Source organism: Streptomyces sp. NPDC005931 (assembly GCF_042871235.1).
Lineage (GTDB): Bacteria > Actinomycetota > Actinomycetes > Streptomycetales > Streptomycetaceae > Streptomyces.
In genome coordinates this window covers 148,380-203,406 of the sequence record NZ_JBIAIG010000010.1, presented here as the reverse complement: position 1 = coordinate 203,406, position 55,027 = coordinate 148,380, and the positions used below count along the sequence as shown (strand labels likewise).

The following is a 55,027-nucleotide window of genomic DNA, read 5'->3' as shown; positions in this document are numbered from 1 at the left end:
CGCGGGCTGAGCAGGTGGTTGAGGTAACGGTCCGCGTCGCCGACGGGGCCGTGGTAGCGCATCCGCAGGGTCTGCGGCGAGCACCGGTCGTGCATCGCCCGCGCGGCCGGCAGATCACCGGTGTCCACCCGGCGCACGGTGATGTCGCTGCCCTCGGGCAGCGTCAGCACGTCCCGGCCCCGCGGGATCCGGGGCCCGAGCCGGGCGTCCAGCTCCACCAAGGCCCGCGCCCGCGCGAACTCCGTGGGCGTGAAGGGCAGGTAGGGCCGCTCCACGGTGATCACCCCGCCCTCCGGGGCCCGCAGCCGCATCACCGTGTCCTCCAGGGCACCCTCCACCGGCACACCCTCCGGTACCCGGTGGCTGCCGCCCGGCGTCGCGGGCAGCGAGCGGATGGTGCACCGGCCCAGCAACTGTCGCAGTGCGAGGGGGAGTTCGGCCGCGTCCTGCGCGGTGCGGGCGGCCAGTCCCAGCACGCGCGTCGGGGCGTCGACCAGGTCATGGGCGTCGGCCCGTTCGATCCAGGTGTCCGTGCCCCCCGCGAGCGCCACGGCGCCGGTGAGGTCGGAGCCCTCCAGTTCGGCCGGGGCGCGCAGCAGGAACTCGTCCACCGTGCCCTCGCCCAGCGGGTGCGTCTGGAGGCTCAGGATGTCCACCCGCCGCCCGGCGAGCGCCGTGCACAGCGCCGCCAGCGATCCCGGTTCGTCCTTCACCGTCGTCCGCATCCGCCACAGGGCGCTCCGGCCGGTGGCGGCGCCGGGCGCCGGCGTGGCGGGCCCGGTCTCCGTCCCGGAGGACGGGGGCCGGGCGCCGCCGGTATCGTGCGCCGGCGGTGCGTGGCCGTGGCGTCGTGCCCACCACGTGTGGAACGCCGCCGTGGCGGCCAGCACCACCGCGGACACCACCAGCAGTTCCGGGCCGTCAGGGCCGTGGCCGATCAGGTTGGCCACGGCGTCCGCGACCGCCACCGCCGTGAACAGCGCGGCGAGTTCGACGAGGTCGCGCCGCCAGTGGTGCGCGGGGCGGCCGTGGCGGGCGCGCGTCACATCAGACATGTCTCGACTCATGCAGCCACTGTGAAGGAACCGTGTTTCGTGATCACGAACGTGCTGTGACTGACGGGTAAAGACTGGTTCTGTCCCATTTGCCGGGCCTTTGGGGTGCGAGGATCGCGACGAGTGTCGCGGCGGGTCACTGCCCGACCAGTCCCGGCTGCAGCGTCCTGGTGAACAGCACACCGCCGTCCTGCTCCCGCAGCCGTACGGTCAGTTCACCATTGTCGCCGTCGATGTCCACCTCGCCGAAGAACTGGTACCCGCCGGCCGGTGAGACGTTCGACGTGGTCGGCGCCTTCACGAACACCCGCTCGGGACCGAAGGTGCCGTCGAGCGCGCTGGCCGGGAAGGCCCCGGCGTTCAGCGGACCGGAGACGAACTCCCAGAACGGCTCGAAGTCGCCGAAGGCCGCCCGCGAGGGCTGGTAGTGCTGGGCCGAGGTGTGGTGCACATCGGCCGTCAGCCACACCGTCCCGGTGATCCGCCGGTGCTTGACGAACCGCAGCAGCTCCGCGATCTGGAGCTCCCGGCCGAGTGGTGCACCCGGGTCGCCCTGGGCCACCGCCTCGACGTTCCTGCGGCCCTCACCGGTGTCCGGCACGACCAGGCCGATGGGCATGTCGGCGGCGATCACCTTCCACACCGCCCGCGACCGTGCCAGCTCCCGCTTGAGCCACTCGAGCTGCTCGCGGCCGAGGATGCCCTGCGGGTCCACGGTCTGGTCGCCCGAGGAGTTGGCGTTGCGGTAGGTCCGCATGTCCAGCACGAACACGTCCAGCAACGGACCCTGCCGCAGTACCCGGTACACCCGGCCCTCCCGGGCACCCGGCCGCAGCGTGGACATGGGGAAGTACTCGCCGAACGCGCGCCGCGCACGGGCCGCCAGCACGTCGGCGCTCTTCTCGGTGTAGCGGGTGTCCGTGTCGGAGATGCGCTGGCCGGGGTACCAGTTGTTGCGCACCTCGTGGTCGTCCCACTGCACGACGGACGGCACCCGGGCGTTGAACCGGCGCAGGTTCTCGTCGAGCAGGTTGTAGCGGAAGGTGCCGCGAAACTCGGCGAGCGTCTCGGCGACCTTGGACTTCTCCTCGGTGGTGACGTTCCGCCACATCCGGCCGTCGGGCAGCGCGGCCGTCGCCGCGAGGGGGCCGTCGGCGTACACGGTGTCGCCGCTGAACAGGAAGAAGTCGGGTTCCAGGCGGGCCATCGCGTCGAAGATCCGGTAGCCGCCGAACTCGGGGTTGATGCCCCAGCCCTGCCCGGCCAGGTCGCCCGACCACACGAAGCGCACCCCGTCGCGGCGCCGGACCGGTACCGTGCGGAACGTGCCGGTGACCGGTTCGCCGGTGCGGCGCGGGTCGTCTGGATCTGCGAGCAGCACGCGGTAGTGGATCTGCTCGCCCGGCGGCAGCCCGCGCAGCCGTGTCGTGCCCGTGAGGTCCGTGTCCGGGCCCAGCAGCGGGCCGTACCACCTGCGCGGACTGCGGAACGACTCGGTCGCCGACGTCTCCACGATCATCCGGGCCGGTCGGTCGGAACGCACCCACACCAGGCCGCCGTCGCGGGTGACGTCGCCCGTCTGCACGCCCCAGTCGGCCCGCGGGCGCCCGGACCGGGCGAACGCGGGAGCAGCCCCGAGGGCGGTGGGCAGGGTCAGGGCCGCCGAGGCCGCGAGGGAGCCGCGCAGCAGGGCGCGGCGGGCGGGGAGCGGACGGTGCGACATGGATACGCCTCCAGGGACGGGATCCGGCCAGTGTGCGCTGCCACACCTACTCGGGCCGCACGGCTCGTACACGAACCCCGGGTGAACAACTGATCGCCCCACCGGGGGAGTCGGGAACCGGTCCGGGACGCGGTCGGAGCTCGGCCGTTCACCCGCCGACGGCCTGCGCCATCAGCCGTACGCCCTCGTTGATGCGGGCGGGCGGCACGTGCGCGTACCCCAGCACGAGCCGCACCTCCTTTCCCGTGCCCCCGTCGGTCCCGAAACCCTCCGGGTGCGCGTAGGCGGTGAGCGGGCGCACCGCGACCCCGGCCCGCGCCACGGACGCGAGGAGACGCTCCTGCGGCCCGTAGCGCCCCGGCAGCGAGGCGATCACGTGCAGTCCCGCCGCGATGCCGGACACCTGGGCACCGGGGAAGTGCTCCGCGAGGGCGGCCACCAGGGCGTCGCGCCGTTCGCGGTAGGCGCGCTGGCAGCGGCGCAGCTGGCGGTCGTAGTCGCCGCGTTCCACGAAGCGGGCGAAGAGTGCCTGGTCCAGGGCCGGATGCCCGAGGTCCATGGTCCGCTTGCGCTCCACCACCTCCTCGGCCCACGACTCGGGCACCAGCAGCCACCCGAGCCGCAGCCCCGGCGCCAGGGACTTGCTGACCGAACCGGTGTAGGCCACGTGCTCCGGGTCGAGCCCCTGGAGTGCGCCGACGGGTGCCCGGTCGTAGCGGAAGTCCCCGTCGTAGTCGTCCTCGAGGACGATCCCGTCCACGGCCCGCGCCCAGTCCAGCAGCTCGGCGCGCCGCCGCGCGGAGTACGCGATCCCGGTGGGGAACTGGTGGGACGGTGTGGCCACCACGGCCCGCACCCCCGACGCCCGCAACGCCCCGACCGCGAGCCCCTCCCCGTCCAGGGGCACGGGTACGGCGGTGACCCCGGCCGAGGCGTACAGGGCGCCGTGCTGCGGACTGCCGGGGTCCTCCACCCCGACCGTGCGCAGGCCACGCGCGCGGAGCACGAGGCCGAGCAGCGCCATCGCCTGGGCGACCCCGGAGACCACGACGAGCCGCTCGGGATCGGCCACCACACCGCGGCGCCGCTGGAGCAGTTCGGCCAGGGCGGTCCGCAGCGCGGGCAGCCCGCGCGGGTCCGGGTAGCCCAGTTCCCGGTGCGGGAGTTCCCCCAGCACCCCGCGCTGTGCCGCGGCCCACGCGGAGCGCGGGAACAGCGACAGGTCGGGCGTGCCGGGCACGAAGTCCACGCGGGTGCCGGGGGAGCGCGGGGCGAGGTCCCGCGCACGCGGACGGGCGGCGCGCACGGCGGCTCCCACCCAGGTCCCGGCGCCCCGGCCGGACCGCAGATAGCCCTCCGCGGTCAACTGCTCGTACGCCTCCGTGACGAGCCCCCGCGACACGCCGAGGTCGGCGGCCAGGTCCCGGCTCGACGGCAGCCGTGTGCCCGGTGCGAGCCGCCCCGACCGCACCGCCTCACGCAATGCCTCCTGCAGCGAACGCCCCCGCGCGCGTGCGGGTGCGGACGCGGCCGGGAGCAGCAACTCCCAGGCGGAGGAGCCGGCCTGCCCCTCGGGACTGGATTCCGGTGACGTCATGACACGGGAGACTAGACGCCCGTGGGTCGCACGTCGGCTCAGCGGCTGCCGTCCAGGATGACGCGGGCGACGAGCGCCGGGTCGTCGTTCATGGGGACGTGGCCGCAGCCGGGCAGCCGTACCAGCCGGGCCCGGGGCATGGTCCGCTTGGCGCGGACGCCCTGACGGGGGATCAGCAGTCGGTCGCGGGTACCCCAGGCGACGGTGACGGGGATGTCGGACACGTCGTCGGCGAACCGGACGGTGGTGCCTGCGCGGAGGGTCTCGGTGAAGCCGGTGGCTCCCGCCAGTGCGAGCGTCTCGGCGACCACCGCCTCGGGGGAGCGGCGGCCGGGACGGGCGTAGATGGTGCTGGTCAGCGCCGCACGACCGGCAGCCGAGCGGGACAGCCGCTCGACCACCGGCAGCGGCATCCGCTCCGCGATCCGCCGCATCGCGATCAGCACGGCGAAGGCGTAGCGCCGCTCCGCCTGGCTCCAGAAACCAGCAGGGGACAGGGCGGTGACGGACCGTACGAGCTTCTCGCGGCCGAGTTCCAGGGCCAGCAGACCCCCGAGCGAGTTGCCCGCCACGTGCGGCCGGTCGAGCTCCAGCGCCTCGCAGAGCGCGCCGAGCGCGGCGTTCATGGTGGGCAGGTCGTGGGCCAGCCCGTCGGGCAGCGCCGGGGAGGCCCCGAACCCCGGCAGGTCCACGGCGATCACCTCCCGCTCGGTGGCGAGGATGTCCACCACCGGGTCCCATGCCTGCCGGTGATGACCGATGCCGTGCAGCAGGAGCAGCGGTTCGCCGCTGCCCACGCGTGCGTACGACAGGGTCACGGTCTGCGGGCCGTGGGGGGAGGTGACCTTGAAGGAGACGGTCGCGGACATGAGGGTGCTCCTCGTGTGGGACTCGCGGACGGACGCCACTGACGCCGTAGACAGCTTGTCAGCAATTGCTACCGACGGGTAGCCCCTGTTCCGTCGCGTGATCGCGTCGCGGCTCCGCTCGCCCCCGGACGTGCCGATTCCGCCTGGACACCGCCGTAACCGTCGGCTGGGATGGTGCGGTGACCACCGAAACCGTGACCGACGTCTTCGAAGAGCACCGACCCGTCCTCCTGGGCGTCGCCTACCGCATGCTGGGCCGGGTGGCCGACGCCGAGGACGTGGTCCAGGAGGCATGGCTGCGCTGGTCGGGCGGCGACCGGTCGGACGTACGCGAACCGCGCGGCTACCTGGTGCGCGTCACCACCCGTCTTGCCATCGACCGGCTGCGCCAGATCAAGGCGCGGGGCGAGACCTACGTCGGCCCCTGGCTGCCGGAGCCGTACGTCACCGACTTCGGCGACACCGTCCCGGACGGCGCCGAGCGGGCCGTCCTCGCCGACACCGTCTCGCTCGCCGTCCTGGTGGTCATGGAGTCCCTGTCGCCGCTGGAGCGCGCGGTGTTCGTGCTGCGCGAGGCCTTCGGCTACCCGTACGCCGACATCGCCGCCCTGCTCGACCGCGGCGAACCCGCCGTACGCCAGCTCGCCGGGCGCGCCCGCAAGCACGTCGAGGAGCGGCGGCCGCGCTACGAGGTCGACCCGGTCCAGCGCCGCGACCTCACCGAACGCTTCCTGACGGCCGCGGCCGGCGGGGACCTGAACCGGCTCATGGAACTGCTCGCCCCCGACGTGCGTCTCGTCAGCGACAGCGGAGGCAAGGCCCGCGCCCCGCGGCGGGTCGTGGAGAGCGCCGACAAGGTGGGCCGCTTCCTCCTCGGCGTCGCCGCCAAGGGCGCGCCGGACCTCTCCGTCCGCCTCACGGAGGTCAACGGCGGGCCCGCCCTGCTCGTCCTGTCCGGCGGCAGGGCCGACTCCCTCTTCCAGCTGGACGTCGCCGACGGACGCATCCAGGCGGTGTACGTCATTCGCAACCCCGACAAGCTGCGGTCCCTGCCGGCCGTATAGGGCCCCGCACCACCAGGAAGCCGCCGCACCACAAGGAACCCCGCGCCTCCAGGAAGCCCCCGTCGTCCTCGACGGGGGCTTCCTCGTGCGAACGCATCGTGAACGCTTCGTGGCAGCCCGAACACGCCACGTGCAGGGGATCGACGATTGGTATTGACCAAGGGTGGGGGCCGTCCTATCGTCGCCGGAGAAGTGAAACAACCTTTAATAAACAAGGGCGCTAAAACGCCGCCGGACACGGCGATCGCGGAGGACAGGGTGGGGACCACGCAGCTGGAATCGGTGCCGGAACCGAAGTACTGGCACCTCAAGACCGTGCTCAGTGAGGCGCTGGACTCGGAGTTCTCCGTGGGCGAGATCCTGCCCAACGAGCGCGATCTGGCCGCCCGCTTCGGTGTCGCCCGCGCCACGCTCCGGCAGGCCCTGGAGCAGCTCGAACTGGAGGGCAGGCTCCAGCGACGCCGCGGCGTGGGCACCACCGTCGCGCCGCCGCGCATGGGCGTCCGCGTCGGCACCGCCCAGCACGCCTGGCCGGGTGGCCCCGAGGACGCGTGGCAGGCCCTGGACTGCACCCTCGTCGTGCCGCCGGCGCCCATCGCCGAGGCCCTCGTGACCGGCCGTGAGGAGCCCGTGCACACGGTGCGCCGCTCCCGCGTCTCGCACGGCCAGCCCGTCGCCGCCGAACTGCTGTACGTCCCGCCGCTGTCGGTGCCGGACCTGTCCGCCATCGACGCGCCGTCCGGCACGGCACGCGCGCGTGCGGTGCTGCGCGAACTCCAGCGACTGGAGCTGGAGCGGCAGGAGAACGCGGTGGAGCTGGGATCGGCGCGTGCGGACGACGCCCGGGAACTGGACCGCCTGCCGGGAGCGCCCGTCCTGGTCGTCACCACCCGCTATATCGCCCGCGGCCGGACCGCCGCGCTCTCGGTGGCCACCTACCGTGCGGACACCTGCCGCCTGACCTTCGGCGACTCGGGCGGCGTGGAGATCCACCACGGCCCCGAACGCCGCGCGTCCTGAGGACACCATGCCCTCCCCGTGCCCCCGGAGCGCCCACTCCGGGGGCACGGGGCGCGGCCGCGGGTGCCGCGGCCGCGTCGCACCCGGACGCCGGACGGGCCGTCTACCGGCGCGCGGTCACCGTGCCCTCCACCGCGAACAGTTGCTCCTCGACGTGGTCCAGGGCCAGCCGCACCGCCCCCGTCGCGACCGCCGCCTCCCCGAGCAGGGACAGGGTGACCTCGGGCGGGCGCAGACAGTAGCGGGCCAGTTCGCGGCGCAGGGGGTCCAGGACGCCGTCCAGGCCCGCCGCCCAGCCGCCGATCACGACCAGCTCCGGATCCAGGGCGAGCACCAGCGCCGCCACGTCGTGCACCAGCCGCTGGATGAACCGGTCCACCGCCGCCAGCGCCCGCTTGTCGCCCTGGCGGGCCTGGGCGAAGACCTGGGCGACCGCCTGCTCGTCGAGCGGGTGCAGCGGCTCGTCCGTGGTCGACAGCAGCTTCTCCGGCGTCGCCTCCCGACCCAGCAGGTGCAGCGCCCCGATCTCACCGGCCGCCCCGCCGTACCCCCGGTGCAGTCGCCCGCCGATCAGCGAGCCCGCGCCCGGGCTGAGCCCGGCCAGTACGAACACCACGTCGTCGGTGTCCTTGGCGGCGCCCTTCCAGTGCTCGGCGACCACGGCGGCGTTGGCGTCGTTCTCCACCAGCACCGGGCACTTGAAGGACCGGCTCAGCCGCTCGCCCAGCCCGAGCCCCGTCCAACCGGGCAGCGCCGTGCCCAGCCGCACCGTGCCGTCCGCCTCGACGATCCCCGGCGTGCCCACGCCGACCGCGCGCAGGGAGCCGCGGGGGACCCCCGCCCGGCGCAGCAACTCGGCGACGGCGGTGCGCAGCCGCTCCAGCCGTTCGTCGGCGCCGGCCGTCTCGTCGACGTGCTTCGCCTGCGCCCCGACCACCCGGCCGTCCAGGTCGGCCAGCAGCGCCGCCACCCGGTGGGCCCCGATCTCCAGGCCCAGCAGATGGCCGGCCTCCGCGCGGAAGCGGAACCGCCGGGCCGGCCGCCCCTGCCGCCGGGCGGCGCCCTCCTCGGCCGCCTTCTCCACCACCAGGCCCGCCTCGATGAGCCCCTCCACGACGCCCTCGACGGTGGGCCGGGACAAGCCCGTCACCCGCGTGATCTCGGTCAGCGTCGCGCAGTCCGTGGCCCGCAACGCGTGCAGCACCACGGCGGAGTTGATCCTTCGCAGCAGCGAGGGATCCCCGCCGGTCAGCCGACCCACCGTCCGTCCTCCCAGCTCGTGCGCGTGTTGGCCGGATCGTACTCGGCGCGGCGAACGGCGGCGAACCCGGCGTACGCGGGCCCCGCGACCCGCCGGTGCGGCCTTCCGGGGGAACCGGGGTCCCGCACGCCGCGGTCCTCCACCGGGCCGGACCCCACCTGACCGGGAGTCGGCTGACGCCCCGCCAAGTGTCAGTGGCGGCGGGTTTACTGGACCGCATGAACATCGCACAGCACATCGCCCTCATCGACGAGCTGTGCTTCCGCCCCTTCCCGGCGGAGCACGGCCCGTCGGACGTCGGCTTCGGGGGGCCGGGCCACCATGTCGCGGTGTTGGAAGCCGGCGGGGGACCGCGGACGGGGGACCGGGCGCTGCGGGCGGTGACGGTGGATCAGTACGAGAAGGACCGGGACGCCGTCTACGAACTGCTGGCCTCACGCTGGGGGGACGTCGCCCCCTGGAATCTGGAGACGGTCCTGCTGCGCACCGAGCGCGAGGAGATACCCGAGCCGTGGGCATGGCTGAGCGCCCACGCGCGCGTGGCCTGGCTGTGGGAGGTGCGGGGCACCGGCCGCTGGGTGGCCGTGGCGGTCGCCGACCGGGACGAGAGCGACGACGTCCGGTTGCTGGCGGTGGTCACGGAAACCGACCCCCCGTGACAGGCGCCCCGAGGTTCGGGAGTGGCCCGGTCACCCCTGCGCGGCCTCGCGGAGCCGGGCGAACTCCTCGGCCATCGTATCCAGCGTCCAGTGGGCGTTCAGTCCGCTCGGGTTGGGCAGCACCCACACACGCGTGTCACCGATCCGCCGCTCCTGCGGACCCACCCGCGCCGTGCGGTCGCCGAACGCGGCCCGGTAGGCCGTGACCCCCACCACGGCCAGCCGGCGCGGACGCAGACGGGCCACCTTCAGGGCGAGCAGCCGCCCGCCCTCGCGGTACTCCTCGGCACTCAGCTCGTCCGCCCGCGCGGACGCCCGCGCCACGACATTGGTGATGCCGAGCCCGTACGAGAGCAGCTCCCGCTGCTCCGACGGCCTCAGCTGCCTCGGCGTGAAGCCGGAGCGGTGCAGGACGGGCCAGAACCGGTTGCCGGGGCGGGCGAAGTGGTGACCCGTCGCCGCGGTCATCAGGCCGGGGTTGATGCCGCAGAAGAGCACCCGGAGGCCGTCCGCGACCACGTCCGGCACCAGCCGGTCGCGGGCGGCCTCCAGCTCCTCCCGGGTGAAGCGGCGGGTCAGAGGATCGCTCCGGGGGTGTAGCCGGCGGCCTCGGGACGCTGCTTCACGATCTCCTCGACGCGGCCCACGACGGTGGCGACCTGGTCGCCGGCGGCACCCGTGAAGGACAGCTTGTCCGCCATCAGCGCCTCCAGTTCGGCGCGGCCGAGCGGCAGCCGCTCGTCGGCGGCGAGCTTGTCCAGCAGGTCGTTGCGCTCGGCGCCCTGCTCGCGCATCGCGAGGGCCGTGGCGACCGCGTTCTCCTTGATCGCCTCGTGCGCGACCTCACGGCCGACGCCCGCGCGCACGGCGCCCATCAGCACCTTGGTGGTGGCGAGGAACGGCAGGTAGCGGTCCAGCTCGCGGGCCACGACCGCCGGGAACGCGCCGAACTCGTCGAGCACCGTCAGGAACGTCTCCAGCAGACCGTCCAGGGCGAAGAACGCGTCCGGCAGCGCGACGCGGCGCACCACCGAGCAGGACACGTCGCCCTCGTTCCACTGGTCGCCCGCCAGCTCGCCGGTCATCGAGGCGTAGCCGCGAAGGATCACCATCAGGCCGTTGACGCGCTCACAGGAACGGGTGTTCATCTTGTGCGGCATGGCCGAGGAGCCCACCTGTCCGGGCTTGAAGCCCTCGGTGACCAGCTCGTGCCCCGCCATCAGCCGGATCGTCTTCGCCAGCGACGACGGCGCCGCCGCCAGCTGCACCAGCGCGGTCACCACCTCATAGTCCAGCGAACGCGGGTAGACCTGGCCCACCGAGGTGAACGCCTCGGAGAAGCCCAGGTGCCCGGCGATCCGCCGCTCCAGCTCCGCGAGCTTGGTCGCGTCCCCGCCGAGCAGGTCCAGCATGTCCTGCGCCGTGCCGACCGGGCCCTTGATGCCGCGCAGCGGGTACCGGCCCAGCAGCTCCTCCACCCGGCCGTACGCCACCAGCAGCTCGTCGGCGGCGGTCGCGAAGCGCTTGCCCAGGGTGGTGGCCTGCGCCGCCACGTTGTGCGAGCGGCCGGCCATGACCAGCTCGCCGTACTCACCGGCCAGCCTGCCCAGGCGCGCCAGCACGGCCACCGCGCGGTCGCGCACCAGCTCCAGCGAGAGCCGGATCTGGAGCTGCTCCACGTTCTCGGTGAGGTCGCGGGAGGTCATGCCCTTGTGCACGTGCTCGTGCCCGGCGAGATCGTTGAACTCCTCGATGCGGGCCTTCACGTCGTGGCGCGTGACCCTCTCGCGCTCGGCGATCGAGGCGAGGTCGACCTGGTCGAGCACCCGTTCGTAGTCGGCGATCGCCGCGTCCGGCACCTCGATCCCGAGGTCCTTCTGGGCCCGCAGGACGGCGAGCCAGAGCTGCCGCTCGAGCCTCACCTTCTGCTCGGGCGACCAGAGCGTGGCGAGCTCGGTGGAGGCGTAACGTCCGGCGAGGACGTTCGGGATACGGGGCTTGGCGGGCGCAGCAGTCACGTGTACGGATTCTACTGGCGATTCGTGCAGGCCCGTCCCACCGGGTGGCCTGGAGGAAACCACAAGGGCGCGCTACCGGCCCTCCAAGGGGAGCAGCTCCGGGCGCTTGGGGGGCAGGCCGTCACCCGAGGAGCGGCCGGTGAGGCGGCGGGCGATCCACGGCAGCAGGTGCCGGCGCGCGAACCGGGCGTCCGCGATCCGCCGGGCTGCCCAACGCTCCGGGGCCGTCGCCTCCAGGGGCAGGTGCCACTCGGGGTCCTCGGGGACGTAACCGAGCGTCTGCCACACCGCCTCCGCGACCCTGCGGTGCCCCTCGGCGGTCAGGTGCAGCCGGTCCACGTCCCACAGCCGCGGGTCGCCGAGCGACGGGGCACCGTACAGGTCGACGACCAGCGCACCGTGCCGCTCGGCGAGTTCGTCGACGCAGTCGAACAGCGCCTCCATGCGCGGCCGGAAGCGCTCGAGGACCGGCCCCCGGCGGCCCGGGCTGCGCATCAGCACCAGCTGCCTGCAGTTCGGGGCCAGCCGCTCCACGGCCTCGGTGAGCAGGTCGCGCACGCGCACCATGTCGCACTTGGGACGCAGCGTGTCGTTGAGGCCGCCGACGAGGGTGACGACGTCGGCCCGCATGGCCGCCGCCTGCTCCACCTGTTCGTCGACGATCTGCTGGATCAGCTTGCCGCGCACCGCGAGGTTGGCGTACCGGAATCCGGGGGTGACGGCCGCCATCCTCGTGGCGAGCAGGTCGGCCCAGCCCCGGTAGGTGCCGTCGGGCAGCCGGTCCGACATGCCCTCGGTGAAGGAGTCGCCGACCGCGACCAGGCTGCTGTGGGTGGGATTCGTCTGCATGGCGACAGAGATGGTATCCCGTGCACATACCCGTCGGTCGGTCGGCCTCCCTCACCCCGGCCGGTCCGGGCCCCCGCTCAGGTCTGCTCGGTGCGCTGCCCGAACAGCTCCCGCAGGACGTCCTCCATGGTCACCAGCCCCGCCAGTCGCCCGTCCGCACCGAGCACCGCCGCCAGGTGGGTCCGGCTGCCGCGCATGGCCGTCAGGACGTCGTCCAGCGGTGTGCTCTCCCGCACACGGGCGATGGAGCGCATGTCCCGCAGCCGGAACGGCAGATCCCGCGGGGAGGCGTCCAGGGCGTCCTTGACGTGCAGGTAGCCGACGATCCGCCGCCCCTCGTCCACCACCGGGAAGCGGGAGAACCCGGACTCCGCCGACAGCCGCTCCAGTCCCTCCGGGGTGATTCCCACGCGGGCGTACACCACCCGCTCCAGGGGCACCACCACGTCGCGCACCGGTCGGCGGCCCAGCTCCAGCGCGTCGTGCAGCCGCTCCTGCGCGCGGTCGTCGATCAGTCCGGCCTCGCTGGAGTCCTTCACGATCTGCGCCAGCTCCGCGTCCGAGAAGGACGCGACGACCTCGTTGCGCGCCTCGACCCGCAACAGCTTCAGCAGGGCGTTGGCGAAGGCGTTGATCGTGAAGATCACCGGGCGCAGCGCCCGGGACAGCGCCACCAGCGGCGGCCCCAGCACCAGCGCGCTGCGCACCGGCTCCGCGAGCGCGATGTTCTTCGGCACCATCTCGCCCAGCAGCATGTGCAGATACGTCGCCAGGCTCAGCGCGATCACGAACGAGACCGCGTGCCCGGCGCCCTCCGGCACCCCCATCGCGTGGAACGCCGGCTCGAGCAGGTGCGCGATGGCCGGCTCGGCGACCACACCGAGCACCAGGGTGCACAGGGTGATGCCGAGCTGCGCGGCCGCCATCAGCGCGGACACGTGCTCCAGGCCCCACAGCACGCTCCTGGCGCGCCGGTCGCCCCGGTCGACGTGCGGCTCGATCTGGCTGCGGCGCACCGAGATCAGCGCGAACTCCGCGCCCACGAAGAACGCGTTGACGACGAGCGTCGCCAGACCGATCAGCAGCTGTATCGCGGTCATCGCCGGGCCCCCTCGTCGTTCGTGGAGCGCGTGTCCGCTGCGAGCGGCGCGCGCAGCTGGACGCGTGCCGCGCGGCGGCCGGTGGCGTCCAGCACCTCCATCCGCCAGCCGGCGACCTCGACGGTGTCACCGACCGCGGGTATCCGTCCCAGCTCCGTGGCCACGAGCCCGGCCAGGGTCTCGTAGGGCCCCTCCGGCGCGCGCAGGCCGACCCGCTCGAGCTGGTCCACGCGCGCGGAGCCGTCGGCCGAGTACAGGGCGTGGCCCTCCTCGTCCGTCCCGGCCCGGGCCAGGTCGGGGGTCTCATGGGGGTCGTGCTCGTCGCGCACCTCGCCGACGACCTCCTCGACGATGTCCTCCAGCGTGGCCACGCCGGCGGTGCCGCCGTACTCGTCGATCACCACGGCCATGGTGCGCCGGCCGGACAGCCGGTCCAGGAGACGGTCCACGGTGAGCGTCTCCGGGACGAGCAGCGGTTCGCGCATCAACTCGGACACGGGGACGCGCGCCCGGCGCTCCGCCGGCACCGCGAGGACGTCCTTGACGTGCGCCGTCCCGACGACCGAGTCGAGGGTGCCGCGGTAGACGGGGAACCGGGAAAGCCCCGTCGCCCTCGTCGCGTTGGCCACGTCCTCGCAGGTCGCCTGTACCTCAAGGGCGACGACCTGGACGCGCGGGGTCATCACGTTCTCCGCGGTGAGGTCGACGAGGTTGAGGGTGCGCACGAACAGCTCGGCCGTGTCGGGCTCCAGGGCACCCTCCTTGGCGGAGTGCCGGGCGAGCGCCGCGAGTTCCTGGGGACCGCGCGCGGACGCCAGCTCCTCGGCGGGCTCCAGGCCGATGCGGCGCACGAAGCGGTTGGCCGTGTTGTTGAGGTGCGTGATGAAGGGACGGAACGCGGCGCTGAACCAGCGCTGGGCGGTGCCCACCCGCTTGGCCACGGCCAGCGGCGAGGAGATCGCCCAGTTCTTGGGCACCAGCTCGCCGACCACCATCAGGAACACGGTGGACAACGCCGTACCGATCACCAGCGCCGCGGAGTGCGCCACGGAGTCGGAGGCGCCCAGGTCCTCGAGCGGGCCGGAGATCAGCGCGGCGATCGACGGCTCGGCGAGCATGCCGACCACGAGGTTGGTGACGGTGATGCCGAGTTGGGCGCCGGAGAGCTGGAAGGTCAGGTTCCGTACCGCCTTGAGCGCGCCCTGGGCGCCCCGCTCACCGCGCTCGACGGCCCGCTCCAGCTCGGCGCGCTCGACCGTGGTGAGGGAGAACTCGGCCGCGACGAAGGCACCGCAGGCGAGCGAGAGCAGGATCGCCGCGAGAAGGAGGAGCACTTCGGTCATCGGTTCACCTCCGTCCCATCGTCGGACAGGACGGGAACGAACGCGCGATGTCGCGTACTGGGAGGCTCGCCCATGGGCGGACGCACACAACCTTTCATGGAGACCGAGTGGCCCCTCAAGGGTAAAGGATCAGCAAAGCGATGGAGAAGGGGTTGTGGATCACCCTCCGTCGGGCCGCGCGAGCGGCTTCACCCAGCGCCGCCACCGCTCCTCGGGCGCGTACCCCGCGGCGCCCCACGCGTGCTGCGCCGTCTCGTTGCGCTGGAGCACCATCGCGTCGGCACGGCGCCCGCCGAGCCGCACGAATCGCGCCTCGGCGGCGGCCAGCAGCGCCGAGGCGATCCCCCGGCGGCGGCGGTCCGGGCGCACGGCCAGCCGGTACAGGTGGCAGCGCCAGCCGTCGAAGCCCGCGATCACGGTGCCGGCCAGCACGCCGTCCAGCTCGGCGAGGATCAGTGCCTCGGGGTCGCGCGCGACCAGCCGCTCCACCCCGGCCCGGTCGTCGCTGATGCTGGTGCCCTCGGCAGCAGACTTCCAGAAGTCCAGGACGTCGTCGAGATCCTCGGGCCCCGCGGCCCGTATGCGCAGCTCGCTCATGCGGTGATCACAGCACGCCCGCGCACGGCGAACACGTCATTTCGCGATCCGGACGCCGCGGCCGCCAACCGCCGTGCGGGTGCGGCCCGTGACCACGACGGCCACCCGTGGCCGCGCCCGCTCACTCGTGCGCGATCGCCTCCAGCACGTTCATGCGCGACGCCCGCAACGCCGGCAGCAGTGCCGCCGCGATCCCCACCACTGCCGAGCCGACGACGACCGCGACGACCGTGCCCCAGGGGATCGCCAGGGCGGTCATGCCCTGCAGGGCCAGGACCTGCTGGACGCACACGCCCCACACCAGACCCAGCGCCAGTCCGAGCACCGCGCCGAACACGGCGATCACCACCGACTCCAGCCGGATCATCCGCCGCAGCTGCCGCCGGGCCAGCCCGATGGCCCGCAGCAGCCCGATCTCCCGCGTGCGCTCCACGACCGACAGTGCGAGGGTGTTCACCACACCTAGCACCGCGATGATGATCGCCAGGCCCAGCAGGGCGTAGACGAGATAGAGCAGCACGGCGATCTGGTCGTGCACCAGCTCCTTGTAGTCGGCCTGGTCGCGTGCCTGCACCTGCGGATACGGGTCGAGCGCCCGCTCCAGCCGGTCGCGCATGTCGTCCGCGCCGGTGCCCTCCGCCGCGTTGACGTACAGCGCGGAGTCCTGTCCGCCCGGCACGTACCTCTCGACCGTGGCGATGCCGAGGAAGAGGCCGCCCTGCATGCCGAAGCCCTCACCGCCCTCCATGTCGGTGAGGGCGCCCACCGTGAGCTCGGTGCGCTGCCGGCCGGGGAACTCCACCGGGACGCGGCTGCCGACGCGCACGTCGTGCTCGCGGGCGAAATCGGCGTCCATGGCGATGCTGCCCTCCGCCAGGGCTGCCGCCGTGCCGCCGCTCGCGTACGTGATCCGGGCGACGTCGTCGACCCGGTCGTCGTAGCCGGCGGCCGTGGTCTCGATGCGCTCGCCGTCCGGCAGGGTCACCGCCACCGGCGCGAACCGCTGCCGGACCACCAGCCCCACGCCCTCGGTGTCCCGCACCCGGTCGGTGACCTCCTGGGAGAAGGGCAGGAAGTTCGCGTTCTGGACCACGAAGTCCGCGCCCAGCGTCCGGTCGATCTGCCGGTCGAAGGAGCGGGACATGGAGGCGCTGGCCACCGACATGCCGCCGACCAGGGCCAACCCCACCATGAGCGCGGCCGCGGTGGCGCCCGTGCGGCGGGGGTTGCGCAGGGCATTGCGCTGGCTCATCCGCCCGACGGGGCCGAACAGCGCGGGGAAGGCCCCGCCCAGCACCCGGATCACCGGCCGGACCAGCAGCGGGCCGGCGATCACCGTGGCGATCAGCGTGAGGACGACCCCCAGCCCCAGCAGGGACGCGGCCGTCGAGGTCTCGCCCGCGACCGCGCAGCCCACCAGTGCGGCCGCGCCGAGCGCACCGACGACGCCACCCACGACCGCACGGGTGCGCAACGGCCGACCCGTCCCGGCGATCTCGGCGTCCGTGAGCGCGGCCATGGGTGACACGCCGGCCGCGCGGCGCGCCGGGAGATAGGCCGCCACGAAGGTCACCCCGACGCCCACGGCGTACGCCGTGACGGGAGTGACCCAGCCGATGACCATCTCCGCGGTCCTGAGATTCATGCCGAACGCGCCCATGAGCCGGATCAGCCCGGCCGCCAGGCCGATGCCGGCCGCCAGGCCCAGTGTGGAGCCCACCAGGCCGAGCAGGACCGCCTCGGTGAGCACCGAACGCCGCACCTGCCGCCGATCGGCGCCGAGCGCCCGCAGCAGACCCAGTTCACGGGTGCGCTGCGCGATCAGCATCGAGAAGGTGTTGACGATCAGGAAGATGCCGACCAGCACGGCGATGCCCGCGAAACCGAGCATCACGTACTTGATCACGTCCAGGAACCCGCCGAGCTCGTCGGCGGCCGTCTTCGCCTGTTCGTCGGCCGTCCGGATCCCGTAGTCGCCGGTGCCGAGCTCGGCGGTGACACGCCGCGCGAGTTCGGTGTCCCTCACGCCCGGCGCCGCCTGGACCGAGATGCTCGTGGCCCGGTCCGCCGATCCCAGGAGCCGTTCGGCGGCGATCGCGGGGTCGAGGTAGACCAGCGCCGCCCCGGGGTTGGTGGTGGTGAACGTGGCGATGCCGACGACCTCGACCCGCAGCGTGCCCGGTTGCGCCTGCACGGACAGCCGGTCCCCGATCCGGATGTCCTTGCTGTCGGCGGTGTCCGCGTCGACGACGGCCTCACCGGCACCGCGCGGGGCCCGGCCGGAGGTGAGCTCCACGACGCTGCGCTCCGAGACGTACCAGTCCGTCGCGATGGTGGGGGCCCCGGTGGTCGAGCCGACCGACTCGTTGTCGCCGTCGACCACGGTGATGTTGTCCACCTCGACGTCCGCGTGGGCCGACGCGACCCCGTCGATGCCGGTCAGCCGCTCGGTGAGCGAGGCCGGCAGGGTTCGCACGGCACCGGTGGGCACGGACGCGTCGAGGTCGTCGCGGGGCTCGACCGTCACGTCGGCGGAGCTCGAGGCGAACAGCCGGTCGAAGGTGCGCGAGACCGTGTCGGAGAAGATCAGGCTGCCCGCGACGAACGCCACGGACAGCACCACGGCCAGCGCGGACAGCACCAGTCGTCCCTTGTGCGCCAGGAAACTCCTGAGTGTCGCCCTGAGCACGGCTGCCTCAGTCCTCGTCGCCGGTGACCACGCCGCCGCGGCCGGCGTCCGCGCCGCGGGCCGCCCGGTCGTTCGGCGCCCGGGAGGCGTCGTCCGTTCCGGCGTCCCCGCTCTGCACGCGGATCACGTCGAAGCGCTTCATGCGCTCCAGCACGGCTTCCGCCGTCGGCCGCGGCATCTCGTCGACGATCCGGCCGTCCGCCAGGAACAGCACCAGGTCGGAGTGGGCCGCGGCGCCCGGGTCGTGCGTCACCATTACGACCGTCTGGTGGAGCTGGTCCACGGCCTCGCGCAGGATGCCCAGGACCTCGAGCCCGGCACGCGAGTCCAGATTGCCGGTCGGCTCGTCCGCGAAGATCAGTTCGGGCCGCGAGGCCAGTGCCCGCGCACAGGCCACGCGCTGCTGCTGTCCGCCGGACAGCTGCGCGGGCCGGTGCTTGAGCCGGCCCCTGAGCCCCAGCGTGTCGATGACCTCGTCCAGCCACTTCTGGTCGGGCCTGCGGCCCGCGATGTCCATCGGCAGCGTGATGTTCTCCAGCGCGTTCAGGGTCGGGATGAGGTTGAACGACTGGAACATGAAGCCGACGCGGTCGCGCCGCAAACGGGTCAGCTCACGCTCCCTCAGGCCCGTGATCTCCGTGTCGCCGAGCCACACCTGTCCGGCCGAGACGGTGTCGAGCCCCGCAAGGCAGTGCATCAGCGTGGATTTCCCCGACCCCGAGGGGCCCATGACCGCGGTGAACCGCCCGCGCGCGATGTCCACGTCCACCGAGTCCAGGGCGAGCACGGCGGTCTCGCCCGAGCCGTACGCCTTGGTCAGGCCGCGGGCGCGGGCGGCGATCCCATCACCCGGCGCGAGGCCGGGGGCGTGCTGGGCAGCAGGTGAGGACAAGGCCCGCCTCCTCCGTGAGGGCGTCACGTGGTACTCGTCGCGCCCGAGGGTAGTGTGACCCGGCCCAGAGCCGGTATCCCCCCTGGGTTCCGGCGGGTCTCCGTCTCAGGTCGGGTCCCCCTCATCGATGTAAGGGGCACCTTCCTCGCGGGGCGCGAGACGCCCTTGCCGGTGCTAGCGTCCCCGCGCTAGCTTCGAGGCATGGCGAAGACCCAGCTGAACGTGCGCGTCGACGAGGGCACCGCCCGCGCGGCGCGGGAACGGGCCCTGGCCCGTGGGATGAGCGTGAACCGCTACATCGAGGAGCTGGTCCGGCAGGACGCCGGGGAGGTCGGCCACACCTTCGTGGAGGCCGCCGCCGACTTCATGAAGCAGTACGCCTCCGTCTTCGCCGAGGAGTACGACGGGGCCGCCGCCCCTGCGCGAACGGCGCCGGCGGCACAGGACCGCGAGGGTCGTCGCTGAGCCGTTGAACGACCTCAGGATCGACCTCGCCTGGCTGCTCATGCTCGCCGAGCAGCAGACACCCGGAGACCCCCAGGTCACCGACTGGGGAGCCCTCGTCGCCGCCGTCGCGCGGCACCGGGCCGAGATCTTCGGCGTCCCCGTCTACGACACCCCTCACGCCCGCGCCGCCGCACTGCTCCAGCAGCTGATCCACGTCCCCGCGCTGGAACGCTCCAACGCCCTGTTCGCCTCGGCCGTGGCCTATGCCTACCTGGTGGCGAGCGGCCTTAAGATCGTGACCTCGCCCGAGCAGGTCCGCGACCTGGCGCTGCTGGTCAAGAGCGGCGAGGCGTCCGTTCACGACATCGCGGCGGAGCTGCGCCGCTGGAGCGAGTGATCGGCGCCCTCGGCGGTCAGCGCGGTGGGGTCGTGGCGTCCGTGAGCGGCCGCCACGCGGTCCCGATGACGCAGTACGAGGTGGGCAGTGCCGGCCCGCTCTCCGGCATCAGCATCGTGCGGTAGGGGCCGAGTTCGAACCCCGCCTCGCGCAGCGCGCCCACCGGGTCCCGCGACACGTGGCAGCCGCCGGCCAGAGGTGGCCACACCGTCCGGTCCAGGGCGCGCTGGGTGAGGCGCATGACCCGACCGCCGCCCCGCCCGTGTTCGAAGAACCGCAGCTGCCCGCCGGGACGCAGCACCCGCCTGAGCTCGGCGAGCGCCCGCGGAACGTCCCGAACGCTGCACAGCACCAGCGAGACCACCGCCGCGTCGAACGCCTCGCTCTTGACCGGCAGCGCCTCCGCCACGCCCGGCGCCACGTCCACCGGCACCTGGGCGCGCAGGGCCGCCTCCACGGCCAGCCGGCGCAGGTCCCGTTCCGGTTCGATGGCGACGACCTCCGAGACGGCGCCCGGGTAGTGCGCGAAGTTCAGTCCGTTGCCCGCGCCCACCTCGATCACCCGCCCGGACAGCCCGCCGAGCAGCCTCCGGCGCACCCCCGCCATGCCCATCCGCGACTCGGCGGCGACACTGACCCGGGCGTAGTAGCGGGCGAACAGCGGGTGGTGCACGGGATCCGGAGCCTGCTGACCGGAGCCACGGAACCGCAGCGGCATGAGGACCTCCCCCGGGACGGGCCTTACCGCGATTCTCCCCCCGTACGGGCCCGTTGCACCCCTGCCGGCGACGCCGGGGTCAGGGCGCCTCGCGCACCCGGAAGGCCTCGGCGTCCCATGTGCCGTCCAGGCGGGGCGCCAGCCAGTGCGGCGCCGCAGAGCGGAACCCGGCGGGATCCAGCGACGCCGCCCCCTCGGGCACCGCGCCCAGCACCGGTACCCCGGACACGTCCGGAAGGTCCAGCAGATTGCAGCGCGAGGCCAGATCGGGCGCCGCGGGCCAGCTGCCGATCACGATGCCCAGCGGATCGACGCTCCGGGACCTCAGCTCCCGCACCGTCAGCTCCGTGACGTTCAGGGTGCCGAGGCCCGCTGCCGCCACGACCAGCACCGGCGCCGCGAGCAGCGCCGCCGTGTCGGCCAGCGTCCCGCCAGCCGCGTCGAAGCGGACCAGCAGTCCGCCCGCGCCCTCGACCAGCACCAGATCATGCTCGGTGGCCAGCTTGGCGGCCCGCTCCGCGACCTCGTGCGGGTGCACGGGTGCCCTGCCCGCCCTGCGGGCCGCCGTCCCGGGTGCCAAGGGCTCCGGGAACCGGGCGACCTCGGCCGCCGTCACGGCACCGGCCAGCCGCACCACCTCCTCGGCGTCCCCCGGCTCGTCGGGGCCCACACCCGTCTGCGCCGCCTTCAGCACGGCCACCGAACGGCCCGCCGCCAGCGCCGTGGCGGCGACCGCGGCCGTCACCACCGTCTTGCCGACCTCGGTCCCTGTGCCCGTGATCACCAGTACCGGCATGTCATCCCTCCCGCGCCGCCGCGCACACCGCGCGGGCGATCCGCGCCACGTCCGCGTCACCCGTGACGTACGGCGGCATGGTGTAGATCAGATCGCGGAACGGCCGCAGCCACACGCCCTCGCGTACCGCCGCGCGAGTCGCCGCCCCCATGTCCACGGCGTGATCGAGCTGCACCACCCCGATGGCCCCGAGCACCCGCACGTCGCGGACCCCCGGCAGCTCGGCCGCGGGCGCCAGCCCGTCCCGGAGCCCCGCCTCGATCCGCTTGACCTCGGCGAGCCAGTCCTGCCCGAGCAGCAGCTCGATCGAGGCGCAGGCCACGGCCGCCGCCAGCGGATTGCCCATGAACGTCGGACCGTGCGCCAGCACCGGCACCTCCCCGCGCGAGATGCCGTCGGCCACCCTCGATGTGCACAGCGTCGCCGCCATCGTCAGATAACCGCCGGTCAGCGCCTTGCCCACGCACATCACATCCGGTGTCACGGCCGCGTGACCCGCCGCGAACAGGGCGCCCGTACGGCCGAACCCGGTGGCGATCTCGTCGAACACCAGCAGCACGTCGTGCGCGTCGCACGCCTCGCGCAGCACCCGCAGGTAAGCGGGGGAGTGGAAGCGCATCCCGCCCGCGCCCTGCACCACCGGCTCCACGATCACCGCGGCCAGCTCACCGGCGTGCCGCGCGATCAGCTCCCGCAGGTGCTCGGCGTACGACTCCTCGTACCCGGCGGGCGGGGCGTCGGCGAAGACCTGACGCGGCAGCACCCCGCTCCACAGCTCGTGCATCCCGCCCTCGGGGTCGCACACCGACATCGGCTGCCACGTGTCACCGTGGTAGCCGCCCCGCCAGGTCAGCAGCCGCCGCTTCTCCGGCCGGCCCAGGGAACGCCAGTACTGGAGGCACATCTTGACGGCGACCTCGACCGACACCGACCCCGAGTCGGCGAGGAACACGTGCTCCAGGCCGTCCGGCGACATGTCGACAAGGAGTTTCGCGAGCCGTACCGCGGGCTCGTGGGTGAGCCCGCCGAACATCACGTGGCTCATGCGCGCGAGCTGCTCGCGCGCCGCCTCGTTCAGCACCGGGTGGTTGTAGCCGTGGATGGCCGACCACCAGGACGACATGCCGTCGACCAGTTCGCCCGAGCCGTCGGCCGGCTTGAGCCGCACACCGCTCGCCGACTCCACGACGAGCGGTTTCTGACGGCCCGGCATGGGCCCGTACGGGTGCCAGACGTGCCGCCGGTCCAGCTCCAGCAGCTCGGTGACGGACCGCTCACGCATTGGGCGCGAGGTCCGTTCCGGCGCCGCGCCGGCGCACGGCCACCAGGTCGGGGCGCGGGCCGTCGGCCGCCCGCACGCTCTCCCCGGCCGTGTCCGCGCACGAGCCGGCGCCCTCCGGCACCGAACCGCACACGCCGCCGCCCTGGTGCGAGCCGCAGCCCTCGCCGTCCTCGTGGGAGCCGCAACCACCCGTGTGCCCGCCGCAACCGCCCGCGCGGTGCTCGGGCAGGGTCACCTCGCCGGTGCCCTCCACCTCGAAGCCGGCGTCGGCGATCATCTCCAGGTCCGCCCTGCCGGCCTGGCCCTCGCTGGTGAGGTAGTCGCCGAGGAAGATCGAGTTGGCCAGGTGCAGGGCGAGCGGCTGCAGGGTGCGCAGGTGCACCTCGCGCCCGCCCGCGATCCGTACCTCGACGTCCGGGCAGGCGAACCGCACCATCGCGAGGATCCGCAGGCAGCGCTGCGGGGTGAGGTTCCACTCCTTGCCGAGCGGCGTGCCCTCGAACGGGATCAGGAAGTTCACCGGTACCGAGTCCGGGTCCAGCTCGCGCAGCGAGAACACCACGTCGACCAGGTCCTCGTCGCTCTCGCCCATGCCCGCGATCAGACCGGAGCAGGCCGACAGCCCCGCCGCGTGCGCCTTCCGCACGGTGTCCACGCGGTCGGCGTAGGTGTGCGTGGTGGTGATCTCGCCGTAGGTGCCCTCGGAGGTGTTGAGGTTGTGGTTGTAGGCGTCCGCGCCCGCCTCGCGCAGCCGCTCGGCCTGGCCGTCGGAGAGCAGGCCGAGGCAGGCGCACACCTCGACACCCTCGTTCTGCTCCTTGATCGCCTTGATCGTGTCGGAGACCCGGTCCACGTCACGGTCGGTCGGACCGCGCCCGCTGGCCACCAGGCACACCCGCTTGGCACCGCCCGCGAGACCGGCGGCGGCCGCCTTCGACGCCTGGTCCGGCTTGAGCCAGGTGTACTTCAGGATCTCGGCCTTGGAGCCCAGCCGCTGGGAGCAGTAGGAGCAGTCCTCGGGGCACAGGCCGGACTTGAGGTTGACGAGATAGTTGAGTTTCACCCGCCGTCCGAACCAGTGCCGGCGCACCTTCCCGGCCGCGGCCACCACATCGAGCAGGTCGTCGTCGGACGTCGCGAGGACGGCCAGCGCTTCCTCACGGCTCGGCGTCTCGCGCCGAAGCCCCTTGTCCACCAGCGTGTTCAGCAGGTCCATGAGAGCCGATCCTGTCCTACTCGGCCGCCTCCGGCCAAGGAGAGTTCGTACAACAGAGGCGCTTGGAGGTGTGGGTATTGCCACACGGTGGTCCGGCGGTGGTCCCGCTAGTGTCTGTGCACTGCCTACAAAACCGCTGGAGGACCCGTGGCGTTCGGCTGGATCGACGCGCAGGCGGAACGGCGCCGCCGTGCCGGACTCGTACGGACCCTGCGCCCGCGCCCCGCCGAGACTCCGCTCCTCGACCTTGCGAGCAACGACTACCTGGGGCTGGCCCGGCACCCGGAGGTCACCGAGGCCGCGGCCCGGGCCGCGCGCACCTGGGGCGGCGGGGCTACGGGGTCGCGGCTGGTCACGGGCACCACCGAACTGCACACCGAACTGGAGCGGGAGCTGGCCGCCTTCTGCGGGTTCGAGGCGGCCCTGGTCTTCTCGTCCGGTTACGCGGCCAACCTCGCCGCGGTCACGGCGCTGGCCCCGCACGGTTCGCTCGTCGTCTCGGACGCGGGCAACCATGCCTCGCTGATCGACGGCTGTCGGCTGGCCCGGGGGACCACCCAGGTCGTGGCGCACGCCGAACCCGACGCCGTGCGCAAGGCCCTGGGCGCGCACGACGGACCGGCCGTCGCCGTGTCCGACACGGTGTTCTCGGTGGATGGCGACGCCGCCCCGCTGGCCGGGCTCGCCGAGGCGTGCCGGGAGCACGGGGCGGGGCTGGTGCTCGACGACGCCCACGGTCTCGGGGTCCTGGGCGACGGCGGCCGCGGCGCCCCGTACGCGGCGGGACTCGCGGGCGCCGAGGACGTGGTCGTGACGGTCACGCTGTCGAAGTCGCTCGGCAGCCAGGGCGGGGCCGTGCTGGGTTCGGCCCGGGTGGTCGAGCACCTGGTCAACGCCGCGCGGACGTTCATCTTCGACACCGGCCTGGCCCCCGCGGCGGCGGGCGCCGCGCTGGCGGCGCTGCGGCTGCTGGGCCGCGAGCCGCAGCGGGCGGCGCGGGCGGGCGCGGTCGCGCGTGAACTGCACGAGCGGCTGACGGCCGCGGGTCTGGAAGCGGTGCGTCCGGACGCCGCGGTCGTCTCCGTGCGCGCGTCGTCCCCGGAGGAGGCCGTGCGATGGGCGGCCGACTGCCGGGCGGCCGGCCTGTCCGTGGGCTGCTTCCGTCCTCCTTCCGTGCCCGACGGCATCTCACGGCTCAGGCTGACCGCCCGCGCGGACCTCTCCGGGGCCGAGATCGATCGTGCTGTACGGGTGATCGGCGAGACGCGACCATGAGTCGGCGTGGCACGGCCGTGCGTCGCTGATCAGGGATCGGTTACCAGGTCAGCGGACCGCGGCCACGAAGTCCGCCCAGCTCCCGGGGGAGAAGAGCAGCGCCGGGCCGGCCGGGTCCTTGGAGTCGCGCACGGCGAGCAGGCCGGCCCAGGGGCCGCCGGCCGGGCGGGCGGTCTCGACGCAGTTGTTCGCGCCCGTGCTGTAGCTGCTGCGCAGCCACCGCACGCCGTGCAGTTCGGTGCTGGAAGGGATGGTCCGAGGCGGTGCAGGCATCATGCCTCCTTACACGCCGGCAGCAGTCCCGGCGATGAAATCCAACGATTCCTCGGGTGAAAGGGCGTGGACCGAAAGGGCGTTGAAGGCCTCCACGTAGGCCTGGAGGTCTTCTTTCCGCTCGAGATAGAGGCTACTCGTCAAGTGGTCGAGAACAACAACGTCCAGATCAGAAGTGCGCGAAAATGAGAAGATGACGAAAGGGCCGGTCACGCCGATGTGTGCTCCGGCGCTGAACGGCAGGACCTGGAGCCGTACGTGGGGCAGGCGCGCCGCCTCCACCAGCCGCTCCAGCTGCCGGGCCAGCACGCCCGGGCCGCCCACCTCCCGGTGCAGCACCGCCTCGTCGAGGACCGCGCTCAGCTCCAGCGGCGGATCCATGCGCAGCACGTCCTGCCGGGCCAGCCGCACCTCCACCAGGGTGTCCAGCCGCTCCTCGGACACGCCCTCCAGCGCGGCCCGCGTCACCGCACGCGCGTACTCCGGCGTCTGGAGCAGTCCGGGGACCACGGTGGTCTCCAGGGTGCACATCGCGCTCGCCTGGGACTCCAGGCTGATGAAGTCGCGGTAGGTCGGCGGCAGTACCCCGCGGTACGCGTGCCACCAGTGGTGCCGGCCGCCGCTGTCGTCGCAGCCCGCCAGGACCAGCAGGAGTTCCCGCAGTTGACGGTCGGCCACGCCGTACGCGTCGAGCAGTGACCGCACGTCGGCCGGTTTCACCCCGCTCGTACCGGTCTCGATGCGGCTCACCTTGGACTGGTGCCAGCCCACCAGCCGGGCCGCCTCACCGCTGGTGAGCCCCGCCGAGGTGCGCAGGGCGCGCAATTCGGCGCCCAGTTTCCGGCGGCGCACCGCGGGACCGTGCTGCATGGGCCTCTCCTTACTCCTTCCGGGCCGCCCGCATACGGTCTCGCGTCGCAGAGTTCACCGCTTTGAGCGACAGATATATGCATATCTTGGTGGATCGGCGCCCTTCACCCTGCGGTGATGGCAGTCTGGCGACGAAGCACCAGTGCGGGACCGTACTCGAACCAACCGCTCCGTGTCGGACTGCGGTCCCGTGGGAAAGGGACGACGTCGCCATGGCAGACCATCTGGAAGCATCCGTCACTCTGCCGAGCGAGCCGGCCTCGGTCTCCGCGGCCCGTGCCCATGTGGTGGGCACGCTGGCGGAATGGGGCCTGCCGACGGACACGGACGTGTCCGACACGGTGCGGCTGATCGTCTCCGAACTCGCCACGAACGCCGTACAGCACACCTTCGGGCAGTCGCCCACCTTCACGGTGGACATCACCCTGGACCGTGACGAACGGTTGTGCGTCGGGGTCACCGACAGCCACCCCCGGCTGCCCAGGCGACTGCCCGCGGCAGTCCAGCAGGACAACGGCCGCGGACTGGTGATCATCCGCTGGCTGACCGCGGAGTGCGGCGGCAGACTGCGAATCCGCCCCACGCGCGAGGGCGGCAAGACGATCTCCGTCGAGATCCCGTGGACGATCCCGGCGCCCGGCGAGCCGGTCGCGGCCGACCCGGCCACACCGGCCCCCGCCCCGTCCGAACGCGACCTGGCCGAACCGGTCTCCGCGGCGGGCCAGCAGGAGCCGTAGCCGGGTCGGCGTGGCAGCACGGCGCTACGGAAGCACGGAAGGGCGGCGGCACGGGCCGGGCCCGCCGACCGGTTGCGGTCGGGGCCGACTCGGTGAGGGCCCGTTGCGGCGCCGGCAGGGGCCGCCCGTACGGACGGCGCGGACCCGCCCCGGGCGGGCGCCGTCCAGCGGGCCTGCGGGACGAGTGCCCGTGGGGCCGGAATGCCTGGCACGCCGACGAGCGGCCGCCCCCGTGTCGCGGTGAGCAGGAGCCGGGACACGGCGTGGGCGGTCCCGGCCGCGGCACAGCGCGCCCCGGGCGTCGGTCTCCGGGACGCGGACTTCCGGCCGGGCGGCGGACCCCCGGCGTTCCGCCGCCCTCGTGGGCTACTTGACCCGGCCGTACCAGACGCTGCGGGTCCAGATCTTCTGGAGGCGCACCACGTCCCCGGTCTTGGGCGCGTGCCAGATCTTGTCCTTGCCCGCGTAGATACCGACGTGGTACACGTTCCGGCCCGAGTGGAAGAAGACCAGGTCCCCCCTCTTGCGGCTCTTGGAGGAGATGTGGCGGGTCTTGTTGTACTGCTGGGCCGCCGTACGCGGCAGCTTCTTGCCGGCCTTCTTGAACGAGTACAGGGTGAGGCCCGAGCAGTCGAACCTGTACGGTCCGGTGGCCCCCCACTTGTAGGGCGCGCCCTTCTTGGAGGCGGCGACCTGGAGGGCCTTGGCCGCCGGGGTGGCGGCCGCCGCCTCGGAGGCGACACCGGGGACCGCGATCGAACCGCCCACGGCGGCGAGGGTGAGGGCCGAGGCCGTGCCGGCCCGGGCCATGAGAGACGGGACACGATTGAGCGCAGACATGCGCAACCCTTCGTCAGCCGCCTGTGAAGGATGACCTGTCGGATTCGGGCTGGCGAAGTTGCCCGGCCGCACGAGTGCGGCTTCACCCCAAGGGCTGCTCGGAACGGACGTCCCGGCGACCCGTCGTGCTCGGGTCCTCCACTCCTGCCGATCCACTCCTGTCGACCGGTCATCCGGGCGGCGGCAGGACTCGGCGTCCGCCCGGATCGCCCCGCCGCGGCGGCGGGGTCTTGTCGTCAGTCAGGGATCTTGACTCATGGCCGGCCCGAAATCCCAACGGAACCGGGGATTTGTGTTGTTACTCACCACTCACCCGTTCGGGTGGACACCCGCATGTTCGAGTCTCCGTCCAGGCCTCCGAGGACCCTCCAACCAGCGGTGAAATGCCCCATTCCGTCTTCGGTCCCGGCGCATTGCGCAACTCCGGCGCCCCGAAAACAGCAGGTTCGTCTACGCCGCATGGGGGTAAGCCGTTTGGTCCGTTTCAACTCCGGTCCGCACGTGCCGCCGTCGCGGCCCGCCGCCCGGACCGGTACGGGCGTCAACCGGTGCTGCCCGGTGGCAGGGTGACGCGGGCCGTGCGCCGCTCGCCGTCCAGCACTCGCAGCGCCCGCGCCAGGGTCTCGGCGTGCAGTTCGGTCTCCCCGCGCCGGTGCATCACGGTCAGTGCGTCCCGCAGCGCGACGGCCTTGCCGACCAGCGCCTGTGCGGCGCGCAGTCCGCGATAGGTGTCGCCGGGCGAGGCCGGGTTGATCCGGCCCACCAGGTCGACGACCTCCAGGTAACGGTCGATCAACTCCGCCTCGGCGCGGGTGAGCGCCGGCAGCGGGGGCAGCTCGGGCGGCAGCATCGACGGCTCACCGCCCGCCGGCGGCAGGACGCGCGCCGCCGCGGTCGGGCACGATCCGGTCCACCAGGCCGTGCTCCACCGCCGCCCGCGCGTCGAGCACCGTGTCGCGCTCGACGTCCGCGCGGACCTGCTCCGGACTGCGGCCCGTGTGCCGGACGAGGATCTCCTCCATGCGGGCCCGAACACGCGTCAGTTCCCCGGCTGCGGCGGCGAGGTCGCTCGCCCGGCCCTCGATCGGCTCGGGCGCCTCCGGCTGACGCAGCACCAGCCGTGCCCCGGGCAGCACCCATCGCTTCCCCGGGGTGCCCGAAGCCAGCAGCAGGGCGGCGGTTCCGTCCGCCTGCCCCAGGCAGACGGTCTCCACGTCGCAGGTCACGTAGCGCATCGTGTCGTAGATCGCCGACATGGCGTGGAAGGAGCCGCCGGAAGAGTTGACGTAGAGCGAGATGTCCCGCTCGGGGGCCTGGTGCTCCAGGTACATGAACTGCGCCAGCACGTCGTTCGCGGAGGTCTCGTCGATCCGGGTGCCGAGGAGGACGATCCGCTCCTTGAGCAGCTTCGCGTACGGATCCGTGGTGCGGTGCCCGAGCGGCGCGCGTTCGGTGAACTCGGGCAGGACGTGGCGGGCGGACGGCGGGGCGGCGGGCGGTCGGGTCATGGGAACCCCCTCCTCGTGGGCGGAGCTGTCTCCGGCGCGGTACACGGCCTGTCTGTAAAAAATGTACAGGATGTACGTGACGTTATGATGGGCGCATGGCCTACGAGATTCCGGTGACCCAAGCCAGGGCTGAGCTCGCCGACCTGATCAACCGGGTGGTGTACGGCGGTGAGCGCGTGGTGGTCACCCGCCACGGAAAGCCTCTCGTCGCCCTTGTCTCCGCCGACGACCTGCGGCGAATCGAAGAACGCCAGGAGGTGCGGGACGCGCCGGAACCGGTCGGCGAGCAGGTGGTCAGCACGGTCGCCGGCGTCAGCGGAGCCGCCCCGTCCGCTCCCCGCGAACAGCAGCGCTTCGGCATCGCCGCCGAGCACCGTGGGACGGCCCCCTCGTAGGCGGCCTCGGCGACCGGCGACGGGCGACCGGCGGCGGGACGAACGGGCGGTGCGGGCTCACGCCCGGCCGCCGGTGCCGCCGCACGCCCGGTCCCCGGTGCGGCGGTCCCCGTACGCCGCCGCCCCCGACGTGGCGCCCCGTGGCGGCCTGCGGGCCCGGACGGCGACGGACCGGCCCGACCGGGTGGCCGGACCCCGCCGTCCGTCCCCCGCGCGCCGCGACGCCGCGCGGTTAACGTCCCCGAAACGCCGCCCCACTAGCGTGCCCCTCCACGCCGCCGGGGACGACGCCCGGTGGCCGGGCCAACCGGACCCGCACGTCCGGAGCGAGGACGGTGAGGTGCACCGTGCGTCTGACGCCGCACGAGCAGGAGAGGCTGCTCATCCACGTCGCGGCCGACGTGGCCGCCGGGCGCCGCGCCCGCGGGCTGAGGCTCAACCACCCGGAGGCGGTCGCCCTCATCACGTCGCACGTCCTGGAAGGCGCCCGTGACGGCCGGACCGTCGCCGAACTCATGGCGTCCGGGCGCACCCTGCTCACCCGGGACGACGTCATGGAGGGCATCCCCGAGATGATCCACGACGTCCAGGTGGAGGCGACCTTCCCGGACGGCACCAAGCTCGTCACCGTCCATGATCCGATCGTCTGAGGAGAGCCGCCTTCGTGATCCCCGGAGAGGTCCTCTTCGCCGACGACCCGATCGTCTGCAACACCGGCCGCGAGGTCACCCGCCTCACCGTCCTCAACGCCGCCGACCGGCCCGTCCAGGTCGGCTCCCACTACCACTTCGCCGAGGCCAACCCGGGCCTGGAGTTCGACCGGACCGCCGCCCGGGGCAGACGGCTGAACGTCGCCGCGGGGACCGCCGTGCGCTTCGAGCCCGGCATCCCGGTCGAGGTCGAGCTCGTGCCGCTCGCCGGCGCCCGGCTCGTGCCGGGACTCCGCGGCGAGACCGGAGGCGCCCTCGATGCCTGAGCTCTCCCGCGCCGCCTACGCCGACCTGTTCGGCCCGACGACCGGCGACCGCATCCGGCTCGCCGACACCGATCTGCTGATCGAGATCGAGGAGGACCGCTGCGGCGGCCCCGGACGCGCCGGCGACGAGGCGGTGTTCGGCGGCGGCAAGGTCATCCGCGAGTCCATGGGCCAGTCGCGCGCCACACGGGCGGACGGCACCCCGGACACCGTCGTCACCGGCGCCGTGATCGTCGACCACTGGGGGATCGTCAAGGCCGACGTCGGCATCCGGGACGGCCGGATCACCGGCATCGGCAAGGCCGGCAACCCCGACACCATGGACGGCGTCCATCCGGACCTCGTTCTCGGTCCCGAGACCGAGATCATCGCCGGGAACGGGCGGATCCTCACCGCCGGTGCCGTCGACGCCCATGTGCACTTCATCTGCCCGCAGATCGCCGACGAGGCCCTGGCCTCCGGCGTCACCACCCTGGTCGGCGGGGGCACCGGGCCCGCCGAGGGTTCCAAGGCCACCACGGTCACCCCCGGGCCCTGGCACCTGGCGCGGATGCTGGAGGCGATGGAGGCCCACCCGCTGAACATCGGCCTGCTCGGCAAGGGCAACACCGTCTCCCACGAGGCGATGCTCTCGCAGATCCGTGGCGGCGCGGTCGGGCTGAAGCTGCACGAGGACTGGGGCTCGACCCCGGCCGTCATCGACGCGTCCCTGACCGTCGCCGAGCGGACCGGTATCCAGGTCGCCATCCACACCGACACCCTCAACGAGGCCGGTTTCGTGGGCGACTCGCTCGCCGCGATCGCCGGGCGCGGCATCCACGCCTACCACACCGAGGGCGCGGGCGGCGGCCACGCGCCGGACATCATGACCGTGGTCTCGGAGCCGCACGTGCTGCCCAGCTCGACCAACCCCACCCGGCCTTTCACCGTCAACACCGCCGAGGAACACCTCGACATGCTGATGGTGTGCCACCACCTCAACCCGGCGGTGCCCGAGGACCTGGCGTTCGCCGAGTCCCGGATCCGGCCCTCCACCATCGGAGCCGAGGACGTCCTGCACGACCTCGGCGCGATCTCGATCATCTCCTCCGACTCCCAGGCCATGGGCCGGGTCGGCGAGGTGATCATGCGGACCTGGCAGACCGCCCACGTGATGAAGAGGCGCCGCGGGGCCCTCCCCGGCGACGGGCGCGCGGACAACCTCCGGGTGCGTCGCTATGTCGCCAAGTACACCGTCAACCCGGCCCTGGCCCAGGGCCTCGCCCGTGAGATCGGGTCCGTGGAGAGCGGCAAACTGGCCGATCTGGTGCTGTGGGAACCGGCGTTCTTCGGTGTGAGGCCCCACCTCGTGCTCAAGGGCGGCCAGATCGCCTACGCGCAGATGGGCGACGCCAACGCCTCCATCCCGACACCGCAGCCGGTGCTGCCCCGGCCGATGTACGGGGCGATCGGGCGGGCGCCCGCCGCCAACTCGGTCACCTTCGTCGCCCCGCTCGCCCTCGAGGACGGGCTCCCGGAGCGGCTCGGACTCGGCAAACGGTTCGTGGCCATCGAGTCGACGCGCGGCGTGACCAAGGCCGACATGCGGGAGAACGACGCCCGGCCCGACGTGCGCGTCGACCCCGACAGCTTCGCCGTGCGCATCGACGGGGAACTCGTCGAGGCCATGCCGGCCGACGAACTGCCCATGGCCCAGCGCTACTTCCTGTTCTGAAGGCGGTTCCGTGTCACGCGCCGCACTGCTCGTCCTGGCCGACGGCCGCTTCCCGGCCGGCGGACACGCCCATTCCGGCGGCGCCGAGGCCGCGGTCGGTGCCGGGCGGATCACCGGGGCGGCGAGCCTGGAGGACTTCTGCCGGGGCCGGCTGCACACCACGGGCCTGGTGTCGGCCGCGCTCGCGGCAGCCGCGGCACTGGGCGCGGATCCCGTGCTGCTCGACGAGGCGGCGGACGCCCGCACCCCGTCCCCCGCCCTGCGTACCGCCGCACGCAGACTGGGCCGGCAACTGCTGCGTGCGGCCCGCGCCACCTGGCCCTCGCCCGAACTCGACGCACTGGCGCAGCGGTTCCCCAAAGGCGCCCATCAACCCGTGGTCCTCGGACTCACGGCGCGGGCGGCCGGACTCGGTCCCGACGACGCGGCGCACTGCGCGGTGTACGAGAGCATGGGCGGTCCCGCCACGGCCACGGTGCGGCTGCTGAGCCTCGATCCCCTCGACGCGACGGGGATCCTGGCGCGGCTGGCCCCCGAGGCGGACCGGATCGCCGACCGGGCGGTCGAGGCGGCCCGGCGGGTGGCCGACGAGGGCATCGGCGCGCTGCCCGCCGCGTCGGCGCCGCTGCCGGAGATCGCGGCGGAGGCCCACGCGGCCCGGCCGGTACGGCTGTTCGCGTCCTAGACAGGCTCGAAGAAGGCTGGAACACCATGCACCTCGACCACGCCCACGACGGCCCCGCGGCCGTGAGCGCCGACGCCCGCCGGCCGGACGGCACCCGCCGTGCCCTGCGGATCGGGCTCGGTGGCCCCGTCGGCTCCGGGAAGACCGCGACCGTCGCCGCGCTGTGCCGGGCACTGCGCGACGAGTTGTCGCTCGCCGTCGTCACCAACGACATCTACACCCGCGAGGACGCCGAGTTCCTGCTCCGCGAGGCCGTGCTGCCGCCCGAGCGGATCACCGCCGTGGAGACCGGGGCCTGCCCGCACACCGCGATCCGGGACGACATCTCCGCCAACCTCGAGGCGGTGGAGGACCTGGAGGACGAGGTCGGCCCCCTGGACCTGATCCTGGTCGAGTCCGGCGGGGACAACCTCACCGCCACCTTCTCCAAGGGACTCGTGGACGCCCAGATCTTCGTGATCGACGTCGCGGGCGGTGACGACGTCCCCCGCAAGGGCGGGCCCGGCGTCACCACGGCCGACCTGCTCGTCGTCAACAAGACCGACCTGGCCCCGTACGTCGGCTCCGACCTCGCCCGGATGGCGGCGGACGCCGAGGCCCAGCGGTCCGGACTTCCGGTCGTCCTGCAGTCGTTGCGCGGCGGCACGGGAGCTGCCGAGGTCGCCGACTGGGTACGCGCCCGGGTCGCCGCGTGGACGGCATGACCGTCACCGGCGTCCGTGCCGTCGCCTCCGTCCGGGCCCGCGCCGACGGGCGGGGCGGGACCTCGCTGCCCGTGCTGGAGAGCGACGGCCCGCTGGCCCTGCGGCGGACCCGGGGCAGCGGTGGCGAGGCACGCGTGATGCTGGTCGGCGCCATGAGCGGGCCGCTCGGCGGCGACCACTTCACCGTGCGCGCCGACGTCGAGCAGGGGGCGCGGCTGCGGGTGGGATCGGCCGCTGCCACCCTCGCGCTGCCCGGCCAGCAGAAGGGCGCGGCCCGCTACGACGTACGGCTCACCGTCGCCGCCGGCGCCGAACTGTACTGGTTGCCGGAACCGTTGGTGTCCGTTCGGGGCAGCGACCTGCGGGCCGCGACACTCGTCGACCTGGCCGCCGGAGCCCGGCTGGTGCTGCGCGAGGAACAGGTGCTGGGGCGGGCGGGGGAGCGGTCCGGTTCACTCACCACACGGCTGACCCTGCGGATCGCGGACCGCACCGTGCTCGACCACGAACTGGCCTGCGGGCCCGGGGCGCCGGGCGGCTGGGACGGGCCCGCCGGACTCGCGGGACACCGTGCCGTCGGGCAACTCGTCGTGTCGGACCCGGCGTTCGCGTCCGAGCCGGTCGCCGCGCGGGTACTGGGGGAGGGCGCCGCGGTCATGCCGCTCGCGGGCCCCGCCGCGCTGGTCACCGCGGTGGCCCCGGACGCGCTGCTGCTGCGACGCCTGCTCGACGAGGCCCTGGGCACCCTGGGCTGAGCACCGGACCGAGGTTCGACGTCCGCTCCACGCAACGTCCGTGTCCGGTTATCGGATTGGCAAAGAAGGGTGATCACCCCTGTCGCCGGGCACCGCCGAGAGGCGAGGATCCCCCGTACCCATCGCAACGATGAACGGGGAGGCCCCACTTGAGGGAGACCAGACCGAACAAGAGGAGAGCGGCGGCGCTCGGACCGGCCGGTGTGCTCGTCACGGCGACGCTCATAGCCGGGGCTGTCACGGCACCCACGGCGAGCGCGACGGCGGACACCCACCACGGCTCCCACAGCGAGGCCAAGGGCGTCGCCATCGCCGCCGCCCGGGCCGCGAAGGCAGGCATCGACTGGCAGGACTGTCCCGCCGACTGGAACCTGGCCAAGCCGATCCAGTGCGGCTGGGTCTCCGTGCCGCTCGACTACGCCAAGCCGTACGGCAAGCAGATCAAGCTCGCCGTCGACCGCATCGGCAACACCGGCACCCAGGCCGAGCGTCAGGGCGCCCTGCTGTACAACCCGGGCGGTCCCGGCGGCTCCGGCCTGCGCTTCCCGGCCCGGGTCACCGGCAAGAACCCGGTCTGGGCGGACGTCGCCAAGGCGTACGACTTCGTCGGCTTCGACCCGCGCGGCGTCGGCAAGTCGGCGCCCATCTCCTGCGTCGACCCGCAGGAGTTCGTCAAGGCGCCCAAGCTCGACCCGGTGCCCCGCTCCGAGGCCGACAAGCTCGCCCAGCGCAAGCTCGCCCGCGAGTACGCCGAGGGCTGCTACGAGCGCAGCGGCGAGATGCTGCCGCACATGACCACACCGAACACCGCGCGCGACCTCGACGTCGTCCGCGCCGCCCTCGGCGAGAAGAAGCTCAACTTCCTCGGCGTCTCCTACGGCACCTACCTCGGCGCCGTCTACGCCACCCTCTTCCCGGGCCACGTCCGCCGCATGGTCGTGGACAGCGTCGTGAACCCCTCCCGCGACAAGATCTGGTACCAGGCCAACCTGGACCAGGACGTCGCCTTCGAGACGCGCTGGCAGGACTGGCAGGACTGGGTCGCCGAGAACGACGCCGCCTTCCACCTCGGCACCACCCGCGACGCCGTCCAGGCCCGGTGGCTCGAGCTGCGCGCCACCGCGGAGAAGGACCCGATCGGCGGGGTGGTCGGTCCGGCCGAGCTGATCTCCTTCTTCCAGAGCGCCCCGTACTACGACTCCGCCTGGGCGCGGGTCGCGACGGTCTTCAGCAAGTACGTCGCGGGTGACACCCAGGCGCTCGTCGACGCCGTCGCCCCCGACCTCACCGACACCGCGGGCAACGTGGCGTCCGAGAACGGCAACGCCGTCTACACGGCCGTGGAGTGCGCCGACGCCAAGTGGCCCACGAACTGGCGCACCTGGGACCGGGACAACACCCGGCTGCACCAGGACTACCCGTTCCTGACCTGGGCCAACGCCTGGATGAACCTGCCGTGCGCCACGTGGCCGGTCAAGCAGCGGACCCCGCTGAACGTCAAGAGCGGCAAGGGCCTGCCGCCGGTGCTGATCGTCCAGGCCGAGCGGGACGCGGCCACCCCCTACGGCGGCGCCGTCGAACTGCACGAGCGGCTGAGGGGCTCCCGCCTCATCACCGAGAAGGACGCCGGCTCCCACGGCGTCACCGGGCTGGTCAACCCGTGCGTCAACGACCGGGTCGACACCTACCTGCTCACCGGTGAGGTGGACCGGGCCGACGTGACGTGCGCACCGCACGCCAGGCCCAAGCCGTAGCCTCCGGGCGACGGGCACGAGGGGCGGCCGGCGAACCGGCCGCCCCTTCTCCCCGCCCGCGCGCCCGGCAGCTGTCGGCGCCCCGGCCCGGCCCGGGCGTCAGCGCAGAGGCATGCGCGGGAACCGGCGTTCGCCCTCCGCCCGGTCCGCGGCCTTCCTCGCGGCCTCCTCCGCCTTGGCGACGGCCGCGTACTGGTCGACGTACTCCTGGCCGGACAGAGTGAGGATCGCATACATGATCTCGTCCGTGACGGCGCGCAGCACCGCCTTCTCGTTCTCCATGCCGGCGTAGCGCGAGAAGTCGAGGGGCTCGCCGAAGCGGATCACCACCGGGTGGATGCGGGGGACGACCTTGCCGGGCGGCTGCGCCTCGAAGGTGCCGATCATCGCGCAGGGGATCACCGGGACCCCCGCCTTGAGGGCCATCACCGCGACACCGACCTTGCCCTTGTAGAGGCGGCCGTCGTGCGACCGGGTGCCCTCCGGATAGATGCCGAGCAGTTCCCCCCGGCGCAGCACGCCCAGGCCCTCGCGGATCGCGGCCCGGCCCGCCTCCTTGCCGGAGCGGTCGACCGGGATCTGGCCCGCGCTGCGGAAGAACGACGCCGTCAGCCGCCCCTTGATGCCGGGACCGGTGAAGTACTCGGCCTTGGCCAGGAACGTGATGCGCCGCTTGAGCACCGCGGGCATCAGGAAGTGGTCCGAGAACGACAGGTGGTTGCCCGCGACGATGGCCGGGCCGGACGACGGCACGTGCTCCAGGCCCTCGATCCGGGGCCGGAACACCAGCCTCAGCAGCGGACCCAGCAGCACGTACTTGAGCAGGTAGTAGAACAAGGGCACGCTCCTCGACTCTGGCGGACGGGCGGGGCCGCCGCGTTCCAGCAGGTCAACCGGCACCTCGTGCGGGTGCCAGTGTAGGACCGGTCGGGGTCGCCCGGCACCACGTCGACGCGGCCGGGACGATTCCCGTCGGGGACGGCTGAACCCCCGTCAGGAAACGCGGGGCCGGGGCTCGTGCGGCTGGGGAGGGCCAGGGCACCAGCCTGCGGCGGGTACCGCCCGCGGCGGCAACCCGATCGGCCGTCGTGACCGCCGCACCGGCGGCGGGCCGGCCCGGACGAGTAGGGTCGGAGGCATGCGGATCTCTGTTTCCTCCGACATGGACGAGCCCGTGGCCCGCGCCCTCGTCGCCGAACTGCGTGAGCGCGGGCACGAGGTGCGCCCGCACGGTGCCCTCAGCCCCGGGGACGACCGGCAGTGGGCGGTCTGCTCCGAGGTCGCGGCCCGCGAGGTCGCCGACGGGGTCGCGGACCAGGCGGTGGTGTGCTGCTGGACCGGTACGGGCGCCTCCATCGCGGCGAACAAGGTGCCGGGCGTACGGGCCGCGTTGTGCACGGACGCATACACCGCCGACGGGGCCCGCCGCTGGAACGACGCCAACGTCCTGGCGCTCGGCTTGCGGCTCACCTCCGAGCCGCTCCTGAAGGAGATCCTCGACGCCTGGTTCGCCGGTGCACCCAGCGAGGATCCGGAGGACCGGGGCAACGTGGACCGCCTGGGACGCCTGGACGCGGAGCGGGGAGCCGCCTGACGCGGCGCGACGGGACCGGACCGTGTCCTGAGCGGCCGGCCGGTCACAGGCGCACGATGATCAGCGCCGTGTCGTCCGTGGCACCGCCGGGCGGCAGCAGCTCCCGCAGCACGGTGTCCGCGAGCGTCTCCGGGTCCTGGGTCCGGTGGCGTCGCAGGGCTTCGGCCAGCCGCGCCAGTCCGGTGTCGATGTCCTCGCCGCGCCGCTCGACCAGACCGTCGGTGTACAGCGCCAGGATCGCCCCCGGCGCGTATCCGGTCGCCGCCTCCGGCCGCGGCCGCGGATCGGGGTAGGCGTCGAGCGGCGGGTCGGTGGCCCGGTCCAGGAACTCCACGCGGCCGTCCGCGTGGACCAGCACCGGCGGCGGATGCCCGGCACTGCTGTACGTGATGGTGCGCCGGTCGAAGTCCACGAAGGTGGTGACCGCGGTCGCCGATTCGGCACCGTTCACCACGTGCGCGTAGCGCCCCACGACGTTCAGCGCCTGGGCGGGACCCTCCGCCACGCGGGACGCGGCCGTCAGCGCGCTGCGCAGCTGGCCCATGACACCGGCCGCCTCCAGGCCGTGCCCGACCACGTCGCCGACGGACACCGCGATGCGGTTCCCGCCCACCAGGTCGACCAGGTCGTACCAGTCCCCGCAGACGTTGAGCGAGCCCACCGCCGGCCGGTAGCGCACCGCGGCGCGCTGCCCGCCCACCTGGCGGCGGGCGGGCAGCATCGCCTCCTGGAGGGCCAGCGCGACCTCCCGCTCCCGGGCGTGCGCCAGCTGCAGCCGGTGGTTGAGCTCCTGGAGCTCGCGGGCGCGCGAGTACAGTTCGGCCTCCAACAGGCGGTCCGCGCCGCCGCCCGGACGGCCGCGCGCGCGGATCAGCTCGGTGACCTCCTCGACCCGGTGCACGATCAGGACCACCTTGCCCTCGGCGCCCAGCACCGGTGTGTTCACCGGGCTCCAGTAGCGCTTCTCCCACTCACCGGGCCGGTCGGCGCTCTCCACGTCGTAGCGCTGGAGCGCCATGGTGTCGCGTTCACCCGTGGACAGCACCCGGAACAGCGAGGCCTCCAGGTTCCGCGTCCCCGTGGCGTGCGGGTCGTTCGGGTTGTCCGGGAAGACGTCGAAGAGGTAGCGGCCCACCAACTGGTCCCGGGACCGCCCGCTGCCACGTGCGTACGCCTCGTTGACGTCGGCGTACACCAGTTCCGGGGTGAGCAGCGCCACCATCCCGGGAAGGGCCTGGAACACCGCGGCGTAGTCGATCGCCGTTTTCGCCATGGCCACCGCCTCACCGCCGGAACATCCCGGTTTCACGACTTGCGGGACTCGAGCATATGCCTGACCACCCCGAAGGGCGCGGTTCCGGGGTCACTCCGCCACCCCGGCCAGGGACAGTTCGGCCCAGATGATCTTCCCGTCGGGAACGAAGCGGGTGCCCCACCGCTGGGCGAGCTGGGAGACCAGCAGCAGCCCGCGCCCGCCCTCGTCCGTCGCGCGGGGATGACGCAGGTGGGGCGCCGTCGCCCCGCCGTCGAACACCTCGCACACCAGCGCTCGTTCGCGGATCAGCCGCAGCCGGACCGGTCCGCTCGCGTACCGGATCGCGTTGGTGACCAGTTCGCTGACCACCACCTCCGTCGTGAAGGCCAGGTGCCCCAGCCCCCAGTGCTCCAGCCGGCGGGTGGCCGTCCTGCGCGCCTCGGCCACCAGGGCCGGGTCCGAGGCCAGCTCCCACACCGCCACCTGACCGGGGCCGAGGCGCTTGGTGCGGGCCATCAGCAGTGCCACGTCGTCGTAGGGGCGGGCCGGCACCAGGGCCTCCACCACCGACCGGCAGCACTCGTCGAGCGAGGCCCGGGCCCCTTCGAGCGCCCGTCGCAGCCGGTGCCGGTCCACGTCGACGGCCCAGGTCTCGCCGCTGGCCAGCAACCCGTCGGTGTGCAGGGCGAGGGTGCTGCCCTCGGCCAGGGTCAGCTCCACCGATTCGAACGGCGGGCCGCCCACCCCCAGCGCCGGCCCCTGCGGCAGCTCGACGAACCCGACCGTGCCGTCGGGCAGCACCAGGGCGGGCGCGGGGTGGCCGGCGGCGGCCATGGCGCAGTGCCCGTCGACGGGGTCGTAGATCACGTACACGCAGCCGGATCCCACGGACTGGCCGTAGGCGCCCTCCGGATCCGCGCCCTCGTCGCGCGCCGAACGGGCCACCAGGTCGTCGAGGTGCGCGAGCACCTCCTCGGGGGGCAGGTCCAGCGCCGCCAGGGTGCGCACGGCGGTTCGCAGCCTGCCCATCGCCGCTGCGGCGTCGATGCCGTGCCCGGGCACCTCGCCGACGACAAGGGCGACGCGCGCCCCGGACAGCGGGATGAGGTCGTACCAGTCACCACCGAGACCGGTCAGCTCGTCGGCCGGCCGGTAGCACGCCGAGACGTCGACGGCGTCCTGATCGGGCAGCCGGCGCGGCAGCAGGCTGCGCTGGAGGACGAGCGCGGCGTCGCGCTCACGGGTGTAGCGGCGCGCGTTGTCCACACAGACGGCGGCGCGGGAGACCAGGTCCTCGGCGAGGCTCAGGTCGTCCTCGTCGAAGGGGTGGTGGCGGCGCCGGAAGAACGTGGTGACGCCCAGGGTGACACCCCGGGCGCGGATCGGCACGATCATCACGCTGTGCAGGCCCAGCTCCAGGAACGTCGCCTCCCGGCCGCCCGGGGCGCCCACCGCCCACTCCACGGCGAGCGGATCGAGCCGGGCCTGCAGCCAGGACCGGCCGGTGGTCAGGCACCGCACCGGCGGCGAGCCGGCCGGGTAGGCCACCACCTCGCCGGTCTCCACGGCCGTGCGCGGCAGGTCCTCGTGCCGCGATCGGTGGCCGGCGCGGCGCAGCGGCACCCGGTCGGAGTCCGCGAGCGGCCCCGGTGGGAGCTCCGCTCCCCGCAGCACCGTCTCCAGCAGGTCCACGACGACGTAGTCCGCGAGTTCCGGGACCGCCACGTCGGCCAGCTCCTGCGCGGTGCGCGTGATGTCCAGACTGCGGCCGATGTGCTCGCCGGCCCGGTCGAACAGATCCAGCCGCTGGCGGGCGCGGTGCTCCTCGGTGACGTCCACGACCGTGTAGTACACGCCCATCGGCCGGCCCCGGTCGTCGTCGAGCCGGGTGAACGACAGCATGTGCGCGGTCTCCCGCAGCGGCGCCGCGCGCACGCGGCCGACGTGCTGGTACCCGACCACCGGTTCGCCGGTCTCCAGCACCCGCCGCATCTGGGCCTCGACCGACACGGCGTCCATACCGGGCTGGACGTCGGCGAAGCGCAGCCCCAGGCGCCGCGGGGCCGGCCCGCCGCCGAACTGTTCCAGGGCGGGGTTGGACCACACGAAGCGCAGATCCGTGTCCACGATCGCGATGCCGACCGGCGAACCGGCGACCATCTGCTCCAGCACGGCGCGGCTCATGGCCCAGCCGGGGGCCCCGCCGAGCTCCGACAACAGGGCCACAAGCGAGGTGCGGCCGAGCTGTTCCACGGTCGGCGTGATCCGCACCATGACCCTGACCGGCCGCCCGTCCCTGTGCCGGGCCGTCATGAGCCCCGCCCAGCCGCCGTCCTCGCGGCCCCGTTCCACCAGCTCGGGCACGCGCTCGGCGTCCTCGGCGGTCAGCAGGTCTGCCAGCTTGGTGCCCACCGCCTCGGACGCCGGGTATCCCAGCAGGCGCTCGGCCGGACCGGTCCAGCTCGTGACCATGCCCTGCGGGTCGAGCACCACAGGCACGGCGTCGGCCACGTCGAAACCCTGCCGGGCAACGTCCCGCTCCTCGTGTCCGCCCACGGCCGACCTCTCTGTCGCTGAGAGTGGTCTACCACCTCATGTCCCCCATCTTCACCCTTGGGGCGGGCGGGCGGCTTCTCGAGACGAGGACGGCGGCGCGGACGGCACCCCGAAGGCACCGCCCCGCACGGACGCCGGTGCCCGGGCGGCGTTCTCGGTCGGCGGCCCGGGCACCGCCCCGCGCTACTGCCCCAGCACCTTCTCCAGGGTGCCCAGCGCCTCCTGGAGCTCCTCCGACGTGATCGTCAGCGGAGGCGCCAGGCGGATGGTGGAGCCATGGGTGTCCTTGACGAGGATGCCCTCCCGCATGAGGCGTTCGCTGACCTCGCGACCGGTGCCCAGGGCGGGGTCCACGTCCACGCCCGCCCACAGGCCGCGGGAGCGGAAACCGACGACGCCCTTGCCGACCAGCGACTGAAGGCCGTCGCGCAGCACCACGCCCAGCTCGGCCGCCCGGCGCTGGAACTCGCCCGTCTCCAGCAGATCGACCACCGCCGTGCCGACCGCCGCGGCCAGCGGGTTGCCGCCGAAGGTGGAACCGTGCTCGCCGGGGTGCAGCACCTCGAGCACCTCGCGCCGGGCCACCACCGCCGACACCGGGACGATGCCGCCGCCCAGCGCCTTGCCGAGCAGCACGACGTCCGGCACGACCGACTCGTGCTCCACGGCGAGCGTGCGCCCTGTGCGGCCGAGGCCCGACTGGATCTCGTCCGCGACGAACAGGCAGCCCTTGCGGCGCGTCAGCTCCCGCACACCCGCAAGATAGCCGTCGTCCGGAATGATCACGCCGGCCTCGCCCTGGACCGGCTCGATCAGCACGGCCGCCGTGGTCTCGTCGACCGCCGCCTCCATCGCCGCGAGATCGTTGTAGGGGACGACACGGAAGCCCGGTGTGAACGGGCCGAATCCGGTGCGGGCGACCTCGTCCGTGGAGAAGCTGACGATCGTCGTGGTCCGGCCGTGGAAGTTGTCCGCCGCGACCACGATCGTCGCCCGGTCGGCCGGGACGCCCTTCACGTCGTAGGCCCACTTGCGGGCCACCTTCACACCGCTCTCCACCGCCTCGGCGCCCGTGTTCATCGGCAGCACCATGTCCAGGCCGGTCAGCGCGGCCAGCCGCTCCGCGAACTCCGCGAGCCGGTCGTTGTGGAACGCCCGCGAGGTCAGCGTGAGCCGGTCCAGCTGGCGGTGCGCGGCCTCGATCAGCGCCGGGTGGCGGTGGCCGAAGTTGAGCGCCGAGTAGCCGGCCAGCATGTCGAGGTAGCGCCGGCCCTCGACGTCCTCCACCCAGACGCCCTCCGCACGGGAGACGACCACGGGCAGCGGGTGGTAGTTGTGCGCGAGGACCGGCTCCTCCGCGCCGATCAGCTCGGCGGACGAACGCGTACGGACGACAGAGGTCATGAGCGGATCTCCTGGGTGCAGCACTTGATGCCGCCGCCTGCCTTGTGGAACTCCGACAGATCGACGGGGACGGGAACGTAACCTCGGTGGGTGAGCTGGGCGGCGAGGGCCGTGGCCTCCGGCGCGATGAACACGTGGCGCCCGTCGGAGACGGAGTTCAGGCCGAAGGCCATCGCGTCTTCGCGGGTCGCGATCACCGCATCCGGGTACAGCCGGGCGAGCACCTCGCGGCTGCCCGGCGAGAACGCCTCCGGGTAGTACGCGATGTTCTCCTCGTCCAGCACGAACAGCGCCGTGTCCAGGTGGTAGAAGTACGGATCGACCAGCGTCAGGCCGATCACCGGCACCCCGAAGAACTCCTGCACCTCGCGGTGCGCCTCGCGGGTGGTGCGGAACCCGGTGCCGGCGAGGATCCAGCGCCCGGCGGGCACCAGGTCTCCCTCGCCTTCGCACACCGACTCGGGATGGTGGACGTCGTAGCCCTCCGCCTTGAACCAGGTCTCGTACGGCAGGGACTCGGGGCGCCGCTCGGGCGCGTGGAACAGCGAGCCGAAGACGCGGCCCTCGACGACGACCGCCGCGTTCGCGGCGAACACCATGTCGGGCAGACCGGGCAGCGGCTTCACGTTCTCCACGGTATGGCCGTGGTCGCGGTAGGTGTCGATCAGCGTCGCCCACTGGCGCTGGGCCAGGGAGATGTCGACCGGACGTTCGGGATGCATCCAGGGGTTGATCGCGTACTGCACGGCGAAGTGTCTGGGTTCGCAGACGAGATACCGCCGCCGCCGCGGCACACGGGAGTCGGGCACAGAGGGGTTCCTCCGCTTCCACACGGTGTCGACAAGGGGTGACACCACGGTAGAAAGCGGTCCCGACGGGCGACAAGGAACAAGAGCTGCGAGCTCGCGCAGCGATGCTGCGCAGATTCCCCCGTCCGCGCAGGACTGCTGCGTCCTCAGGGGGCGGGGTGGCTGGCCCCCGCGTCCGGACTGTCCGGGATCAGGTGGGACAGCACCATCACACTGATCGTCTTGCGGATGAACGGCTCCGCGCGAATGCGCTCCAGCACCTCCTCGAAGTGCTCCACGTCCCGCGCCCGCACGTGCAGCAGCGCGTCCGCCCCACCGGTCACCGTCATGGCGGCGGCGATCTCGGGATGGTTGCGCACCACCTCGGCCAGCCGCCGGGGCGGTGCCGCGCCCTCGCAGTAGACCTCCACGTACGCCTCCGTGCGCCAGCCCAGGGCCGAGGGACGCACCGTCGCCGTGAACCCCGTGATCACGCCCGTCTCGCGCAGCCGGTCCACCCGGCGCTTGACCGCCGTCGACGACAGTCCGACGGCCGCACCGATCTCGGCGAAGGACGTCCTGGCATTCGCCATCAGCGCGGTGATGATCTTCCGGTCGAGCTCGTCGAACGGCGCGGGCCTGCTGTTCATGCGGGCACTGTATCCAGCGCGGGGTCCGCCCGCGTCCGGCCCGTGTCCCTGTGCGGAAAAGCCCCCTACACTCCACGTTCATGCTGCGCGTCCTGGCCGTCGACGACGAACGTCCCTCGCTGGAGGAACTGCTCTACCTGCTGAATGCGGACCCCCGCGTCGGCAGCGCGGAGGGCGCCGGCGACGCGACCGAGGCCCTGCGCCGCATCAACCGCGCCCTGGAGTCCGGACCCGGCGGACCCGAGGCGATCGACGTCGTCCTGCTCGACATCCAGATGCCCGGACTCGACGGACTCGACCTCGCCCGGCTGCTCTCCGGGTTCGCCCGGCCACCGCTCGTCGTCTTCGTCACCGCCCACGAGGACTTCGCCGTCCAGGCGTTCGACCTCAAGGCCGTCGACTACGTCCTCAAGCCGGTCCGCAAGGAGCGGCTCGCCGAGGCGGTCCGCCGCGTCGTCGAACTGCTGGCCGCCGACCAGCGCGGCGACAGCGCCCCGCGCATCCCCGTGCGCGAGCCCGACCCCGACCACCTGCCCGTCGAGCTCGGCGGCGTGACCCGGTTCGTCGCCGTCGACGACATCACGCATGTCGAGGCCCAGGGCGACTACGCCCGCCTGCACACCGGCAAGGGCAGCCACCTGGTCCGGATCCCGCTGTCCACCCTCGAGGAACGCTGGCGTTCCCGGGGCTTCGTCCGCATCCACCGCCGCCACCTGGTCGCCCTGCGCCACATCGGTGAGCTCCGCCTCGACGCCGGCAGCGTCAGCGTCCTGGTCGGCTCCGAGGAACTCCAGGTCAGCAGGCGCCACGCCCGCGAGCTGCGCGACCTGCTGATGCGCCGCACCACGAGCTAGGGAACGACCGCATGCCCCAGGACCCCACCGAACGCCGCGTCGTCGTCACCGGCCCGCCCCGCCGCGCCCTCCCTCACGCCCGGCTCCGCTCGCGCGGGCGGTACCCCCACGCCTTCGGCTACTACCGTCCGCGCACGGAGATCGACGAGCAGACCACCCTCGGCCACACCTACGTCCGCTCCCTGATGCGCATCCAGCTGCGCACCGGTCTCACCGTGTTCGCCGTCCTCGTGCTGCTCGTCGGCCCGCTGCCCCTGGTCTTCGCCACCGCCCCCGACGCCCGCCGCCTGGAGTGGGCGGTGCTCGGCTTCGGACTGTACGCCCCCCTCGTCCTGCTCGCCCGCTGGTACGTGCGCCGCGCCGAACGCAACGAACGCGACTTCGTGCGGCTCGTCGAGGACCGCTGAGACCGGGACCCGCAGGGCCGTGAACTCCAGCTACTCCGTCCCCGCCGTCGCCCTCGTAGTCCTGGCGACCGTGCTCGTCGGCGCCTTCGGGCTGCGCGTCTCCCGCACCACCTCCGACTTCTACGTAGCCTCCCGCACCGTCGGCCCGCGCCTCAACGCAGCCGCCATCAGCGGCGAGTACCTCTCCGCCGCCTCCTTCCTGGGCATCGCCGGACTTGTCCTCGTCCAGGGCCCCGACATGCTCTGGTACCCGGTCGGCTACACCGCCGGGTACCTCGTCCTGCTGCTCTTCGTCGCCGCCCCGCTGCGCCGCTCCGGGGCCTATACCCTGCCCGACTTCGCCGAGGCCCGGCTCGCCTCGCAGGCGGTGCGGCGGCTGGCGGGCGCCTTCGTCGTCGGCGTGGGCTGGCTGTACCTGCTGCCCCAGCTGCAGGGCGCGGGACTGACCCTGACCGTACTGACCGGGGCGCCGGACTGGCTCGGCGGAGTGATCGTCGCCGTGGTGGTGACCGTCATCGTGGCCGCCGGAGGCATGCGCAGCATCACCTTCGTGCAGGCCTTCCAGTACTGGCTCAAGCTGACCGCCCTGCTCGTCCCCGCCCTCTTCCTGGTCCTCGCCTGGCAGAGCGACGGAGCCCCGCGCCCCGCCTTCGACGAGCCGGCCGCCCTGCGCGAACAGCGCGTCGTCCGCATCGACGAGAGCCTCGACCTGCGGCTGGAGAAGCCGCTCCCGGTGGAGGTCACCGGCACCGTGGACGGCCGCGCGCACGACGCCGCCGCATTCCGGCTGTCCGCCGACACCCACCGCATCGAGGGCGGCACCCGTCTGACCCTCGACCCGGGTACCGAGGTCCCCGCCGCCGGGCGCGGCGCCGACGACGCACTGTCGCCGTCCCGGGCCGAGTCCCGCGAGGAACGCCCGCTCTACGCCACCTACGGGCTGATCCTCGCCACCTTCTTCGGCACCATGGGCCTGCCGCACGTCGTGGTCCGCTTCTACACCAGCCCGCACGGGGTCGCCGCCCGCCGCACCACCGTCGCCGTCCTCGGCCTGATCGGCGCCTTCTACCTGCTGCCGCCCCTCTACGGAGCCCTCGGCCGCGTCTACGCCCCCGAGCTGGCCCTCACCGGCGACGCGGACGCCGCGGTGCTGCTGCTGCCCGAGCGGATGATCGGTGGCCTGGGCGGCGACCTGCTCGGCGCACTGGTCGCCGGGGGCGCCTTCGCCGCGTTCCTGTCCACGGCGTCCGGGCTGACCATGGCCGTGGCCGGGGTCCTCACCCAGGACGTCCTGCCGTCCCGGGGCGTGCGGCACTTCCGGCTCGGCACGGTGCTCGCCATGGCCGTGCCGCTCGCCGCGAGCACGCTGGTCGGCGGGCTCCCCGTGGCGGACGCCGTCGGGCTGGCCTTCGCCGTGTCGGCCTCGTCGTTCTGCCCGCTGCTGGTCCTCGGCATCTGGTGGCGCCGGCTCACCCCGCCCGGCGCCGCGGCCGGGATGCTGGTGGGCGGCGGATCCGCGTTCCTCGCCGTCGCCGCGACCATGGCGGGCCATCCGGGCGGGGGCGCCCTGCACGCCCTGCTGGCCTGGCCCGCGCTGTGGTCGGTGCCCTTGGGCTTCCTCACCATGATCCTGGTGTCCGTGGCGACCCCCGGCCGGGTGCCGCCCGGGACGGCCGCGGTGCTGGCCCGGTTCCATCTTCCGGAGGAACTGCGCTCGGAGGTGCCGGCATGAGCGGATTCCTTGCGGGCCTGCTGGTCGCCGTGCTGCCCCTGCTGGCGGCCGGGTTCTGGCTCGGCCGGCGCACCGCCCGCCCGACCAGCCTGGCCGGCCTCGGGACTCCCGTCGAGCACGCCACCTTCGAGACCCTGCACACCGCCTCCCTGGCCGCCCCGCCGCTGCGTGCCGGTCTCACCGAGGAGACCGCCCGCAAGTCCGCCCGCAAGCTGCGCTCCCTGCTCGGCACGGACGCGCTGTGCCTCACCGACCGTGATCGGGTCCTGGTCTGGGACGGGGTCGGCGCCCACCACCGCGCCGAGATTGTGGACCGCCTCGCGGGCCCGCTCGACAGCGGCCGGGGCGAGGCGTTCCGACTGAGCTGCGACACCCCCGACTGCACCGTGCGCTGGGCCGTGGTCGCCCCGCTCACCGTGGACGACCGGGTGCACGGAGCGCTGGTCGCCTGCGCCCCACGCGAGTCCGCGGTGCTGGTCAGGGCCGCCGGAGAGGTCGCCCGCTGGGTCTCCGTCCAGCTCGAACTGGCCGACCTCGACCAGTCCCGCACCCGCCTCATCGAGGCCGAGATCAAGGCGCTGCGGGCGCAGATATCCCCGCACTTCATCTTCAACTCGCTCGCCGTGATCGCCTCGTTCGTGCGGACCGACCCCGAGCGCGCCCGCGAGCTGCTGCTGGAGTTCGCCGACTTCACCCGCTACTCGTTCCGCCGGCACGGCGACTTCACCACCCTCGCCGACGAGCTGCACGCCATCGACCACTATCTGGCGCTCGTACGGGCACGCTTCGGCGACCGCCTGGCCGTGACCCTCCAGATCGCCCCCGAGGTGCTGCCCGTCACCCTGCCCTTCCTCTGTCTCCAGCCACTCGTGGAGAACGCCGTCAAGCACGGCCTGGAGGGCAAGGCCGACACCTGCCGCATCCAGATCACCGCGCAGGACGCGGGCGCCGAGGCCCTGGTCGTCATCGAGGACGACGGCGCCGGAATGGACCCCGGCCTGCTGCGCCGCATCCTCGCCCACGAGGTCAGCCCTACGGGCGGCATAGGGCTGTCCAACGTCGACGACCGGCTCCGCCAGGTCTACGGCGACGAGTACGGGCTCGTCATCGAGACGGCCGTCGGCGCGGGTATGAAGATCACCGTCCGCCTGCCCAAGTACCAGCCGGGCGTGCACTCGGCGGGCCGCCTCACCCCGAAGTGAGCCGGACACCGCGCGGGGGAGGGTGTCAGGTGCTGCGGGTGGCCACCATCCCGAGGGTGATCAGGCCCAGGACGACCCAGCCGAACCACAGCCAGCCGTTGCTGCCGAGCCCCACCGTGTAGGCCGTGACGACGACGAGTCCGCCTACGGTGAGCGCTCCCATGGTCTTGGTGGAGGTGGAACCGTTCGTGGAACCGGGCATCGCAACACCCTCCTCAAGGTTCGGTTCCCTCCATGGTGCCCCCACCACGCCCGGTGCTGTACGGGAAGCTCAGTTCCCGCGTGCGTGCAGCGAGGCCAGATAGGCGTTGTACGCCTCGAGCTCCTTGTCCCCGTCCCGGTCCGCGGCCCGGTCCTTGCGCCTGGCCTGGCGCTGGTCGGAGGCGTACCACTGGAACAGCAGCGCGATCAGCACCAGCACCGACGGGACCTCGCTGAAGGCCCAGGCGATGCCGCCGGCCGCGTTCTGGTCGGAGAGCGCCTCGATGCCGAGCGAGGCGGGCGGCTCGCGGAACGTCTCGATCATCGGCGTGGACGCCATCATCAGCGCGATGCCGAAGAAGGCGTGGAACGGCATGCCCGCGAACAGCTCCAGCATCCGCATCAGGTAGCCGGGCCGGTGCGGACCCGGGTCCACGCCCATGATCGGCCAGAAGAAGACCAGGCCCACGGCGAGGAAGTGCACCATCATCGCGACGTGTCCGACCCTGGAGCCCATCAAGAAGTCGAACAGCGGGGTGAAGTACAGCCCGTACAGGCTCGCGATGAACATCGGGATGGTGAACACGGGATGGGTGATCACCCGCATGTAGCGGCTGTGCAGCAGCATCAGCAGCAGCTCGCGCGGGCCCTTGGTGCCCCGCGCGGCCGGCGGCAGCGCCCGCAGCGCCAGCGTGATCGGGGCGCCCAGCAGGATCAGGATCGGCGACACCATGCTGATGACCATGTGCTGCACCATGTGCACGCTGAACATGACCATGCCGTAGTCGTTCAGCCTGGTGCACATCATCAGCCCGATGCTCAGCACACCGGTGACGAACGCCACCGTCCGCCCCACCGGCCACTTGTCGCCGCGCCGGGTCAGTCGCACCACACCCCAGACGTACAGGGCCAGGCCCAGCAGACAGGCGACGAGGAAGAACGGGTCCGCCGACCACGCGAGCCCTCGCCCCAGCGTGAACGGCGGCAGATCCGTCATCGTGCCGTGCCCGCTGTGATCCATCCGCCGGCTCCTGTTTCGTGGGGGTGTGCGCTGTCTGTCCGCACCCAGATTAGAGCCGCCCCCGGTCGCCGCTGCGACCGGGGGCGGTTTCGCCGACCTGGTGCTAGAGCACGACCTGCGCCTCGGCGTAGCGCTCCGCGGGGACCGTCTTCAGCGTCTCCACGGCCTGGGCCAGCGGCACCGTCACGATGTCGGTCCCGCGCAGCGCGGTCATCCTGCCGAACTCGCCCCGGTGCACCGCCTCCACCGCGTGCCAGCCGAACCGCGTGGCCAGCACCCGGTCGTACGCCGTCGGGGTGCCGCCGCGCTGGACGTGACCGAGGATGACCGGCCGCGCCTCCTTGCCGAGCCGCGACTCCAGCTCCACGGAGAGCTGCCGGGCGATCCCCGCGAACCGCTCGTGACCGTAGATGTCCTTGCCGCCCTCGTCGAACTCCATGGTCCCCGGCCTGGGCTTCGCGCCCTCGGCGGCCACCACGATGGCGAACCGCTTGCCGGCCGAGAAGCGCTCGCCGACCCGGGCGGTCAGCTCCTCGATGTCGAAGGGCCGCTCGGGCACCACGATGGCGTGCGCGCCGGCCGCCGTGCCGGAGTGCAGCGCGATCCAGCCGGTGTGACGGCCCATGACCTCCACGATCAGCACGCGCTGGTGGGACTCGGCGGTGGTCTTCAGCCGGTCCAGGGCCTCGGTCGCCACCCCGACGGCCGTGTCGAAGCCGAAGGTGACGTCCGTGACCGCGATGTCGTTGTCGATGGTCTTCGGCACGCCCACTATCGGCAGGCCGTTGTCGGACAGCAGCCGGGCCGCCTTCAGCGTGCCCTCGCCGCCGATCGGGATGATCGCGTCGATCCCGAGTTCCTGTACATGGCCCTTGGCCCGCTGCACTCCGTCGCGCAGATGCTCGGGACGCACCCGGGAGGAGCCGAGGATGGTGCCGCCGCGGGCGAGGATGCCGCCCACCGCGTCCAGGTCCAGCTTGAGGTAGTCGCATTCCAGGAGGCCCTTCCAGCCGTCCCGGAAGCCGATGACCTCGTCGCCGTGGTCGACGACGGCGCGGTGCACGACGGACCGGATGACGGCGTTCAGGCCGGGGCAGTCGCCGCCGGACGTGAGGACACCAATGCGCATAGCCCGAAACAACCTTCTCAACGTGGGCCGGGACCGGACCGCGCTGTCCGGCTCGATCCCCGCCACCCTAGCGGCATCAGGGGCGGGGGCAGCACCATGCGTCCGCCTGCTGGACGACCCCGCTCACCTGTGCGGACGAGTCGTCAGACGGGCCGGTCACACCTGCCCGGCGACGAGGTGCACGACGCCTCGGGAGGCCCCGTCGCACCGCGCCGCCGGGCGGGGGACGTCCCGTGCCTACGACGGCTGCTGGGCGGCGGCGATGCGCTCGTCGCGCAGCGCCTCGTACCAGCGGTCGTCGGTCGGCGGCAGCGCGTTGACGTCGAGCGCCAGCTTCAGCAGCAGGTCCGCGATCAGCGGGTTGCGGGCCAGCACCGGACCGTGCATGTAGGTGCCGAACACGGTGTCGTTGTACGCGCCCTCCGTGCCGTCCCCGGTGCCGTTGCCGTTGCCGAAGCGCACCCGGGCGAACGGGCGGGCCGTGGGGCCGAGATGGGTGACGCCCTGGTGGTTCTCGAACCCGGTCAGCGGGGGCAGGCCGAGCCGGTCGTCGATGTCGGCCAGCACGTCACCGACGCACCGGGCGCCCTCGCCGCGCACGGAGACCACGTCGAGCAGGCCGAGGCCGGGCTCGCGCTGACCGAGATCGTTGATGAACTCGTGGCCGAGGATCTGGTAGCCGGCGCACACCGAGAAGACGATCGCGCCGTTGCCCACCGCCCGGTGCAGGCCGCCGTCCCGGCGCAGCCGCTCGGCCGCCAGCCGCTGCGGACGGTCCTCACCGCCGCCGATCAGGTAGATGTCGCCGGAGGTCGGGATCGGCTGGTCGCTGCGCACGTCGAGCCGGGCCACGTCCAGGCCGCGCTGCCGGGCCCGGCGCTCCACGACGAGGACGTTGCCCTGGTCGCCGTAGGTGCTGAGCAGGTCCGGGTAGATCCAGACGACCCGTAGCTGGTTGTCGCTCACTTCAAGTCCCCAGAGGTGTCGTGGTCAGTTGCCGACGCGTCGGCGCAGATCCTGGAAGGCGGTGTAGTTGGCGATGACCTCGATCCGGCCCGGCGGGCACAGCTGCACCGCATGGTCGAGGTTCTCGCACACCTGGAACTGCTGGTCCGCGACCTCCAGACGCACCGCGAGGTCCAGTTTGCGGTCGCCGATGACGCAGATCGGGTGGCCCGTCAGCCGCGTGTAGTCGACGTCCCACAGCCAGGAGGTGTCGGTGCCGTCGGCGGAGCGCGCGTTCACCGAAAGGATCACGGGGGTGGGCGGCGGGTCGATGAGGGAGAAGGTCTCCAGCCAGCCCGCGGGGTTCTTGGCGAGCAGCAGCCGCAGGTCGCGCCCCTGGAACTGGACGACGTCGTAGCGGCCGGCCACGGCCTGCACCTGGTACATGCGCTCCAGGGCGACCTGCGGCGGCACCCCGAAGACGGCGGCGACGGCCGCGGAGCTCGCGGCGTTGGCCTTGTTGGCACGGCCCGGCAGCTGGAGGTGGATCGGCCAGGCGGAGCCGTGCGGGTCGAGCACGTGGTCGCCGGAGAGCGCCCAGCTCGGGGTGGGCCGGCGGAAGCCGCACTCGCCGCAGAACCAGTCGTCGCCGGGGCGCTGCATCACACCGCCGCAGGCGGGGCAGGACCAGGCGTCGTCCTTCCACATCTGCCCGGCCGCGACCCAGATCACGTTGGGCGAGGACGACGCGGCCCACACCACCAGCGGGTCGTCCGCGTTGGCGACGATCACGGCCTTGGACCCGGCCAGGCCCTCGCGCCAGTTCTCCGCGAGCATGCGGGTCTCGGCGGCGCGGTCGAGCTGGTCACGGGAGAGGTTGAGCAGGGCGATGCACTTGGGGTCGGTGTCCCGGGCGACCCCGGCGAGGTACTTCTCGTCGACCTCGATCACGCCGAACTTCGCGTCCGAGCCGCCCGCCAGCGCCGAGGTGATGCCGGCCGGCATGTTGGCGCCGAGCGCGTTGGAGACCACCGGTCCCGCGGCGCGCAGCGCCTCGGCGATGAGCCGGGTGGTCGTGGTCTTGCCGTTGGTCGCCGAGACGAGGACGCAGTCCAGGTTCTGGGCGAGCCGGGCGAGGAGGTCGGGGTCGAGTTTCAGCGCGACCCGGCCGCCGATCACCGAACCGCTGCCGCGCCCCGCGGCGCGGGATGCCGCCGCGACCGCCCTGCCCGCGGTCACGGCCAGCTTGGCCCGCGGCGTGAGCGGGTCCGAGTTGCCTGCCATCAGTTCTCGATCCTCCTTGCGTACGCGCCGCGCCTGGTGCCTGACGGCCACGTGGTGTGAGCCTCAGCCTATCGAGATCCATTCGCACTCCAGAACCGCGGCACCACCATGAGACCGGCGTTGCTGGGAGGACCGTACTCTTGCCGCCATGCGACACGGCTCCATCCCGGGCGCCCACGGGCGGGTCCGGCCCCTCACCCTGCTCGGCGACCCGGTGCTCCACGAGCCCTGCCGGGACGTCACCGACTTCGGCCCCGAACTGGCCCGGCTCGTGGAGGACTTGTTCGCGACGATGTACGCGGCGCGGGGCGTGGGCCTGGCCGCGAACCAGGTCGGCGAGCCCCTCAGGGTGTTCGTGTACGACTGTCCCGACGACGAGGACGTGCGGCACCTCGGCCACGTCGTGAACCCGCGCCTCGTCGAGACGGACGGGGTCGTGGTGCGCGGCCCCGAGGGCTGTCTGTCGCTGCCCGGCCTGGAGGCGGGCACCGAACGCCATGACCACGCGGTCGTGGAGGGATTCACGACGACCGGCGAACCGGTCACCGTGCACGGCACGGGCTTCTTCGCCCGGTGTTTGCAGCACGAGTGCGACCACCTGGAGGGCCGTGTGTACGCCGACCGCCTGACCGGCTGGCGCCGGCGCAGACTCCTGCGCCGGGCCGCCCGGGCGTCCTGGAACAAACAGGGCGTTACTGGGGCATAGGCCCCGGCGTGACGAAGCGAGGGGCCGGTCACCGGCGGGCGGCGGGTCAGAAGCCCGGGCCGCCCACCCGGTCGCCCGCCGCGGCCAGCCGCCCCCACAGGAGGTCGGCCAGGCTGCGGACCAACTCGGCCCGGGAACACGGGCGTTCACCCAGCCACCAGTCGCCGGCGGCGTGCATCATGCCGACGATTCCGTGCCCCCACACCCGGGCCAGCTGCTGGCTGCCCGGCCCGAGGTCGAGCCGCTCCTCGATGACCCGCGCCAGTTCCTCGCCCATCCGCCGCAGCAGCGGGGCCGAGTGCTTGCCGACGTCGAAGCCCTGGTCGCCGTGCGACCCCTCCGCCGGGTGCATCAGGAAGCGGTACACCTGGGGGCGCGCCTCGATCGCCGCGAGGTAGGTGTCCAGCGTCGCCTCGACCCGCTCGCGCCGGTCGGCGGGGGCGTCCAGCGCGGCCCGCAGAGAATCCAGCAACGCGTCGGTGTGCCGCTTGGCGAGAGCGGCGTAGAGTCCTCCCTTGTCACCGAAGTGCCGGTAGAGGATCGGCTTCGTGATGCCGGCCTCGGCGGCGATCGCGTTCATCGAGGCCTGCGGGCCGTCGCGCAGCACCACGCGGTCGGCGGCCTCCAGCAGCTCGCGCCGGCGGCGTTCGGCGGACCGCTGCTGATCGGTCCGCTGTGTGGTGTCCATGAACTCTCCCCACCCATGCTGGTTCGGTGACGCCTGCGCAAACTAGCACTGACGGAACCCGGTGCATCGAACGGGATGCCGACCGGTCCTCGGGAGTTGACTTTTCCTACCCACCGGTAACAGACTCGTGTTACCGCAAGTAACATGCACGTGCGCCGCCGCTGGAGGGGTCATGGCCGAGTTCACCATGGAGCTCAACGACGAACAGAAGGAGGTCCAGGACTGGCTCCACGGCTTCGCCGCCGACGTGATCCGTCCCGCGGCCGCCGAATGGGACGAGCGTGAGGAGACTCCCTGGCCGGTCATCCAGGAGGCCGCCAAGGTCGGCATCTACTCCCTGGACTTCTACGCCCAGCAGTACTTCGACGCCACCGGCCTCGGCATCCCCATGGCGATGGAGGAGCTGTTCTGGGGCGACGCGGGCATCGCCCTGTCCATCGTCGGCACCGGTCTCGCCGCCGTCGGCGTCCTCGCCAACGGCACCGAGGAACAGATCGGCACCTGGATCCCCCAGATGTACGGCGACGCCAACG

At 73.0% G+C, this 55,027-nt stretch carries 56 protein-coding genes and 1 riboswitch (2 of these 57 only partly in view); of the genes, 22 read left to right on the top strand and 34 right to left on the bottom strand.

All coding sequences use genetic code 11. The features are described from left to right. The 4 genes from ACFYOV_RS23320 to ACFYOV_RS23305 form a co-directional block, all read right to left on the bottom strand. Positions 1–1,055 carry the 5' portion of a GNAT family N-acetyltransferase gene (locus tag ACFYOV_RS23320; RefSeq protein ID WP_389090291.1) on the bottom strand. Its footprint begins 385 nt before the window's first position, so the window shows 1,055 of its 1,440 coding nt (coding positions 1–1,055); the start codon lies at positions 1,053–1,055; its stop codon lies off the left edge, out of view. 136 nt (positions 1,056–1,191) lie between these two features. Further along, complete coding sequence (locus tag ACFYOV_RS23315) at positions 1,192–2,778, bottom strand: alkaline phosphatase D family protein (protein WP_389090290.1); 1,587 nt, start codon at positions 2,776–2,778, stop codon at positions 1,192–1,194. Between the two features lie 148 nt (positions 2,779–2,926). After that, positions 2,927–4,375 carry a PLP-dependent aminotransferase family protein gene (locus tag ACFYOV_RS23310; protein WP_389090288.1) on the bottom strand — a complete coding sequence of 483 codons (1,449 nt, stop codon included), beginning with the start codon at positions 4,373–4,375 and terminating at the stop codon, positions 2,927–2,929. A gap of 38 nt (positions 4,376–4,413) precedes the next feature. Beyond that, on the bottom strand, positions 4,414–5,244 hold the full coding sequence (locus ACFYOV_RS23305) for an alpha/beta fold hydrolase (protein ID WP_389090287.1): 831 nt from the start codon (positions 5,242–5,244) through the stop codon (positions 4,414–4,416). A 179-nt stretch (positions 5,245–5,423) separates the two neighbouring features. Between ACFYOV_RS23305 and sigJ the strand changes: the two genes are divergently transcribed. Next, positions 5,424–6,308 (top strand): RNA polymerase sigma factor SigJ, encoded by an 885-nt coding sequence (sigJ, locus tag ACFYOV_RS23300; RefSeq protein WP_389090285.1) that lies wholly within the window; start codon positions 5,424–5,426, stop codon positions 6,306–6,308. 258 nt (positions 6,309–6,566) lie between these two features. Then, positions 6,567–7,328, top strand: coding sequence for a GntR family transcriptional regulator (locus ACFYOV_RS23295; protein WP_389090284.1), 762 nt, complete (start codon positions 6,567–6,569; stop codon positions 7,326–7,328). A 103-nt stretch (positions 7,329–7,431) separates the two neighbouring features. Here ACFYOV_RS23295 and ACFYOV_RS23290 read toward each other — a convergent pair whose 3' ends face one another. Next, positions 7,432–8,589 carry an ROK family transcriptional regulator gene (locus ACFYOV_RS23290; RefSeq protein WP_389090283.1) on the bottom strand — a complete coding sequence of 386 codons (1,158 nt, stop codon included), beginning with the start codon at positions 8,587–8,589 and terminating at the stop codon, positions 7,432–7,434. A 218-nt stretch (positions 8,590–8,807) separates the two neighbouring features. On the opposite strand from ACFYOV_RS23290, the gene ACFYOV_RS23285 reads away from it, so the two are divergent. Continuing rightward, entirely contained in the window at positions 8,808–9,248 is a 441-nt protein-coding gene (locus ACFYOV_RS23285) for a hypothetical protein (RefSeq protein ID WP_389090282.1), read from the top strand. A 30-nt stretch (positions 9,249–9,278) separates the two neighbouring features. Here ACFYOV_RS23285 and mug read toward each other — a convergent pair whose 3' ends face one another. From mug to ACFYOV_RS23245, 8 genes are all read right to left on the bottom strand, one after another. After that, positions 9,279–9,776 carry a G/U mismatch-specific DNA glycosylase gene (gene mug, locus ACFYOV_RS23280; RefSeq protein ID WP_389090281.1) on the bottom strand — a complete coding sequence of 166 codons (498 nt, stop codon included), beginning with the start codon at positions 9,774–9,776 and terminating at the stop codon, positions 9,279–9,281. 47 nt (positions 9,777–9,823) lie between these two features. Next, complete coding sequence (gene purB / locus ACFYOV_RS23275; protein ID WP_389090279.1) at positions 9,824–11,266, bottom strand: adenylosuccinate lyase; 1,443 nt, start codon at positions 11,264–11,266, stop codon at positions 9,824–9,826. A 72-nt stretch (positions 11,267–11,338) separates the two neighbouring features. Further along, positions 11,339–12,115: an SGNH/GDSL hydrolase family protein gene (locus ACFYOV_RS23270; protein WP_389090278.1), complete on the bottom strand. Its 777-nt coding sequence runs from the start codon at positions 12,113–12,115 to the stop codon at positions 11,339–11,341. Positions 12,116–12,192: 77 nt separating this feature from the next. Beyond that, entirely contained in the window at positions 12,193–13,215 is a 1,023-nt protein-coding gene (locus ACFYOV_RS23265) for a hemolysin family protein (RefSeq protein ID WP_389090276.1), read from the bottom strand. Next, entirely contained in the window at positions 13,212–14,558 is a 1,347-nt protein-coding gene (locus tag ACFYOV_RS23260) for a hemolysin family protein (RefSeq protein WP_389090275.1), read from the bottom strand. Before ACFYOV_RS23260 ends, ACFYOV_RS23265 begins: the two co-directional genes overlap by 4 nt. A 159-nt stretch (positions 14,559–14,717) precedes the next feature. Beyond that, positions 14,718–15,155, bottom strand: a complete 438-nt coding sequence (locus ACFYOV_RS23255; RefSeq protein ID WP_389090273.1) for a GNAT family N-acetyltransferase — start codon at positions 15,153–15,155, stop codon at positions 14,718–14,720. A gap of 121 nt (positions 15,156–15,276) precedes the next feature. Next, positions 15,277–17,844, bottom strand: coding sequence for an ABC transporter permease (locus ACFYOV_RS23250; protein ID WP_389090272.1), 2,568 nt, complete (start codon positions 17,842–17,844; stop codon positions 15,277–15,279). 7 nt (positions 17,845–17,851) lie between these two features. Continuing rightward, the gene (locus ACFYOV_RS23245; protein ID WP_389090271.1) at positions 17,852–18,736 is read right to left on the bottom strand and encodes an ABC transporter ATP-binding protein; all 885 of its coding nucleotides are present in this window, start codon (positions 18,734–18,736) and stop codon (positions 17,852–17,854) included. A 201-nt stretch (positions 18,737–18,937) separates the two neighbouring features. Between ACFYOV_RS23245 and ACFYOV_RS23240 the strand changes: the two genes are divergently transcribed. Together ACFYOV_RS23240 and ACFYOV_RS23235 are read left to right on the top strand one after the other, a co-directional pair. Further along, on the top strand, positions 18,938–19,201 hold the full coding sequence (locus tag ACFYOV_RS23240) for a toxin-antitoxin system HicB family antitoxin (RefSeq protein ID WP_389090269.1): 264 nt from the start codon (positions 18,938–18,940) through the stop codon (positions 19,199–19,201). Between the two features lie 4 nt (positions 19,202–19,205). Next, complete coding sequence (locus ACFYOV_RS23235) at positions 19,206–19,580, top strand: fic family toxin-antitoxin system, toxin component (protein ID WP_389090268.1); 375 nt, start codon at positions 19,206–19,208, stop codon at positions 19,578–19,580. 16 nt (positions 19,581–19,596) lie between these two features. On the opposite strand, the gene ACFYOV_RS23230 is transcribed toward ACFYOV_RS23235, so the two are convergent. From ACFYOV_RS23230 to bioB, 4 genes are all read right to left on the bottom strand, one after another. Continuing rightward, the gene (locus ACFYOV_RS23230) at positions 19,597–20,298 is read right to left on the bottom strand and encodes a class I SAM-dependent methyltransferase (protein ID WP_389090267.1); all 702 of its coding nucleotides are present in this window, start codon (positions 20,296–20,298) and stop codon (positions 19,597–19,599) included. A gap of 79 nt (positions 20,299–20,377) precedes the next feature. Then, the gene (gene bioD / locus ACFYOV_RS23225) at positions 20,378–21,094 is read right to left on the bottom strand and encodes a dethiobiotin synthase (protein ID WP_389090266.1); all 717 of its coding nucleotides are present in this window, start codon (positions 21,092–21,094) and stop codon (positions 20,378–20,380) included. 1 nt (position 21,095) lies between these two features. Further along, positions 21,096–22,376 (bottom strand): adenosylmethionine--8-amino-7-oxononanoate transaminase, encoded by a 1,281-nt coding sequence (locus tag ACFYOV_RS23220; RefSeq protein ID WP_389090264.1) that lies wholly within the window; start codon positions 22,374–22,376, stop codon positions 21,096–21,098. Then, positions 22,369–23,592 carry a biotin synthase BioB gene (bioB, locus tag ACFYOV_RS23215; protein ID WP_389090263.1) on the bottom strand — a complete coding sequence of 408 codons (1,224 nt, stop codon included), beginning with the start codon at positions 23,590–23,592 and terminating at the stop codon, positions 22,369–22,371. The genes ACFYOV_RS23220 and bioB overlap by 8 nt, the downstream gene beginning before the upstream one ends. A gap of 147 nt (positions 23,593–23,739) precedes the next feature. Here bioB and ACFYOV_RS23210 point away from each other — a divergent pair, with 147 nt between their 5' ends. Further along, complete coding sequence (locus ACFYOV_RS23210; RefSeq protein ID WP_389090262.1) at positions 23,740–24,867, top strand: 8-amino-7-oxononanoate synthase; 1,128 nt, start codon at positions 23,740–23,742, stop codon at positions 24,865–24,867. A 48-nt stretch (positions 24,868–24,915) separates the two neighbouring features. Here the strand turns inward: ACFYOV_RS23210 and ACFYOV_RS23205 are convergent, their stop codons facing one another. Both ACFYOV_RS23205 and ACFYOV_RS23200 read right to left on the bottom strand, forming a co-directional pair. Continuing rightward, positions 24,916–25,140: a DUF397 domain-containing protein gene (locus tag ACFYOV_RS23205; RefSeq protein WP_389090261.1), complete on the bottom strand. Its 225-nt coding sequence runs from the start codon at positions 25,138–25,140 to the stop codon at positions 24,916–24,918. Between the two features lie 9 nt (positions 25,141–25,149). Then, positions 25,150–26,010, bottom strand: a complete 861-nt coding sequence (locus ACFYOV_RS23200; protein ID WP_389090260.1) for a helix-turn-helix domain-containing protein — start codon at positions 26,008–26,010, stop codon at positions 25,150–25,152. Positions 26,011–26,222: 212 nt separating this feature from the next. On the opposite strand from ACFYOV_RS23200, the gene ACFYOV_RS23195 reads away from it, so the two are divergent. Beyond that, positions 26,223–26,747, top strand: coding sequence for an ATP-binding protein (locus tag ACFYOV_RS23195; protein WP_389090259.1), 525 nt, complete (start codon positions 26,223–26,225; stop codon positions 26,745–26,747). 366 nt (positions 26,748–27,113) lie between these two features. On the opposite strand, the gene ACFYOV_RS23190 is transcribed toward ACFYOV_RS23195, so the two are convergent. From ACFYOV_RS23190 to ACFYOV_RS23180, 3 genes are all read right to left on the bottom strand, one after another. Next, the gene (locus ACFYOV_RS23190) at positions 27,114–27,587 is read right to left on the bottom strand and encodes a C40 family peptidase (RefSeq protein WP_389090258.1); all 474 of its coding nucleotides are present in this window, start codon (positions 27,585–27,587) and stop codon (positions 27,114–27,116) included. Positions 27,588–27,590: 3 nt separating this feature from the next. Next, positions 27,591–27,793: riboswitch (cyclic di-AMP (ydaO/yuaA leader) on the bottom strand. 335 nt (positions 27,794–28,128) lie between these two features. Beyond that, positions 28,129–28,437: a hypothetical protein gene (locus ACFYOV_RS23185; RefSeq protein WP_389090256.1), complete on the bottom strand. Its 309-nt coding sequence runs from the start codon at positions 28,435–28,437 to the stop codon at positions 28,129–28,131. A 7-nt stretch (positions 28,438–28,444) separates the two neighbouring features. Then, entirely contained in the window at positions 28,445–29,095 is a 651-nt protein-coding gene (locus tag ACFYOV_RS23180) for an ATP-dependent Clp protease proteolytic subunit (protein ID WP_389090255.1), read from the bottom strand. 95 nt (positions 29,096–29,190) lie between these two features. On the opposite strand from ACFYOV_RS23180, the gene ACFYOV_RS23175 reads away from it, so the two are divergent. The 8 genes from ACFYOV_RS23175 (at position 29,191) to ACFYOV_RS23140 (ending at position 36,078) form a co-directional block, all read left to right on the top strand. Beyond that, positions 29,191–29,490 (top strand): type II toxin-antitoxin system Phd/YefM family antitoxin, encoded by a 300-nt coding sequence (locus ACFYOV_RS23175; protein ID WP_389090253.1) that lies wholly within the window; start codon positions 29,191–29,193, stop codon positions 29,488–29,490. A gap of 347 nt (positions 29,491–29,837) precedes the next feature. Next, positions 29,838–30,140, top strand: coding sequence for an urease subunit gamma (locus tag ACFYOV_RS23170; protein ID WP_389090252.1), 303 nt, complete (start codon positions 29,838–29,840; stop codon positions 30,138–30,140). A 14-nt stretch (positions 30,141–30,154) separates the two neighbouring features. After that, positions 30,155–30,466: an urease subunit beta gene (locus ACFYOV_RS23165; RefSeq protein ID WP_389090250.1), complete on the top strand. Its 312-nt coding sequence runs from the start codon at positions 30,155–30,157 to the stop codon at positions 30,464–30,466. Further along, positions 30,459–32,180 carry an urease subunit alpha gene (locus ACFYOV_RS23160; protein ID WP_389090249.1) on the top strand — a complete coding sequence of 574 codons (1,722 nt, stop codon included), beginning with the start codon at positions 30,459–30,461 and terminating at the stop codon, positions 32,178–32,180. Before ACFYOV_RS23165 ends, ACFYOV_RS23160 begins: the two co-directional genes overlap by 8 nt. Positions 32,181–32,190: 10 nt before the next feature. Beyond that, positions 32,191–32,865 (top strand): urease accessory protein UreF, encoded by a 675-nt coding sequence (locus ACFYOV_RS23155; protein WP_389090248.1) that lies wholly within the window; start codon positions 32,191–32,193, stop codon positions 32,863–32,865. A gap of 26 nt (positions 32,866–32,891) precedes the next feature. Further along, entirely contained in the window at positions 32,892–33,569 is a 678-nt protein-coding gene (gene ureG / locus ACFYOV_RS23150; RefSeq protein WP_389090246.1) for an urease accessory protein UreG, read from the top strand. Continuing rightward, the gene (locus tag ACFYOV_RS23145; protein WP_389090245.1) at positions 33,566–34,324 is read left to right on the top strand and encodes an urease accessory protein UreD; all 759 of its coding nucleotides are present in this window, start codon (positions 33,566–33,568) and stop codon (positions 34,322–34,324) included. The genes ureG and ACFYOV_RS23145 overlap by 4 nt, the downstream gene beginning before the upstream one ends. Before the next feature lie 149 nt (positions 34,325–34,473). Continuing rightward, complete coding sequence (locus ACFYOV_RS23140; protein WP_389090243.1) at positions 34,474–36,078, top strand: alpha/beta hydrolase; 1,605 nt, start codon at positions 34,474–34,476, stop codon at positions 36,076–36,078. A 99-nt stretch (positions 36,079–36,177) separates the two neighbouring features. On the opposite strand, the gene ACFYOV_RS23135 is transcribed toward ACFYOV_RS23140, so the two are convergent. Further along, entirely contained in the window at positions 36,178–36,915 is a 738-nt protein-coding gene (locus ACFYOV_RS23135; protein WP_389090242.1) for a lysophospholipid acyltransferase family protein, read from the bottom strand. A gap of 301 nt (positions 36,916–37,216) precedes the next feature. Between ACFYOV_RS23135 and ACFYOV_RS23130 the strand changes: the two genes are divergently transcribed. After that, entirely contained in the window at positions 37,217–37,672 is a 456-nt protein-coding gene (locus ACFYOV_RS23130; RefSeq protein ID WP_389090241.1) for an RpiB/LacA/LacB family sugar-phosphate isomerase, read from the top strand. A gap of 43 nt (positions 37,673–37,715) precedes the next feature. Here ACFYOV_RS23130 and ACFYOV_RS23125 read toward each other — a convergent pair whose 3' ends face one another. From ACFYOV_RS23125 to ACFYOV_RS23105, 5 genes are all read right to left on the bottom strand, one after another. Next, positions 37,716–38,945, bottom strand: coding sequence for a PP2C family protein-serine/threonine phosphatase (locus ACFYOV_RS23125; protein WP_389090240.1), 1,230 nt, complete (start codon positions 38,943–38,945; stop codon positions 37,716–37,718). Between the two features lie 90 nt (positions 38,946–39,035). After that, positions 39,036–41,483, bottom strand: a complete 2,448-nt coding sequence (locus tag ACFYOV_RS23120; protein WP_389090238.1) for a SpoIIE family protein phosphatase — start codon at positions 41,481–41,483, stop codon at positions 39,036–39,038. Between the two features lie 183 nt (positions 41,484–41,666). Next, positions 41,667–42,887 carry an ornithine--oxo-acid transaminase gene (gene rocD / locus ACFYOV_RS23115; RefSeq protein WP_389090237.1) on the bottom strand — a complete coding sequence of 407 codons (1,221 nt, stop codon included), beginning with the start codon at positions 42,885–42,887 and terminating at the stop codon, positions 41,667–41,669. Beyond that, positions 42,884–43,696 (bottom strand): dimethylargininase, encoded by an 813-nt coding sequence (gene ddaH / locus ACFYOV_RS23110; protein WP_389090235.1) that lies wholly within the window; start codon positions 43,694–43,696, stop codon positions 42,884–42,886. Before ddaH ends, rocD begins: the two co-directional genes overlap by 4 nt. Positions 43,697–43,842: 146 nt before the next feature. Continuing rightward, positions 43,843–44,325 (bottom strand): Lrp/AsnC family transcriptional regulator, encoded by a 483-nt coding sequence (locus ACFYOV_RS23105; RefSeq protein WP_389090234.1) that lies wholly within the window; start codon positions 44,323–44,325, stop codon positions 43,843–43,845. Between the two features lie 80 nt (positions 44,326–44,405). Here ACFYOV_RS23105 and ACFYOV_RS23100 point away from each other — a divergent pair, with 80 nt between their 5' ends. The 4 genes from ACFYOV_RS23100 to ACFYOV_RS23085 are packed head-to-tail and all read left to right on the top strand — an operon-like array spanning position 44,406 to position 48,520. Continuing rightward, positions 44,406–45,179 carry a LytR/AlgR family response regulator transcription factor gene (locus ACFYOV_RS23100; RefSeq protein WP_389090232.1) on the top strand — a complete coding sequence of 258 codons (774 nt, stop codon included), beginning with the start codon at positions 44,406–44,408 and terminating at the stop codon, positions 45,177–45,179. An 11-nt stretch (positions 45,180–45,190) separates the two neighbouring features. Continuing rightward, the gene (locus tag ACFYOV_RS23095; RefSeq protein ID WP_389090231.1) at positions 45,191–45,586 is read left to right on the top strand and encodes a hypothetical protein; all 396 of its coding nucleotides are present in this window, start codon (positions 45,191–45,193) and stop codon (positions 45,584–45,586) included. Between the two features lie 19 nt (positions 45,587–45,605). After that, positions 45,606–47,318 (top strand): cation acetate symporter, encoded by a 1,713-nt coding sequence (locus ACFYOV_RS23090; RefSeq protein ID WP_389090229.1) that lies wholly within the window; start codon positions 45,606–45,608, stop codon positions 47,316–47,318. Next, complete coding sequence (locus ACFYOV_RS23085) at positions 47,315–48,520, top strand: sensor histidine kinase (RefSeq protein ID WP_389090228.1); 1,206 nt, start codon at positions 47,315–47,317, stop codon at positions 48,518–48,520. Before ACFYOV_RS23090 ends, ACFYOV_RS23085 begins: the two co-directional genes overlap by 4 nt. 25 nt (positions 48,521–48,545) lie before the next feature. Here the strand turns inward: ACFYOV_RS23085 and ACFYOV_RS23080 are convergent, their stop codons facing one another. The 5 genes from ACFYOV_RS23080 to ACFYOV_RS23060 all read right to left on the bottom strand — a co-directional run bounded on the left by ACFYOV_RS23080 (position 48,546) and on the right by ACFYOV_RS23060 (position 53,100). Next, a complete protein-coding gene (locus ACFYOV_RS23080) occupies positions 48,546–48,722 on the bottom strand; it encodes a hypothetical protein (RefSeq protein ID WP_389090226.1) in 177 nt (58 codons plus the stop codon). A gap of 69 nt (positions 48,723–48,791) precedes the next feature. Next, positions 48,792–49,742: a cytochrome c oxidase assembly protein gene (locus tag ACFYOV_RS23075; protein WP_389090225.1), complete on the bottom strand. Its 951-nt coding sequence runs from the start codon at positions 49,740–49,742 to the stop codon at positions 48,792–48,794. 103 nt (positions 49,743–49,845) lie between these two features. Next, entirely contained in the window at positions 49,846–50,871 is a 1,026-nt protein-coding gene (locus tag ACFYOV_RS23070; protein WP_389090223.1) for a 6-phosphofructokinase, read from the bottom strand. Positions 50,872–51,108: 237 nt separating this feature from the next. After that, positions 51,109–51,837 carry a type 1 glutamine amidotransferase gene (locus tag ACFYOV_RS23065; protein ID WP_389090222.1) on the bottom strand — a complete coding sequence of 243 codons (729 nt, stop codon included), beginning with the start codon at positions 51,835–51,837 and terminating at the stop codon, positions 51,109–51,111. A gap of 24 nt (positions 51,838–51,861) precedes the next feature. Then, complete coding sequence (locus tag ACFYOV_RS23060) at positions 51,862–53,100, bottom strand: MurT ligase domain-containing protein (RefSeq protein WP_389090221.1); 1,239 nt, start codon at positions 53,098–53,100, stop codon at positions 51,862–51,864. 148 nt (positions 53,101–53,248) lie between these two features. Here ACFYOV_RS23060 and def point away from each other — a divergent pair, with 148 nt between their 5' ends. Further along, positions 53,249–53,806 (top strand): peptide deformylase, encoded by a 558-nt coding sequence (def, locus tag ACFYOV_RS23055; RefSeq protein ID WP_389090219.1) that lies wholly within the window; start codon positions 53,249–53,251, stop codon positions 53,804–53,806. 46 nt (positions 53,807–53,852) lie between these two features. Here def and ACFYOV_RS23050 read toward each other — a convergent pair whose 3' ends face one another. Beyond that, positions 53,853–54,494, bottom strand: a complete 642-nt coding sequence (locus ACFYOV_RS23050; RefSeq protein WP_389090218.1) for a TetR family transcriptional regulator — start codon at positions 54,492–54,494, stop codon at positions 53,853–53,855. A 172-nt stretch (positions 54,495–54,666) separates the two neighbouring features. Between ACFYOV_RS23050 and ACFYOV_RS23045 the strand changes: the two genes are divergently transcribed. Beyond that, positions 54,667–55,027 carry the start of an acyl-CoA dehydrogenase family protein gene (locus ACFYOV_RS23045; RefSeq protein ID WP_389090216.1) on the top strand. The gene runs 866 nt beyond the window's last position, so only the first 361 of its 1,227 coding nucleotides appear in the window; its start codon is at positions 54,667–54,669; its stop codon lies beyond the right edge, outside the window.

Bases quoted from the DNA above. Each gene is read 5' to 3' on its own strand.
- ACFYOV_RS23200 (WP_389090260.1), bottom strand. From the start codon at position 26,010: ATGCAGCACGGTCCCGCGGTGCGCCGCCGGAAACTGGGCGCCGAATTG.
- ACFYOV_RS23180 (WP_389090255.1), bottom strand. From the start codon at position 29,095: ATGACCCGACCGCCCGCCGCCCCGCCGTCCGCCCGCCACGTCCTGCCC.
- ACFYOV_RS23075 (WP_389090225.1), bottom strand. From the start codon at position 49,742: ATGGATCACAGCGGGCACGGCACGATGACGGATCTGCCGCCGTTCACG.
- ACFYOV_RS23100 (WP_389090232.1), top strand. From the start codon at position 44,406: ATGCTGCGCGTCCTGGCCGTCGACGACGAACGTCCCTCGCTGGAGGAA.
- ACFYOV_RS23070 (WP_389090223.1), bottom strand. From the start codon at position 50,871: ATGCGCATTGGTGTCCTCACGTCCGGCGGCGACTGCCCCGGCCTGAAC.
- ureG (WP_389090246.1), top strand. From the start codon at position 32,892: ATGCACCTCGACCACGCCCACGACGGCCCCGCGGCCGTGAGCGCCGAC.
- ACFYOV_RS23085 (WP_389090228.1), top strand. From the start codon at position 47,315: ATGAGCGGATTCCTTGCGGGCCTGCTGGTCGCCGTGCTGCCCCTGCTG.
- ACFYOV_RS23160 (WP_389090249.1), top strand. From the start codon at position 30,459: ATGCCTGAGCTCTCCCGCGCCGCCTACGCCGACCTGTTCGGCCCGACG.
- ACFYOV_RS23185 (WP_389090256.1), bottom strand. From the start codon at position 28,437: ATGCTGCCGCCCGAGCTGCCCCCGCTGCCGGCGCTCACCCGCGCCGAG.
- ACFYOV_RS23230 (WP_389090267.1), bottom strand. From the start codon at position 20,298: ATGCCGCTGCGGTTCCGTGGCTCCGGTCAGCAGGCTCCGGATCCCGTG.
- ACFYOV_RS23095 (WP_389090231.1), top strand. From the start codon at position 45,191: ATGCCCCAGGACCCCACCGAACGCCGCGTCGTCGTCACCGGCCCGCCC.
- ACFYOV_RS23125 (WP_389090240.1), bottom strand. From the start codon at position 38,945: ATGGCGAAAACGGCGATCGACTACGCCGCGGTGTTCCAGGCCCTTCCC.
- ACFYOV_RS23050 (WP_389090218.1), bottom strand. From the start codon at position 54,494: ATGGACACCACACAGCGGACCGATCAGCAGCGGTCCGCCGAACGCCGC.
- ACFYOV_RS23260 (WP_389090275.1), bottom strand. From the start codon at position 14,558: ATGACCGAAGTGCTCCTCCTTCTCGCGGCGATCCTGCTCTCGCTCGCC.
- ACFYOV_RS23265 (WP_389090276.1), bottom strand. From the start codon at position 13,215: ATGACCGCGATACAGCTGCTGATCGGTCTGGCGACGCTCGTCGTCAAC.
- ACFYOV_RS23175 (WP_389090253.1), top strand. From the start codon at position 29,191: ATGGCCTACGAGATTCCGGTGACCCAAGCCAGGGCTGAGCTCGCCGAC.
- ACFYOV_RS23310 (WP_389090288.1), bottom strand. From the start codon at position 4,375: ATGACGTCACCGGAATCCAGTCCCGAGGGGCAGGCCGGCTCCTCCGCC.
- ACFYOV_RS23105 (WP_389090234.1), bottom strand. From the start codon at position 44,325: ATGAACAGCAGGCCCGCGCCGTTCGACGAGCTCGACCGGAAGATCATC.
- ACFYOV_RS23130 (WP_389090241.1), top strand. From the start codon at position 37,217: ATGCGGATCTCTGTTTCCTCCGACATGGACGAGCCCGTGGCCCGCGCC.
- ACFYOV_RS23060 (WP_389090221.1), bottom strand. From the start codon at position 53,100: ATGGCAGGCAACTCGGACCCGCTCACGCCGCGGGCCAAGCTGGCCGTG.
- ACFYOV_RS23190 (WP_389090258.1), bottom strand. From the start codon at position 27,587: ATGTCTGCGCTCAATCGTGTCCCGTCTCTCATGGCCCGGGCCGGCACG.
- ACFYOV_RS23305 (WP_389090287.1), bottom strand. From the start codon at position 5,244: ATGTCCGCGACCGTCTCCTTCAAGGTCACCTCCCCCCACGGCCCGCAG.
- ACFYOV_RS23240 (WP_389090269.1), top strand. From the start codon at position 18,938: ATGGCGAAGACCCAGCTGAACGTGCGCGTCGACGAGGGCACCGCCCGC.
- def (WP_389090219.1), top strand. From the start codon at position 53,249: ATGCGACACGGCTCCATCCCGGGCGCCCACGGGCGGGTCCGGCCCCTC.
- ACFYOV_RS23270 (WP_389090278.1), bottom strand. From the start codon at position 12,115: ATGCAGACGAATCCCACCCACAGCAGCCTGGTCGCGGTCGGCGACTCC.
- ACFYOV_RS23285 (WP_389090282.1), top strand. From the start codon at position 8,808: ATGAACATCGCACAGCACATCGCCCTCATCGACGAGCTGTGCTTCCGC.
- ACFYOV_RS23220 (WP_389090264.1), bottom strand. From the start codon at position 22,376: ATGCGTGAGCGGTCCGTCACCGAGCTGCTGGAGCTGGACCGGCGGCAC.
- ACFYOV_RS23195 (WP_389090259.1), top strand. From the start codon at position 26,223: ATGGCAGACCATCTGGAAGCATCCGTCACTCTGCCGAGCGAGCCGGCC.
- ACFYOV_RS23255 (WP_389090273.1), bottom strand. From the start codon at position 15,155: ATGAGCGAGCTGCGCATACGGGCCGCGGGGCCCGAGGATCTCGACGAC.
- ACFYOV_RS23205 (WP_389090261.1), bottom strand. From the start codon at position 25,140: ATGCCTGCACCGCCTCGGACCATCCCTTCCAGCACCGAACTGCACGGC.
- rocD (WP_389090237.1), bottom strand. From the start codon at position 42,887: ATGACCTCTGTCGTCCGTACGCGTTCGTCCGCCGAGCTGATCGGCGCG.
- bioB (WP_389090263.1), bottom strand. From the start codon at position 23,592: ATGGACCTGCTGAACACGCTGGTGGACAAGGGGCTTCGGCGCGAGACG.
- bioD (WP_389090266.1), bottom strand. From the start codon at position 21,094: ATGCCGGTACTGGTGATCACGGGCACAGGGACCGAGGTCGGCAAGACG.
- ACFYOV_RS23145 (WP_389090245.1), top strand. From the start codon at position 33,566: ATGACCGTCACCGGCGTCCGTGCCGTCGCCTCCGTCCGGGCCCGCGCC.
- ACFYOV_RS23315 (WP_389090290.1), bottom strand. From the start codon at position 2,778: ATGTCGCACCGTCCGCTCCCCGCCCGCCGCGCCCTGCTGCGCGGCTCC.
- ACFYOV_RS23080 (WP_389090226.1), bottom strand. From the start codon at position 48,722: ATGCCCGGTTCCACGAACGGTTCCACCTCCACCAAGACCATGGGAGCG.